The following is a 52,123-nucleotide window of genomic DNA, read 5'->3' as shown; positions in this document are numbered from 1 at the left end:
CACTATTGCCATAGAGTCTGTCATTTTTGACGTGCGATAAAAACTACAGAGTATTCATAATATCCCTACACCGCAACACACCAAATACAAAGGTATAGACAATGAAGAACACTGCATTACTACTTATCGACTTTCAAAATGACTACTTCCCTTCATACGAGGGTGCAAAGTGGGCACTGTCTGAAACGGAAAAGGCAGCCGAAAAAGGTGCTCAGTTATTACAGGCTTTCAGAGACAAGCAACTTCCTGTGGTTCATGTACGCCATGAATTTCCGACCAACGAAGCACCCTTCTTCTTGCCAGATTCAGACGGTGCTCAAATCCACAACAGCGTGACTCCGCTAGAGGGTGAACCTGTTATCGTAAAGCATCAAATCAATAGCTTTAGAGATACGGAACTGAACAAGGTGCTAAAGAATCAAGGCATTGAGAAACTGATCATCGTTGGGGCAATGAGCCACATGTGTATCGATGCTGTGACTCGTGCAGCAACCGATTTAGGCTATGAATGCCACGTAGCGCATGATGCTTGCACTACCTTAGACATGGAATTTAACGGTATTAAGGTTCCCGCTGCGCATGTCCATGCCGCATTCATGGCAGCATTGAGCTTTGGCTACTGCAATGTCGCGACGGCCAGCGAGCTTGAAAGCCAACTTTAGTAAAGCTCAAAACCGCCCACATGGGCGGTTTTGTCTATCTTCAAATCAGAGTCAGCTTCCAAGCAATTCTTTCAGGCGCAAAAAAGGCCCCTATTGAGGAGCCTTCTTATCAGAGTCAGTGATCACTCAGTTTGGACAATTGCTACTAAGCTTGAGCCACTTGACGTGCTGGGTGTTTAATAAACACAGCGACCACAGCCACGATAGCAAGCGCGAAACAGTAGTAAGAGTTAGACACGATCTCTAGCGGCGATAGGTTAAACACGGAGCCCAATAGCAACACCTGAGCACCATAAGGCAATACGCCTTGAATCACACACGAGAAAATATCCAATAAGCTTGCAGAGCGACGTGGAGATACATCGTTCTCTTCAGCTAATTGACGAGCAACACTACCAGACACAATGATTGCTACGGTGTTGTTTGCCGTACATAGGTTCACCATTGATACCAAGCCTGCAATGCCTAGCTCACTTGCGCGGCCATTCGCTTGCTTAGAGTGAGAAGAACCAAACGCACGAATCAAACCGCTCACTAAGTTGGTCAGAAACGCTAATCCACCTTGGCGACGCATCAGCTCACTCAAACCACCAATCAGCATCGACAGTAAGAAGATCTCTTGCATATTGCCAAAGCCTGCGTAGATGTCTTGAGCGTAATCCGTCATACCGTAGTTCTCAACAGAACCTAGACTTACACCACCCGCTAGCAAGATACCAATCGTCAACACAACGAATACATTCATGCCCGATACCGCAAGGATTAGGATAGTGATGTACGGAAGGACTTTCAGCCATTCAATTGGACCTGTTTCAGGTACCTGAGTCGCTGTGCTGTTGAAAGCAAAGATAACAATCGCGATAAGTGCAGCAGGCAGTGCAATACGGATGTTCTCTTTAAATTTGTCTCTCATCTCACAGCCTTGCGAGCGAGTCGCGGCAATCGTGGTATCAGAGATGATTGAAAGGTTGTCACCAAACATAGCGCCACTTAGCACTACGCCAGCGGTTAGAGGAATACTCATGCCAGCTGAGTCAGCAATGCCTAGTGCAACAGGGGCTACCGCAGCGATAGTACCCATAGAGGTGCCCATTGCGGTCGCAATGAACGCCGAAATAAGGAAGATGCCCGGTAGGATCATGCTCGTTGGGATAGCCGATAGACCAAGGTTTACCGTCGCGTCCACGCCACCAGAAGCTTTAGCCACAGCAGCAAAAGCACCCGCCAATAGGTAGATCATACACATTGCAATAATGTCTTTGTGACCCACGCCACCTAAGAACTGCTCGATCGCACGGTTCAATTTATCTTTGCTCAATAGCAGCGCTAACATCACGGCAGGCAGAGCCGCAATCGGAGCTGGAAGCTGATAGAAAGCAAAATCGACGCCTTGTAGCGACAGGTATGTACCCACGCCAATAAACAGCGCAAGGAAAACAATCAGAGGGATAAGCGCAACTGCAGAAGGGGCAATTACCGCGTTAGAATTTTTTGAATTGGACATGGAACGACAACACAATAGAACAGGAAGGTGAGCAGACTAATGTCACACTTGGAACTTGTCAACGTCTAGACGTCTAAACGCCTAATTTAATGCAAAGTAATAAGAACCTTATTGAGTATCACGTAATAAAAAAGGCTATTTACTCATCAGTAAACAGCCTTTCGATAACAGATAGTGCACCGCTAGAAGTTAGCGTTTCTGCTTGAACGTTACTTGGTATTCACCAATGCCTTCGTAGTGGAAGGTCGTTGGTTTATCGAATTCCATTTCCACGATACCGCAGTAAGAGCCCGTGATAATGGCTTCACCCGCTTGGAAATCAACACCACGACGTGTCATGTAGTTAATCAGCCAGTAAATTGGGCTTGGTGGCAGTGTATTCGGGTGCTTACCGTCGAATGCTTGAACTTGCTCGCCTTGAGTCACTTCAATACTGATCTCTGCAGAAGTGAACGCTTTTTCGCGATCAATCTCAGGGCCAATAAATAGACCTTGGTTTACTAGGCCATCGGCCAGTTTTTCATAGAACTCAGCGCCGCTGTCATCCGCAAAACGAGATTGCATTAACTCAAGTGCCATGTGACAAGAACCAATCGCTTCGTTGATTTGCTCTTCGCTGTAGCCTTCTTGGTTTGCAGGCAGACTCTTAGCAAGAGTAAATGCAATTTCAGGCTCAACACGCACTACATCGTTGTCTGCAAACAGTTCACAAACTTCGCCTTGTTGAACGCTGCCCGAGAAGATTGGCGCAACAACAAACTTGTCTTCAGCCAGAGGAAGTAAGCACTTCCAACCGCCGACTTTATCGCTTTTTAAATCGATCATTGAAGATTGGATCTTTAGCGCATCTTCCAAGTTATTTGGACGGTACTGTTCGTCCAATCTTGGTGCTTTGGTGCCAGCAACGCGACGACTCAACAGTTCTTCAGCTGCTTGTTTAAATACATTTGTCATATAATACCACCTTTAGTTTATGACCAGTATAATATCGGATTTTTTAAAGCTTGAATAGACAATTCAACAACGGTGCTACACCGAGAATTCAGCTATAAATTTTCGCATATTCTAGACGCAAACAACTGAAATTATTTTGATTTAAAGACAACAAAAGCCAGTAAGTTCGTTATTGGCTTTTCGATATGTTGCTGATGGTTAGGCTTTACTGCCCTTTCAAGGTCTTCTTAAGGTTTTGCATGAAGTCTCTGAAGTGAGGCATAAAATTAACAAACAGAGGATGCTTTCTATCTTGCATCATCAATGGACCGAGTAAGCGGATACTCACACCCAGTCGTGCTGCTGATTGCTCATCTAAGCCGCTGTCTTGTTTGATCTTCTCAACAATCGCGAACATGTTTTCTCTGTCTTCAATTTCAAACTGCATGGTTTGAAGTTCGCGGTCTTCTTTAACGCTCACTTCTTCAATAGTGATGCGGTAGTTATTGTGTTTGCCTGTAAATGCTTTCATGTGGATCTCCTACAATGCTGTGAAATGTTTTGGCTAGCTCTTCATGAATCGTTCTAGCTTAGGTTTAACCGTCATCGACATTACGACCATGATCGTAAGGCCAATAGGAAGCGCGGCAATAAATCCATTAAACCATCCACTGGTAAACGCCGATGTATCCGAAAATCCAATATTATTTGCCGCTGTTACAAATGCCATCATGGACTCCATTATGAATGCCATGATCAGTCCCACGATCAGGTTGCGAACTTTCTCGCCATAAGTTGTGAACACTCTAGCAACGGCTTTGGTGACTAAAGCCATCATCACCGCGCCCATTGGCATCATGATCACGGCAACAAGGGCTAACGAAGAAAGCCAGTTGCCAATAAATGCCTCGCCGAATCCGACATTCATGTAAGTCATCACGGCCGTTAAGCTGCCGCCAATGGTTAGCATTAAGCTCATCATGACCAAAATTTTGTATAAAACGGGTGTGCCTTTTTGCTCAGGAAGAGTTGGCGTAAGTGTTGCTTGAATCGTCATATCTATTTCCTGTCTTGAATTTACGAACAATTAAGTTGATAATGTCAACTATAAATACAGTGGTTGATAAAGTCAACTATATTTCTAAGGATCGTTTATGTCTGATAACACATCGCTAGAGTCTATCTTTCGTTTAGTGCACTCTTTGAAACGTCAAATGAGCGAACAGATTGAGAGCTTAGACTCAGAGATCGCACCTATGAACATTCGTGTCATGAAGATCATTACTAAGAAGTCTCCATGCACCGCTATCGATATTGCGCACTTCCTAGATCGTGATAAAGCACAGGTCACTCGGCTCATTAATGCCTTGATCAATCAGGAACTTGTGAAGAAGTCTCCGAACCCGGAAGACAAGCGCAGTCAGTTATTGGTTCTGACCGATAAGGGTCAAGAGATCATGAGTAAGGTCTCGGATATCGATCGAGACATGCTGAAGAGAATGACTAAAGGCATGGCCGAAGATGAGCTAGAGCAATTCAGAAAAATTGCGAAGAAAATGGCGCAGAACTTAGAAAGCTGATCTTCAAAATAAAACGAAAAAACGCCACCGAATCATAAGATCGGTGGCGTTTTGTGTATAAGTTGGGTTGTACAGCTTAGTGGTTTAGCTATGTCTATTTGGATGACAGCTCTAATTCGATGCCAGTTTCCACCATGCCTGAACAGGTACCGGCTCTGAGATCACCAAACGTTCACCCATCACAGGGCTTACCATTTGTACAGCTCGCTCTTTGCTTATCGCCAGTGCTTGTTCCATTGGGTCTTGCCAATCATGCATAGAAAGGTCGAAGGTACTGTTGTGGATTGGCATCATCACCTTACCTTGCAGATCAATGTGCGCCTGAACACTCTGTTCTGGGAACATATGAATATCCGCCCAAAGTGAGTTATACGCGCCCGTTTCAACCATGGTTAAATCAAACGGCCCGAAACGGTCGCCAATCTCTTTAAAGCCGCTGAAGTAACCAGAATCACCGCTAAAGAAGACTTTCTTGTCTGAAGCGTTAATAACCCAACTGCCCCACAGTGTTTGGTCACGATCAAGCAAGCCACGCCCAGAGAAATGCTGTGTCGGTGTCAACGTGAACTCAATATCTGAGGCCGTTGCCGATTCCCACCAGTTCAATTCGATGATCTTCTCTTTATCCACGCCCCACTTTTCCAATAGTGCGCCCACTCTTAATGGCACTAGGAACGTACCAACTTTGTCAGCGAGCACCTTAACGGCACCTTTGTCTAAATGGTCGTAGTGATCGTGGCTGATCACCACCACGTCGATATCAGGTAGGTCTTGCAGTGTGATTGGTGTCGGATGAAAACGTTTTGGCCCCATCCATTGCACGGGTGATGCACGATCACTGAACACAGGATCGGTCATCACTAACTTGCCATCCAGCTTCATCATCACACTGGAGTGACCTAAGCGGTAAGCAACGTCGTCTTGTTCTTCGATCAATTGCTCAGCTGTCATTGGAATCAAAGGCAATGCAGCGCGCGGCACTGGCTCGTTTCTTTCCACAGTCACGTATGCTTTTAAGATTGAAAAAATATCAGACATACCCGATTTGTATTCCAACTCACTGTTAGCAAACTTCTTTGGAAGCTTATCTAGATTGTCGTTTGATTGTGAACCTGTGCTTACGATAGCGACCACGGCAAGTACTCCTAAAATCGGTAATAGATATTTTTTCATTGGTATCTCTTCATCGGTTGGGATAGGCCCAACACATAAACTACACCGACTAGTTTACATACCAAAACCAAAAAGTAAACCAATGAGTGTAATTTTAAGTTTATCGACGATAAAGCATACAGAACCTTCATCCCAGATCGTACTGACCGTCTACCGTCTTAAAGCTGTACAAATATCGCACAACGCTCACTTCTAAGATTCGTTTCTTGACCATTGAGTCAGGTTTTATTTAACATTGCATTTACAAATGGATGTTAAATGTTTTTAGAAGGGAATCTAAATTGCACTTTACGATACGAACTAAAGCAATATTGGCGACGATCATCGCTGCTCTGGCCATTATTAGCGTGATGGGGATATATTCATTTCAATCAAGCCGAGCCATCTTGATTGACAGAACCTTTGAAAGAGAGCTACCTGCGTCACTTGGCGAGGTAAGCAATGAAATCAATCTCAAGCTAGAAACTCCTATTCTCGCTTCAAAGATGATGACGCTGTCTCCTTTGATGAAAAAAAACTCACTATCTGAGGAAGATCTTCGCGCCTATCTTGATTCCGTCAAAAACGAATTCAACGCCATCAGTGCCTATTACGTCTCCAACGAAGCAAGCACTTACTACACCCATAACGGTGCCCTAAAAACCATCTCTACAAATGAACAAAGCGATCAATGGTTCTACCGTTTCATTCAGTCAGATCAAGCCTTTGAGCTCTCTTTGGATATTGATGCTGCAACAGGCATTCCTGCGCTATTTGTTAATTATGTAGTCACTCGCAATGGAAAACGAATTGGCGTCACAGGGATCGGTTTAACCTTGGAAAGCATCACCCAATTGATCAGCAACTACAGTATTGGTGAAAGCGGCATTGTTTTCCTTGTCGATCACCAAGGCATCATCAAGGTTCACCCAAACAAAAACTTAATTGGTCAGTCACTCGATTCTGTTGGAATTGACAGTAGCCAGTTGCTTGGAAGCCAGCAAACCATTGTTCATGAGGGTGTTGTTGACAGGCATCCTCAGATTCTAGGGTCCAAAGCCATGCCGGGCATCGGTTGGACTCTAATTACTCAGATCCCTAAACAAGAAGTGTTGAGTGAATTAAACGGCTTCAGTCAAACCATAATCTTTATGGCGCTGCTCATTGCTGCTATCTACACCCCAATTGCAGCGTGGGCGACCAACAAACTGCTGTTACCCTTCGTGGAAGTAGCTGAGCTATTACAACAGATAGGAAAAGGCGGAGGCGATCTGACGCTTCGCTTAGATGATTCCCGTCATGATGAAATTGGTCAGATAGCAAAAGGATACAACCAATTTGTTCAATACCTTAGCGACCTGCTTAAAGATGTGTCGAATAGCGGTTTACAAATATCAGAGTCGATTCAAAGCGTCGACCGAATGGCGCAGTCGATGGAGCAAGACATCAAACAACAAACCAGCCAGATAGAACAAGTCGCAACCGCGATTCACGAGATGGGAGCGAGCTCAGACGAAATCGCCCAAAACGCGAATGGTGCGGCTGACAGTGCAAAACACGCAGCAAGTGCGATTAACATCGGACAAAAATCGGTGACCATCACGTCAGAAAGCATTGAACACATGAACCAGCAACTCGATGACACGACCGCAATCGTTAATCAACTAGCTCAAGATGCGAGCTCTATCGACACCGTGTTGGACGTGATCAGCGGTGTTTCTGAACAAACGAATTTACTGGCGTTGAATGCCGCGATTGAAGCTGCTCGAGCAGGAGAACAAGGCCGAGGTTTTGCGGTGGTTGCTGACGAAGTAAGAACCCTCGCTTCACGCAGCCAAGCATCAACAGAAGAGATACGCGCTATTATCGAGAAGCTACAGCACCGAACACAACAAGCGGTTGCTGCGATTGAAACTAGCACTACTCTAGGGAGCAACTGTCAAGTTGAAGCTTCTAATTCAGAACTGCAGCTCTCAAGCATTTCTCAGAGTGTCAATGAGATGAATGCGATGAACATCCAGATCGCCTCGGCGACGGGCCAGCAATCTAATGTCATCAACGAGATATCGCCACACATCTCAGGCATTTCTGAAATAGCCCGAGAGAGCGACAATATGATAGAGAAAACGGCGCAAGAGTGTCAGCACCTACGGGCCAAAGCCATGCATTTAACGAGTTTGGTTTCTCAATTCAAATGCTAACTTCAAAGACACACTAAATAAGCTTAACCAATAGCACTCATTTTAATCAGCAGACCATACATTCTTGAAATCTGGCCATCCCCAATTGGTGATGGCTACGTTTTTCAGAATCCCTTGGAAACGAACGGTCTGTAAGTGGTGGAACATAGGCACTAACCAATAATCTGAGATCAGAGTAGACGCGATAGGTTCTAGCTCTGCCAAGTAATTAGGCAGTTCAACCGATGCTTTATGACTATCCAAGCGCTGCTTGAGCCAGTCACTGTTCATCTCTCCTAAAGCAGAGTGCAAAACAGGATCGTTCATCATCCACGAGAACAGCGAAGACGGGGCATTGTCATCGAGGTTGAGGTTACACAGCACCAAGTCCTCCTTTAACTCGCCACTCTGAGAGAGCTGCGCCAACTCTCGAAAACTGTAGGTGTTCACCTCAACTTCCACGCCATATCGTTTGAGTATATCGGATACGCAAATCGCACATCGATACAACGCATAATAATCGTAAACCGCAATACTCATCTTTTTCGGCAGTTGTGTCTCTTTCGAAGGCGTTCGATACAATTTCTGCCAACTTGGCAGTATATTTTGAGCTAAAGAGACACTAAATAAACCCTTGTTGTGTTCCAGCTGAGACAAAATCGCTTGTGGGTTGGTCAGTTCTGAAAGGTATTTTCGCTGCTCATTATTTAGTGGGCTAGCCGCTGAGTTCTGATTGAACAGGATAAACAAGCATCCATCCTCGACTCGGCTACGAAGGCCGTCTGTGTCTGCTGAAACAAGGTCCGCATCGCTTTTCCCTAATTGATGGAAGCACGATGAATCTTCATAAGGCGATACGTGCATTTGGCTATCATCGAAACGAGCAGTGCCCGTCATTGATTCCTCAAACTGCCAGATGGTCACCTCATCGGTTAACGAGCGACAACCATAATAATGTTCAAATGCGGCGAGCTTGATTCGTTCATTGTTGGTCTCAACCACTTTAAATGGGCCGGTTCCAATAACAGCATGGGACACAGAACTTAATGGAGACGGTTCACGGGTGACTTGCGCTGCGGGTTGAATCGAATATTTAACGCCAGCAAGTAAACCAGCAAAGCCGGTATCTGCTTTGGAGAGTTGAAAGCTGATCCTCAATGGCTGCTCACTGTAAACTGAAGCGACATGGGCGAGCTCTGTTTGATAGAAAGGTAAAGTTTGCAATGCAGAAAACATCGAAACTAATTGCTTAGCATCCACAGGCTGTCCGTCATGGAAAGTAAGTCCCGGGCGCAGATAGAAAGTCCAAACGAGCTTTTCAGCATCATATTGCCAATGATGCGCCAGTTCAGGCTTCAACTCACCTTTGCCATTACAAGTCACTAAACAACTAAACACTTGCCTGATCAAAAATCGTTCACTACTACGATGAATATGGTGCGGGAACAGATCTTCGAACTTACGTTTGTAGGTTAATTGGACGTGCAGTAACCCTTCGCGCATCGTCGCACCGGATGTTTCTTGGAGAAGAGAGCCAAACACTGCGCGGTCATCATCCAAAATAGAGAGCGCTTTTTCGTACTTACCCTGCTCTATCAGCTTGCTGGCAACATGTTGAGTCAGTTGTTGATTGCTAAAGCGCAATGTCAGGTTAGAACGTTGATTCCTGCCGACTTTTGGCTCCCACACTACCCATTCAGCCTGATGCATCTTGCCGAGTAAGGTACGTGCATGGCGCAAACTGGTAAACAGCTTGTCTGCCACCTCAGTCAAAGTCACCGAATGTGAGATGTTTGGCTCGAACGAATCCAGCCGAGTGTAGTAACGCATCATGTTTAGATCAGACAAATAATGAACCTTTTAGAAACAACCCTTCCTCATAAAGCCGATTATAAAGCACATTTGTCTTTAAGTGACGATAAAAGACAAAAACAGGAACAACTTACCAAAAAACAGTCTGTTTATTACTTCCTGTTAAATGGCCATAATTAATGGGTCAGCAAGGAACTTTGAGTTCCCACCAAAGCCTAATACAAGAGAAGTAATCATCATGAGAAAATACTATCTTAATAAGCTAAAAAGCACCTGTAGCAAGCTCGAAAGAGAAGCACTACGAACACTTATAGAGCTATGTAACTGGCGTTATTAGTACACTTTTAAGCACCGAGTTAACGCGAGTTGAGTACAACCTAATATGCTCCTACCCCCAATATGAGTTAGGTCTCAACTCGCTTTTCCATTCCAAATCCCCTCTCAACCCAGTTGTACCAATCGCTCACGTATTCGATAAATTTCTGTTGTCGACTCGACAAATTTAATTCGTTTTCTTAGTTAAACGAAAAGCCTTAAGGTTCGCCCCGAAGCAAGCAAGGAGCCTCAGAAAAACTGAAAGCTCAGCTAACAACTAATTTATTTGCAGTTACCAATCAGGTATTAACTAAGGAAACGCCATGCGTATCGCAATTCTTTCTCGCAACGAAAATCTATACTCTACTTCTCGCTTAAAAGCGGCTGGAGAAGCACGTGGTCACCAGGTCGATGTTATCGACACGCTGCACTGTGATATAGATATCGCGAGTAACAATCCGAAGATTCGCTACATGGGTGAAGAGCTACCTCAATACGATGCTGTTATTCCACGTATTGGCGCTTCCATTACCTTTTACGGAACTGCGGTTGTTCGCCAATTCGAAATGATGGGCACTTTTTGTATCAATGAGTCAGTTGCAATCAGTCGTTCTCGCGACAAACTGCGCTCACTACAACTGTTGTCTCGCAAAGGTATTGGCTTACCAAAAACAGGTTTCGCTAGCCGCCCAGACAAGATTCAAGACTTGATCAAAAACGTAGGTGGCGCGCCACTGGTTATCAAGCTTCTTGAAGGTACTCAAGGTATCGGTGTGGTTCTAGCTGAAACAAACAAAGCAGCAGAAAGCGTTATCGAAGCATTCATGGGCCTAAAAGCGAACATCTTGGTTCAAGAGTTCATTGAAGAAGCAAATGGCGCAGACATCCGCTGTTTTGTTGTTGGCAACAAAGTAATTGCAGCGATGAAGCGTCAGGCTGGTGAGGGTGAATTCCGCTCTAACCTGCACCGTGGCGGTACAGCTCAACTGGTTAAACTAACCAAAGAAGAGCGCGCTACAGCAATCAATGCTGCGAAAATCATGGGTTTAAACCTATGTGGTGTTGATATTCTACAATCTAAGAATGGCCCTGTTGTAATGGAAGTTAACTCTTCTCCTGGCCTAGAAGGTATTGAGAAAGCGACGGGCAAAGATGTAGCAGACATGATTTTCGAATTCATCGAAAAAAATGCAAAACCAAACGCTAACCGTACTCGTGGCAAAGGCTGATTTAACGCCGTTAACTCATGATTGGAAATGACATGAACAATAAAATGATCATAGGGAATACAGAAGCACTTTGCTTACCAGAGTTAGGGATAACTGGACTACATACACGTGTTGATACAGGGGCTAAAACCTCTTCTCTACACGTAGACAATCTACTATGTGTAAAAACAGACGGTGAGAACTTCGTTGAATTCGATCTTCACCCAGACGTTTACCACCTAGAAGAGACAGTGCGCTGCAAAGCGAAACTGAAAACAAGTAAAAGAATCAAATCATCGAACGGCGAAGTTGAACACCGTTGTGTGATTGAAACCATGCTAAAAATCGGCGGTCAGGAATGGCCTATCGATATCACGCTAAGCAACCGTCAAGATATGACTTATATGATGCTGCTTGGTCGTCAAGGCATGAGTGACAAAGTGATTGTTGACCCAGCGGGTGAATTCCTGCTGACTCACTAATCAGAGTCATCGTAACCGCTCCACAGGTTATAACTAAATAAGGCCAGTCTCATGACTGGCCTTATTGCTATCTATTTTTCTATTTCTACTTTCAGCTCTGAATACACGACTTTGCATTCAGACTTCTGATCTATTTCTTCGATTTACTATGAGATTGAAAACCAAATCGCCAAATCGATAACAGTAATTTCTTGGTTTTGATTTTCGTCACTCGCCAATGTGTAACAGGCCTTCTTGGGGCACTCATCAGCAGATGTTCAAAAGCCTTCTGACTGAAATCGACTTGCCCACCATGTGCCACCAGCAAGGTATCGAGCTGCATATCATAAATGCGCGATACAGACGCTCGATACTTATTAGGGTGAAAGATAGGAAACGGCGGAATTAGTTTCTTCTTAACCTCAACCATCAAGTCGGCCACATAAGCCACGCTGTGTGATGGGCAATAAACGGAAAGATCTCTGTCGGTATGGCCCGGGGTTTCAAGAACCAACCAATCATCAAACCCCGGAATACTATCCCCATCAGACAGCTTATAGTCTGGTTTTAATTTCCTTGAATACCACAAGTTCGCTTTCGGTTTTCCTAAGCGATTCGCCATCCACCTAGCAAGCGCTAAGTCGGTCAGGTGCATCAAAATGCCATCAATGCCGTAATACCAGTCTTTATCTCGGTTTGCTGCCACCAAGTTACAGTTCGTCAGCTTTCTGAGCGTATGCGCAGCGCCTGCATGATCGGGGTGCATGTGTGTCACAACCACAGTGTGTAGGTCGCCGAATTCACGGCCAAGATCATCTTCAATGAAATCCCTAAGATGGGGTATATCCGCTCGGCACGCACCATCAAGTAACAGCAACCTGTCTGGGTACTCTACGAGATACATGTCTTGGATATAGCCTTTGATGGTATGCAGCTGCAAAACCGCTCCTTGTGATAAAACAACTGGTCAGACCTATACAATAGCAAATCCAACTTCAATTGTGATCATTTTGTTAAAGACAACAATCTAAAACCGGATAGAGAACCCGAATCAGGATTTCTATTGGAATCGACTAAATAACTCAAATCCAACGTTACTCAAATCCAATTCAACTCAGTGAAAATGGGAACAGATTCCAAAGATAACCATCAATTTCATCCGATATTTTTCAGCATTATCGAATGCCCGCACTGACGTAAACCTTACTCTATAGGCCTTGCTATTCAAGCTGCCAACACCATTTATCGTGACGACAAAACATGTGATTTGTTGACCTGAGTTATTAGGACTATATATGCGCCTCTAATTTATTGTCTGAGTGCTATACATGAACCAATTAATCGATGCTCTTTCTACCCAAGGTTATTTCGTTTGGGATGACTTCTTAACTCAAGAAGAAGTGGTGGCATTGAGGGATTGCATTCCAGAGAACTGGAAAAAGGCTAGGATTGGCCGTAACGATGAAGTAACGCGAGAGTCGACCATCCGTAGTGACAAGATTCAATGGGTGCGCCGCGATATGGGTCAGCCAGCATCTCTGTTTTTAGACAAGATGGAACAAATTCGTTTAGCGGCAAACCAAGCGTTCTTTTTGGGTCTGTTCGAGTACGAAGCGCACTTTGCTAAATACGAAAAAAGCGACTTCTACCAGAAGCACTTAGACTGTTTCAAGGGCAATGAGAACCGCCGTCTGACTACCGTGTTCTACATGAACGACGAGTGGACAGAAGACGACGCAGGTGAGCTTGTGGTTTACGACCTAAAAGACAACCATATCGCGACCATTCCACCAAAGTCAGGCCGCTTATTTGTGTTCTTTTCTGAACAGTTCCCACACGAGGTACTGCCGACAAACACAGAGCGATTCAGTATTGCTGGTTGGTTCCGAATTAACGGCGTGAAAGACAACCAACTCGATATCGCACACTAGAACAAAGCCGATTGTTACAAGCTCTAGCTTATTCAAAGCCTCTCCTTCGAGAGGCTTTTTTATTGAACAAATATTAAGCAAGCATTCAACAACAAACCTCTCAAAAACCACACGTAGTAAATATCAAAATCATCAATAACTTTTCTCTTAAATGAAATCGAAATGAATCTTTCATATCAGTGAAACGGTTTAGCCACGTAAGTGAAATACGCCCTGTTCAAGATAGCTTCAAACGACACCCCTACCGTCTCGTTAACACTCTAATCCAATACCTCGATATCGATTTCATCCAAAAGGAAACGAAGATGAATAAGCTAATTTTGGCAGGCGTTCTTTCTGCGACAGCGGCAATGCCAGCATTCGCAACGACTCAAGTCACTTGGTGGCACGCAATGGGCGGCCAGCTTGGAGAAACAGTAAACAAAATTGCGACCGACTTTAATGCGTCACAAGATGATTTCCAGATCACGCCAATCTACAAGGGTTCATATACAGAGACCTTAACAGCCGGTATCGCGGCATACCGAGCAGGTGAAGCACCTAATATTCTGCAAGTCTTCGATGCAGGCGCAGCAACCATCATGAACGCGAAAGGCGTCGCGAAACCGGTACAGGATATTCTGGTTGAGTCGGGCTACAACTTTAATTCAAACGATTACCTAGCGGGCGTTCGTAACTTCTATGCCGACAACCAAGGCAAGATGGTTGGTATGCCTTTCAACAGTTCGACACCGGTTCTTTACTACAACAAAGATCTTCTCGCGGAAGTGGGTGCAGACGCGCCTAAAACTTATGAAGAACTAGAAGTCGTTGCTAAGAAGCTGAAGGCAGAAGGACACATCGCGTTTTCTCAATCTCTGACGCCGTGGATCATGTTTGAGAACTTTAAGTCTCGCCACAACCTGCCGGTCGCAGATCAAAACAACGGCTACGATGGCTTGTCTACTAAGATCATGTTCAACACCAAAGACATGATGATGCACGTTAGCAAGATGAAAGAGTGGTCAGATCTCGGTTACTACAAGTATTACGGCAGCGACTGGGATGCAAACCAAACCCCTTTCGAGCGCCAAGAAGTGGCAATGTGGATGGGTTCTTCAGGCTCATTCGGTGGCTTACGTAACCGCGTACCTTTCGAACTCGGCACCACATACCTTCCATATTGGAAATCGGTTAACCCAGACGCAGGCTTAACCTTCATTGGCGGTGCTGCTCTGTTTGCACTCAATGGCCATGACCAACAACAAGACAAAGGTGTCGCAGCGTTCTTTGACTACCTGACTAAGCCTGAAACTCAAGTTTACTGGCACAAAACCACTGGCTATGTACCTGTAACAACGGCTGCCTATGAGCTAGCGAAAGAGTCTGGCTACTACAACGAACAACCAGACGCAGAAGTGGGCGTTAAGCAGCTAAGCCTAAAATCGGGCGAGTGGACTAAGGGCTACCGCTTAGGTTACTACCCTCAAATTCGTGAAGTGATGCATCGTGAGTTTGACAATATCTTCGCCGACCGCTCTAGCGTCGAGAATAGCCTAGATAAAGTCGAAGATGAGAGCAGCAAACTGCTGAAACGCTTCGCTCGTACGATGAACTAATTTAGCTTTTTAACCAAAGCAGATTACTGAGCTAAAGGCTTAACAAGCCCAAGCCGTTCATTGCTCCTCACCACTTTTCACTGCGTCATTAAAAACGCAATGGCAAGGAGTGAGGAGATTCTCCACTAGCGCCATTTCTTGCTCCAAAAACTACAACTCAACTGGATGCATTCCTTTGCTATAGCGCTAGTGCTCACCGTAACTAACAGTGATAACAGTCACTAATTTTTGGGGATTACCCTGTGGAACGACGTCAGCAATTCTTTCACTCTCCGCTGCCTTACCTATTTTTGGCGCCTCAGATACTCATCATTGCGGTTTTCTTTATCTACCCTGCGGCAAAGGCAGTTTACCTGTCCTTCATGCTAGAAGATCCTTGGGGCACCTCATCGATATTCGTGTGGTTCGAAAACTATCAAATGCTGTTCGAATCGAGCGAGTATCTGAACTCGATTGGCTTCACCTTAATGTTCGCAATCGTGGTCTCTTTCTTATCGCTTGCCTTAGCGCTGCTGCTCGCGGTTAAAGCCGACAACATCATTCACGGACAAGGCGCTTACAAGGTCACTCTCACTTGGGTTTACGCGGTTGCTCCTGCGATTGCAGGCGTTATCGGTGCTTTCTTGTTTAACCCACACATTGGCGTGTTTACCGAGATATTTGCGGTTATAGGCTGGGACTTTAGCTTCCAAACCGACCCTTTAGATGCCACGTTTGCTCTGATTCTGGTTTCAGTGTGGAAACAGGTTTCGGTGAATTTCATCTACTTTCTGGCTGGACTTCAATCGATCTCTTACGCCGTAAAAGAAGCGGCGATGCTCGATTGCGTCAGCGACTCAAAACGTTTCTGGACCATTACTTTCCCGCTACTCGCACCTACAGGCTTCTTTCTTCTGGTCATCAACCTCACCTACTCGTTCTTTGAAACCTTTGGCGTGATCGACACCATGACCAATGGCGGCCCGGGTGGCGGCACAACGTCGTTGGTGTACAAGGTCTATCGAGACGGGTTTGTTGGCGCAGATTTAGGCGGCAGCTCTGCACAGTCAGTTGTGTTGTTGCTACTGGTGCTCACTCTTACATTTATCCAGTTTCGCGTTGTAGAAAAGCGTGTTCATTACTAGCCCACTACAGCTAGGTTTTAACGCGATAGGAGTTATTTATGAAAAGTAATAAGGTCTCTGACCACCTAATTTTAATTGCTGGGATGCTGTTTATGTTGGTCCCTATCTGGCTCATCTTCGCTAGCTCGACGCATAACCCAAACACCATTGTCAGCGAAGGCCTACAATGGCTACCAGGCGATAACTTTACGGCCATTTATAGCGAAGCTTGGAACAAAAGCATGGGCTTCAGTGGCGAAGTCACCGCCAGCAAAATGATCGCCAACTCAATGATCATGGGGCTAGGTTTTGCGATCGGTAAGATCATCATTTCGATGATGGCCGCCTATGCTTTGGTCTACTTCAGGTTGCCTTACGCCACAGCTTGGTTCTGGTTGATCTTCGTGACGCTTTTGCTGCCATTAGAAGTGCGCATTATCCCTTCCTATGAGGTTGTCGCTGGGCTTGGACTTCTTAATAGCTACACAGGTTTAATTCTGCCTTTGATCGCCTCAGCCACCGCGACGTTCTTTTTTAGGCAGTTCTTCAAAACCATCCCCGATGAATTGTTAGAAGCCGCTCAGCTAGATAACGCAGGTCCATTTCGATTCTTTGTCGACATCTTATTGCCACTGTCTAAAACCATGATCGCCGCAATCTTTATCATAATGTTTGTGGTGGGTTGGAACCAATATCTGTGGCCAATCATGATGACCACGGACGAAGGCTACAACACCATCGTGATGGGCATCAAACAAGTACTCAACAACATCAATGAAACCAGTTTACCGCGCTACGACTATGTTTTTGCCATGGTGATTTTAGCTATGTTGCCACCCGTTTTAGTGGTGGTTGTATTTCAGCGTTGGTTTGTAAAAGGGCTAGTAGAAAGTGAAAAATAATAACGACACAAATCAAATGAACGATAACCGCATTCAATCACTCGCTGAGTACAAGATGTCTCACCTGCCTTCTCACCAAGCTATCCACAAAAATACAGAGGACACCCCGATGCCAAAGTTAAAACAAACGTTAGGGCACACCCAAGCTACTCACAACCATACGCACAAAGCACCTACCATGTTAGGCATCAAAAACTTGGTAAAGACTTATGAGAACGGTCATCGTGCAGTGAAAGATGTCTCGCTTGAGATCGAAAAGGGTGAATTTCTTGTATTGGTTGGCCCATCGGGCTGCGGCAAGTCTTCTATCCTACGTTCAATTGCGGGTCTGGAAAGCATCTCTGGCGGTGAGATCCACTTGGGTGGGCGCCGTGTTGATAACGAAAGGCCAGCTCAGCGAGATACCGCAATGGTCTTTCAAAATTACGCACTCTACCCTCACATGACGGTGTACAAAAATCTCGCTTATGGTTTAAAGAACCGAGGTGTCAGCCAACACGTGATTGAAGAGAAGATTGAGAAAGTCGCCAAGACACTGAAAATCGAAGAGTACTTAGACCGCAAGCCAGCCAAGCTTTCAGGTGGTCAGCGCCAGCGTGTTGCTATGGGGCGAGCGATCGTTCGCGACCCTCAACTGTTCTTGTTTGATGAGCCTTTGTCTAACCTAGATGCCTCATTGCGCGCTCACATGAGATTAGAAATCAAAAAGCTGCAACGCGAGCTAGGCGTAACCAGTGTTTACGTGACTCATGACCAAGTCGAAGCCATGACACTGGCAGATAGAATCGTGGTTCTCAACAAAGGTCAGATAGAACAAGTCGGCACACCAAGAGAAGTTTACCACCAGCCTGCCAGCACCTTTGTGGCAAGCTTCATTGGTAGCCCCGCGATGAACTTCTTAACTGCCACGCTCGATGATGGCTATCTTGAAATAGGCGATCAACAAATGTATCTGCCAGAGTACGCGCACGTTAAGAACGCGACTATCACGCTTGGCATTCGCCCTGAACACTCTGAGGTTTGTTCCGAATTAAAAATGAACACCTTACCTCTCGAACTGCGTATCAGTGTGGTTGAGCCATTGGGGCCGAATCAATTGGTTCATGGCCTTGTAAACGACCAACCTTTTATCGCCGTCACGCCAGAAACGACACTATGCCAAGTACTGCCGCTCGGATTAAGCATTGATAAATCCAACCTGCATATTTTTGACAGTCGTGGGAAGCGTATTCAGCCGAATAACTTTACTTCACAAGAGTCACGCGAAGAGGCGACAAGCATAACGACGGCTCTCGCTTAATCGAGTACACTGATATTTAATGCGTTTTTACGGTGCGTCTTTAAGAAGGATTAATTATGTCGTCTATCATCGTAGGTCATCGGGGTGTAGCAGGTACTCACCCAGAAAATACCAAGGCAAGCATTGAACAAGCCGCTAAACTCGGCTTGAAATGGATCGAAGTAGATATTCAGCCAACTCAGGATGATCAACTTGTGGTTTGTCACGACCACACCCTTGAGCGCTGCAGCGATGGCAAAGGTCGTGTCGACGAACACACCCTTGCAGAACTGCGTCAGCTTGATTTTGGCAGTTGGAAGTCTGAGCAGTTCGCTGGTGAAAGAATATTAACGTTGGAAGAGTTGCTCGCGCTCGTTGAGCAGCATGATCTCAGCGTGAACTTAGAGATCAAAGTAGACAGTCGACATCAAGCGCCTCATGTCGTTGATTTGCTGCATACCGAGTTGATCCGTTCAAATCTAGACACCGACAGAGTGCTGCTTTCAAGTTTCAGCCATCAAGTCGTTTCTGAAATGGCCCGTCATCTGCCGAGATACCGCGTTGGTGTGATCACAGAACAACTGACTCAAGCCGACTTGATGTTGATTGACGAGGTTAAAGCGTTCAGCTGTCACATGAACTACGAGCATGTGAATCAGAGCGATCTTGATACACTCAGTGAAGCAAACATTCAAACTTGGTGCTACACAGTAAACGATCCGTCTCACTTCAAATTCATCTCAAAAGTAGATGCCGTATTCACTGATTTTCCGAATCAATTCACCTCTATAAATTGACTAGGCGAATACTGCAAAAACAACCCCGAGAGACTTTAAAATTAACTCTCGGGAAACCTTAAAATTAGGTAGCAAACACAAGTGAGTAGGAGTACATTCCGCTACTCACTTGGTTTCATTAGCTCGCTCTATTTAGACGGCTTCATTGGTTACTTAATTTATGGATCTCATTTTTAGTCCAACCTTCCCAATTTTGGGTGCAATCTTCATTTTCGCCGCTATTGTTCGTGGCTTCTCAGGTTTCGGTTTCACCTTAGTGGCATTGCCATTAAGTGCGTTATTCGTGCCTGTTATCGAACTGGTTCCCGTCTTCATGCTGATCGATCTCCTAGGCAATGTTCAATTACTGCCTAAAGTTCGAAAACACGTTAACTGGCGCTGGGTTTTAAAGGTATTTATCCCTTGTTTTGCCTTCACACCAGTCGGCTTACTTCTGCTTAAATCCGTTAGCCAAGACACGATCATCTTGATCATCAGTGCCTTCATTTTTGCGTCTGCACTTATGATCTACAAAGGTTTCCAGTACAAAAGCGAACCTAGATTTGCTCCCTATATTCTAGGCAGCCTTGCGGGTGTAATGAACGGCGCGGCTTCGATGTCAGGGCCTCCAATTGGCACTCATGCATTGGCAAGCCCAGTTGCTCCGCACATTGCCAGAGCCGGCCTGATAGCCTTCTTTGTCTTGGCAGATTCCACTGCATTTGTTTCGGCATCTATCGCTGGGTTAGTCGACCGTGATGTGGTCTGGCTTACTCTCGCGCTTCTACCAAGCAGCATGTTTGGCGGTTATGTGGGTTCTAAACTGTTCGAGAGATTTGGTGGAGCGAAGTTTAAGCCAGTCACCATTGCATTGCTGATTGTGATTGCAATATTCAGTGCAGGTCGAGTCATACTGTAACTGGCTTTAGCGGTTAAGTTTGGACGTTGCTTTTACGAATTGGTTTCGCGAATTGACTGCGGAAAGTGATTAAGAAAATTGGGTACCAATGACTACCATTCGATATGAATAGGGGTGCCCATTTTTACAAGTTGGAGAAACTCATCCATATCTTGATTGGTTAACGCGATACAGCCATCCGTCCAATCAAAGCTTTGAATAAAGCTCGGCGAACGACGCTCACCATTTTTGATGCCATGGATTTTGATGTTCCCTCCGGGGTCTACGTCATTTTGCTCTGCCCATTGCATATCCGAAGGTTGCGGATAGTTAATATGTACTGAGCGATAAAAGTCTGACTCTTCCATCACATAATCGAGCTGGTATTCCCCTTCCGGCGTTCGGTTGTCCCCTTCAAAGCGTTTATGACCTTTCGGTTGTTTGCCTAGCGCAATACGAAACTCCTGAATCACCTCTTCACCTTTTAGCAGATACATCCTACGTTTCGATTTATCGACTTTAACTAACGTAACCACTTGCGACAGCGAATCTACCTCAGAAGCACTATCTGGCACGTTGTAAAACTGTCGTGAGGAACTTTCAGGCGGGCGCTTCGATGACCCTTGAGACAGCTGAGCTACCTTTTCATCAGGGCTACTGTTAAGAACATCATCCACAATAATCACATATTCGGAGTTTGAGCTCGTAGAAGAGGTTGAATTAGATGAAGACGTTGAGACACGTTGAGAATGAGCCGGTGCCGACTCGAATACGATGGTTTCGATAGCGGTCGCGTCAGAGACTATTTTCTCGACCACGACCTGCTCAGCATTCGCGTTCGAAGCTATAAACAGTAAACACAGTGATAAAGGCAGAAGCAGACGCACCTTTAGACCTCCTCAAAACGCATGGACATGGTTCGTGACTGAGTTTCCATTCCTAACGACTCATAGAAACCCTGAGCTCGTTGGTTAAACTCCATTACCTCCAACCTAAGTTCTATCGCTCCTCTCGCCTGCGCCCATTGATTAAACGACTTCATTAACGCTCGACCTGCACCTTGGCTCTGAACCTGATCGTTCACCACAATCGTATTCACCCTTGCCACCTTGTGCGGCTGAATAAAACTGACACCTTTGTTCTGCGTTACCTTACCCGCTAAAAAACCAACGACTTGCTTGTCATCGACTGCAACCAAGAAAGCGCCAAGTGGGTCAAGCATCAAACCTAACCAATACTCTTCACTGTCGGCCAAGCCTTGTGACGCAGGCGCAAATACCATAGGTGCACCAAGATGATGTTGACGGTTTATCTGCTCAGAGAGCGCTAAGATCGCGTTAATATCAGTTACCTTGGCCGTCCGGATTTGCATATCATCACCTTGTTTGAATTCAATAACACCTTAGCAAAAATGGCTTAGTTGTGCACCGTTACACTGGTCAACTCAGACGCTCAGTGAAGGCTGATCATTAATATTAGGCACTATGTTTAGGGAAATTGTTCCGCAAATCTCAGGCACATTGCCAGCCGTTGAGTGCTACTATCTCTGCAGAATCAATATACTAACGACGACTAACGACTGGATACCTATATGATTAAGTTTGCTGTAATTGGAACCAATTGGATTACACAAAAGTTTGTTCAAGCTGCTCACGAATCTCAATCGATGCAACTTGCTGCGGTTTACTCTCGAAATCTAGACAGCGCGGCACAGTTCGCCCAAGAATTTGACGTTGAAACGACGTATGACTCACTCGACGCATTGGCCAATGACAACACTGTTGAAGCCGTGTACATCGCTTCCCCGAACTCACTGCATTGCGAGCAATCTATCTTCATGATGGAACATGGAAAGCATGTTATCTGTGAAAAGCCTGTCGCATCGAATATTGAAGAAGCAACACGCATGTTCGAAGTCGCTCAGAAGAACGGTGTTGTGCTGTTTGAGGCGTATAAATCTCAATTCCTGCCGAACTTTAAGCAAATTCAACTTGGGTTAGAAAAGATCGGCAAGGTACATAAGGCACACATCAACTACTGCCAGTATTCATCGCGCTACCAAAAATACCTAAACGGCGAGAACCCAAATACCTTCAACCCAGCTTTTTCTAACGGCTCATTGGTCGATATTGGCTTTTACTGTGTTGCCGCGACAGTCGCGCTATTTGGCAAACCAGAAAATGCACAGGCTTCTGCAAAGCTACTTGATTCAGGTGTCGATGCGCATGGCTGTGCAATCTTTCAGTATCCTGAGTTTGACGTAACACTTGCTCACTCCAAAGTCAGCGACTCTTATGCGCCAAGCGAGATCCAAGGTGAATTAGGGGCGATCATCATCGATCACATCGCTGAGTGTACCGACGTTAAGATCCGCTACCGCGATGGCACAGTAGAAAACCTTACTCAAGCACAAAGCGAAAACTCCATGAGTTACGAAGCGCAGGCTTTTACTAGTTGCATTGCTGGCGACAACGCAACACAAGCGCAAGCCCAACTGCGCGCTTTAACGGTTGCTAAGTTAATTACAGAGATGCGCCAACAAGTTGGTGTCGTTTATCCAGCGGATAAATAATGTCACAGCGTAATTTAACAAACTGATTTTTAAGACATACTGATTTATACATAACTGAATTTAATCTTTACGACAAATAACCGGATTAGTTGATTGGGGTCCCATCTGTTTAAATCCGCGTTCGATATCTATCGTATTTATTTAATTTATTGAAGGTGTGTAAAGTGTTTTCAGTTGATGATCGCGTTGTAGCAACAAAAGGTGTTGAACTAGGTGAAATGGTAGTAACTGGCCTAAGTGCTGGTGGCGGCTACGTTCACGTTACAACGGTAGAAGGCGCAATGACGCTTACTTACCCAGCGCAAGATCTTAAAAAAGCATAGTTTAACCACTCTGCCCTTATAGTAGTCACTCTACTAAAGGTAACAAAATTGAGGCTTTGGCTGACTTCACTCTTCTGCATTAGAGTGAGCAGCCAGAGCCTTTTTTTATGCCCGTCATTTACCCACCAGCTTTCCCATTCGCTTACTCGTTACATTAAAACCGCATCCAACTAACAATGGAATTAGGCAACGATTTTCTACACTAGGTGCTTATTCTCATCGTTCTCTTGATATCCCCGAGCACTTAATCGCAGTGAATAGTTCTTGTTAACAAAGGCTTATTGTCTGCGAAAGTTTCTGGTACATTAGCATCATCTTATACTAAGAATGACCCGAATGAGGGAAGCTATGAAGCTTTACATTTACGACCACTGCCCTTTCTGTGCAAGAGTCTCCTACATTGCTCAATCGCTAGGCTTGAACATTGAGCTTGTTTCTGTCGATTATGATGATGCCCAAACCCTTATCGATCTGATCGGTAAGAAGATGGTACCCGTCTTACAAAAAGACGATGGCTCTATCATGGCAGAGAGCCTAGATATCATCGCGTACTTTATGGAGTTGAAATCAAGCGATGAGCAGCGCGTGCCATCTGAGCAAGTGACTGCATTCCAAACTCGCGTATTCCCTCTTACTCAACAGATTGGACGCCCACGTTGGTGGAACCTCGACTTGGCTGAATATCGCTCTGCTGGAGCCAAAGAAGCTTGGCGTGCCAGTAAAGAGACCGAAGGTTTTAACTTTGAAGAACTGTTAGAAAAGACGCCTCAGTACGTTCAATTGATTAACCCATTACTGAAAGATGCCGAACTATTACTGGATCTAGAAAATGGTGAGTCATCACTGCCTCTTATCGACCAAGCAGTGTATTTCTCGATGCTTCGTGGCTTTTGCGTAGAGGCAACAATTGAGTGGCCAAATGATTTGAACCGCTGGATGGAAACAAAAAGCCAAGAACTTGGTATCAGTTTACTGCGCTAAACTAATTATTGCGTGAAGCGTTGACTGAGCTAAGTTTGCTTGCTGAACTATGCTGATTTACTGAACTATAGCTACTTATTGGACTATAACTACTTACTGGATTATGGCCATTTAAGGCACAACGAACCACGCACTGTATAAACAAAGCAGCCTCGATACTAATCTGCATCGAGGCTGCTTTAATTTTTTGAGCAATAAAAATAGAGTCCCACTATTTCAATAGAGGCTCGGCATGACAGCTGTAGCCTTTGTTTAAATTGCCAAACGACTCCGTACTTTCTCAGCTAACATTTTTCACTTTAAACTGACCAACAATTTTCTGTAGTTGTTCCGCTAAACTCACCAACTCTTGGCTTGATTCTACTGTTTGTTCAGCCCCTGCAACGCTCTCTTTGGTAATACGATTAACGCTCACCACATTTTGATTGATCTGCTCAACCGTCACACTTTGCTCTTCAGAGGCGCTCGCACTTTGTGTACTCATATCAGAGATATTGTTGATTGAACGAGTAATAACATCAAAAGCTTGCCCTGATTTCTCGGCATTTTCTACGCTCCTCTTGGCAATATCACTGCTTTTCTGCATGCTACTCACCACATCTTTCGTCCCGAGCTGCAAACGTTCAATTAAACCTTGAATCTCCGAGGTCGAATCTTGTGTTCGTTGAGCAAGGCTCCGCACTTCATCAGCCACCACAGCAAAACCTTTTCCTTGTTCTCCCGCTCTTGCAGCTTCAATAGCCGCATTCAATGCTAGCAAGTTAGTTTGAGCCGCAATGTCTAATATCACATCAAGAATACCGCCTATATTGGTAGCTTCACGGGAAAGATCTTCGAGGCGAGCCATTGTACTCTCGATCTCAGATTCTAGGGAGTTAATACTCGTGGTTGTCTCTTGTACTACTGTCAAACCTTGCATCGCTTGATCACTCGCTTCACTTGCAGATTGAGCGGTATCGACTGCATTTCTCGCAACTTCTTGAACAGAGATAGACATCTGGTTCATCGCAACAGCGACTTGATCTGTCATCAACATCTGTTCATTCGCACCGTTGTTCGTACTCACCGTAATATTCGTTAATTGAGTCGATGAACTGCTCAATCGTTCACTTGCCACCATCATGTTACCAATGATGGTTTTCAAGCTTTCTGCCGTTGCTTTCAACGAGTTGGTTAACTCTCCAATTTCGTTCTTAGCACCTTTTTCAATATTGACCGTCAAATCACCTTTAGCTAATTGCTTAGCGATGCCAATAACGTAATTGATCTGTGAAGTGATACTTCGAGAAATGAACGCACCAAAACCAAAACAGAAAACGACCGAAGAGACGCCACCAGCTGCAAGTGCCATCAGTGCCAAATCAGAGGCTGAGTTTGCTGCCTCTTTTCTTTCGACCATAAGCACTTGCTCGACGTTAATAATTTCAGCAACTTTATTACGCAAGCCATCCATGTATTGTTTACCCTGCTTTTGAGCAAGCTTTGTGTAAAGGTCGTCAATGGAGCTAAAGCGGTTGGATTCACGTACTAATGCAATCGCGGTTGATGCGTAATCATCAATCCAAGATTGAATGTCGCGCGATAATTGACTGTCTCCCATCGAAGCTAACTGCTTATCTACCTTCGATTTCCCTTCGTGATAAGGCTCTAAAAAAGCTTCTTCGCGATTTAGCATAAAACCGCGCAAGCCCGTTTCCATATTCACCATGGTGTTGATAAGGGACTCGCCATTAAGATAGCGTCCTGTAGCAATTTCAGCTCGTAGGTTATCCATCTTCTCTTTACCAATACCACTCGCGATCAGTGCTTTGAGTTCATTCACGTATGCTTCCCCGTCATGAATGCTCTTACGTAAAACAATAACCTCTTGAGCATACACCTGCCATTCCTTAGCAGCTCGATTGACTTCATCAAATCGTTGCTGTTGAGCAGGGTTATCACTGGTTAGGTTCTTTACTATGGATAAGCTTTGCTCAAAGGCTTGTTTACCTGCATGGTAAGGTTCTAGATACTCTTCTTGGCCACCGATCGCATAACCTCGTAAACCCGTCTCTTGGTCGACCATCGAATTAACTAGGCGGTTCGATTGATCAATCACCTGGTAGGTATGCGTAACCATAGCATCAGTACTATTCAAAGTTTTAATTGAGTTCCACACCACAACACATAGTACGACTAAGATACTGATCGTAATGAAATTGCCAAAAAGTAACCTACTGCGAATAGTAAGCTCTGATATCTTCATAAACTGTTTTCCCTAACCTGTTGATGAACTGACACATGTATTTTTAATAATTATCGATTATTTAGTTAACCGTTCCTTAAACAATAGGTATACATCCGACAAACAGGCAAAGAATTAAGCGACATTTTTCATAAGCTTTGTAGGTAAAAACTCTAACGAGGAGAGAAGAATATAGGGTGCAGAAGTGTATGAATACGGGAAAGTTAACCTCGTTGCTCCTTATATCAGGAGCAACGAAATCAAAACATAGGTTTGATCAACCACCCACTATAGCAAGCGACGTCTTAAGCCCGTTCGCTCTAAGATTCGTGTCGAAATTTCTTCAACCGATAGCGAAGAGGTATTAATGTACGGCACAGCCTCTCTGCGGAACATCGCCTCTACCGTTTGCAATTCATACAAACATTGTGAGTCACTGGCGTATTCGCTGCCTGCTAAGCGGTTCTCACGAATTTCAGTGAGCCTTTCTGCATCAATGGTTAAACCAAACAGCTTATGTCGGTAGATCTCAAACTCTGGCAACAACTTTAAGCGCGCTAAGTCATCATGAATGAACGGATAGTTTGCTACGCGTAAACCAAACTGCATCGCCATGTACAAACTTGTTGGTGTTTTGCCACTTCGAGAAACACCCAACAAGATGATGTCGGCTTCTTCCAGCCCTTTTAGCGTGATGCCATCATCGTGCGCGAGCGTGTACTCAATCGCAGCAATACGGTCGAAATACTTAACCGAATCCTTGTTTACACTGCGTGAGCGCTGCAACTTAGGAACAGGCGCCATCTGAATGTCATCCTGTACTTTCTGCACGATGCTCTCTAACACGTCATAACAGTGCGCGGGCGCTTCTAGCAATTTGGTTTTGATATCAGGTATCACAATCGAAAAGAACACTAGCGGTTCTAATCCGGTATCACGATACGAAATTTCAATCTCTTTTAATAAATCAGAAAGTTTGTCCTCACTTTCCACAAACGGAAAGGTTTTTTCATTGGCTTTAAAAGGGAATTGACCTAGAACAACATGCCCTAAAGTCTCACATGTTATAGCCGTTCCATCAGAAACATAGAATACATCACGACTTTGGATATCAATTTGCATTTTTTATTTAATGTTTAAAATTATTTTGAGTAGGATGGGAACCATAATATATATAACGAAACCCTGCTGACTATTACGTCCCCCACAGCTTTAAAAAATAATTTACATTTTTTTAAACTGATACGTAATCGTTTGCCTTTAAATCCCTACAATGCTTGCTATGTTTCTGGAGAAATAAATGCAAAATAATACCCTATGGTTCAATGGCCTATCCATGGAAGATGTCGACAAAGTCGGCGGTAAGAACGCCTCACTGGGCGAGATGGTTTCTAACCTGTCCAATGCTGGTGTTTCTGTACCTAATGGTTTTGCTACCACCTCTTATGCGTTTAACGACTTTCTTGATTACAAAGGTCTTGATGAGCGCATTCACCAACTACTTGATGAACTTGATGTCGAAGACGTTGACGCACTGCGTAAGACAGGTGCAACGATTCGACAATGGGTTCTAGACGCACCCTTCCCAGAATCACTAGAGCAAGACATCCGTGATAACTACCGCGAGCTAATCGAAGACAACGAAGAATTGTCTGTAGCTGTGCGTTCATCTGCAACCGCAGAAGACCTTCCGGACGCTTCTTTCGCAGGCCAGCAAGAGACCTTCCTTAACGTGAAAGGCATCGACGCTGTACTAGAAGCAACCAAGCACGTTTACGCTTCTCTGTTTAACGACCGCGCTATCTCTTACCGCGTACACCAAGGCTTTGACCACCGTGGCATTTCATTGTCTGCGGGTATTCAACGCATGGTTCGCTCAGACAAAGCCTCTTCAGGTGTGATGTTCACACTTGATACAGAGTCAGGCTTCGACCAAGTCGTGTTCATCACTTCTTCTTGGGGTCTCGGCGAAATGGTTGTACAGGGCGCAGTGAACCCAGACGAGTTCTACGTTCACAAGCCAATGCTAGAGGCGGGTCACTACCCAATCGTTAAGAAGACGTTTGGTTCTAAGCTGATCAAGATGATCTATTCAACCAACCAAGAGATTGGCAAACAAGTTGATATCATCGACACCGATACGCAAGAGCGTAACGAGTTCTCATTGAACGATGAAGAGATCAAAGAGCTAGCAAAACAAGCGATGATCATCGAGAAGCACTATCAACGTCCGATGGACATTGAGTGGGCGAAAGATGGTATCGACGGCAAGCTATACATTGTTCAAGCTCGCCCAGAGACAGTATGTTCTCAAAGCGACCAAAACGTTATCGAGCGTTACGAGCTAAACAACAAGGCCGATGTCTTGGTTGAAGGCCGTGCTATCGGTCAACGTATCGGCTCTGGCCCAGTTCGTCTGGTTGACTCTCTAGACCAAATGTCACTGGTTCAAGAAGGCGACGTACTGGTAACAGACATGACAGACCCAGATTGGGAACCTGTTATGAAAAAAGCCTCTGCGATTGTTACTAACCGTGGTGGCCGAACTTGTCACGCTGCAATCATCGCTCGTGAGCTTGGTATCCCAGCAATTGTTGGTTGTGGTACAGCAACAAGCAGCCTAAAGGATGGCGATACCGTGACAGTGTCATGTTCAGAAGGCGAAACAGGCTACGTTTACAACGGCGAACTCGACTTTGAAATCAAACGTTCTGAGGTTGATGAGCTACCAATACTGCCAACCAAAGTAATGATGAACGTGGGTAACCCAGATCGTGCCTTCGATTTCGCGCAAATTCCAAACGAAGGTGTTGGCCTTGCTCGTCTAGAATTCATCATCAACAAGATGATCGGTATTCACCCAAAAGCCCTATTGAACTTCAATGCACAAACTGACGAGCTAAAAGCAGAAATCAGCGAACGTATTCGCGGCTACAAAGATCCTATCGATTTCTACGTAAGCAAGCTAACGGAAGGCATCGCGACTATCGCTTCTGCATTCTGGCCTAAGCGTGTGATCGTACGTATGTCTGACTTCAAGTCGAACGAATACAGCAACCTTGTAGGCGGCAAAACGTTTGAACCACATGAAGAGAACCCAATGTTGGGCTTCCGTGGCGCATCTCGTTATATCTCGCCAGTATTCGAAGACTGTTTCGAGCTAGAAACTCAAGCGATCAAGCGTGTTCGTAACGAGATGGGTCTTAAGAACGTTGAAATTATGATTCCATTCGTTCGCACTCCAAGCGAAGCGGCATCGGTTATCGACATTCTGGCTAAGTTTGACCTACGCCGTGGCGACCAAGGTCTGAAAGTTATCATGATGTGTGAACTACCATCGAATGCAATTTTGGCTGAAGAGTTCTTGAAGTACTTCGATGGCTTCTCTATTGGTTCGAACGACATGACACAGCTGACGCTTGGCCTAGACCGAGATTCAGGTGACGTGGCACACCTCTTCGACGAGCGTAACCCTGCAGTGAAAGCGATGCTGAAAATGGCGATCGATGCAGCAACCAAAGCAGGTAAATACGTGGGTATTTGTGGCCAAGGCCCATCTGACCATGACGACCTAGCGGAATGGTTAATGGAACAAGGCATTAGCTCTGTTTCGTTGAACCCTGACACGGTTATCGATACATGGTTGAAGCTAGGTAACGTAGCGAATAAATAGCGCTTAGCCACCCAAATAGAAACACCGAAAAGTAAAATCAACAAAGCCAGTCATTATGACTGGCTTTTTCTTAATTGGCTGGTGTTTCTAGTTTCTACCTTGCTCAGCCACAGACATTACTTGTCAGCAAGTAGTTTTGCTGCTGAACGCATTAGTGCAGGGCCTTTATTCTCACCAAAACCTGAGTGGTATGGGTTGGTTGAGAACATCACACCCACAAAGTCACGCGCCGGATCGATGTAAATAAATTGGCCTAGGTTGCCGCTTTTCGACATCGCACCATCGTTAAAAATGAAATCAAACTGGTATGCGTTGTAGTCTGCTTTTTCGTTGTATGCGTGCAGTGAACTGCTCTCTTTGCTAGTACCTACGAATGCTTTTGGATCACCGCCGTTGCGGATACGATCGATCACAGCTTGTGACACCACTGGCTCATCAGCCACCGCTTTCCAGCTAGGTGTAAATAGTGTTCCCCAGCGAGCCATGTCTTCTACCGTTGATGAAACCAAGCCAACCGCAATCGCCATGCCATCTGGCGTCAAGTTGAATTGCATTGGTTGACGTGCGTGCACTTTTGACCAAACACGATCTTCGAATACCTGAGTCCAAGTTTTGTTTTCAACGTTTTCAACTAACTTAGTCAGCACCATGGTGTTGATAGAAGCGTAACGGAAATGGTCACCGGCTTTTTCACCTTCAAGCTTTTGCGCGCCCTTAGCTACATCCATCCAAGTTTCCATCTCACCCGTTTTTGCTCTTGGTGAGTTAAACGATGCCGCAAAGAAGCGCACTACATCAGAATCTGGGTTCAAGATAGACTCTAATGTCTCTTCATTGTCTAGCGCGGTCGACATGTTCAGAACTTGGTGTACTGTGATGCCATCCCAGTTTGTTCCTTTCAATTCAGAAACATACTCAGCGATCTCTTTTTCAGGGTCGACTTTGCCTTCTTCCACTAACATCGCAATCACAGTACCAACCGTCGTTTTTGCTGTAGATGCCCAAACATGCGTATCTGTCGGCTTCATACCCGGGTAAGCTTCGTAAACGATCTCCCCTTTGTGAATCAACATAAAGCCTTGGGTACGGAACTGTTCATCCGCCAAGTACTCATCCATTGTCAACTGACCTTTGCTTTCAGTATTAACTTTGAGTGCAGCGAGTCGTGGGTCGATATTTTTGACTAAAGGCTTGTACTCTTCGTTTGGAGCCGCCAGTGCCGTTGGTAGAAACTCACTCATGTGCATGTTGTAGTAAACGCTGTGGTCGCCGCCCATCTGCCAATGAAAGTTATTGAATAACTCACGAGCTGAGTCAGTAAAACTTGGGGTAAATGCTGTGCTCGCCTCTTTCACGGTCAAGGTAACTTGAGCACCTTCAACTTTTAGAGCTTCTTCAACTGGGTTTGCTGCAAGAGCAAATGATGATGCGGTCGCTAACGATACTAGAACGGCAATGTGTTTAAGTTTCATAATTGTTCTCCTGTTTGGGTTAGGAGAAGTATAGGGAGATGCGCTACACTTAATTAGGTCACTTGGTGACATTTAATGGTAGGCACAAAACAATGAAAGCATCATCGAACACCACCAGCATACTGCTCACTTCGACCAGTAACATTGCTCCATATATTCAGTATTGTGACAAACATAGACTGGATTGGCGCACCGTCGCCGTTGCGTGCGGTCTACCTATTGAGCTGACACAATCCAATCAATGGCTTCCTACACAAGACGTAATTCGCTTCATTCATGGCCTTGAGCGTAAGTTTGGCTATTCGATAGGGATTGAGGTTGGACGTAAAGCCTCTCTAGAACAATTGTCACCTGAGCTAAACCGAAAAATTGAACAATGCACTTCACTCGAGCAAGCGGTACGCTGCTTGATTACTGAAATATCGACCTTAAGTAATCACGTCACCATATGGACGGAAAAAAGCGATGGATTGTGGTGGCTGTGTCATCGAAGTTGCTATCACCCATCGACCTCAGGTTTTGAACAAGCAGAATGGTTTCGCGCCCTGACCGTGATTAGCCTATGCCGTAAGTTCATTGACAGTCGCTGGCAACCATCACACGCCAAGTTGGTCTCTAAGCACAACAGCGCACGTAAATTACCCAAGCATTTCTTTGATTCTGATATTCAGTTTGAAGAGCAATACGGTGCGTTCTCGATTCCGCTGCCCGATGATTATCGTGCCATTTCAGAACAAAATAGTACCCAAGACTGGCATCACGCTGTCGAGATATTAATAGACACCTATGCAACTCTACCTTGGTTCAATATTGAGTGGTTTGCGACCATGCTCGGCATGACAAAACGAACGCTGCAGAGAAACCTAAAGAGAAAAAACATTCTCTTTAAAGAAGCCAAAGAACAAGTTCGGGAAGCTAAAGCAAAACAGTTACTCGAAGAGAGCGACCTTTCTGTTCAAGACATCAGTTGGCAAGTGGGTTACAGCGACCTGAGTAATTTCAATCGTGCATTCAAAGGTTGGGTTGGACAAACAGCCCCAGACTATCGTCGCCAGAGCCAGAACTCAGAAACAAAAAATCCGACCTAATGGCCGGACTAATTATAAACACATAAAGCAGGTGACACCGACGGCGTTAATCAAGCAATGCTCGCGCATTATCGCCTTGCTCATAGATGCAAAGACTAACACTGGATAGGATTTTGATATCCTCTAAAGTCACGAGCAACGAATTGATGCCATTGGAGAGGTTTTGATTCAAACGGTTAACTATGAGTTGCACCTTAGCAATATCCTCTCTTGCTTTTGGAACACGAGTGTTCATAAAGTTAAACCACTTTTCATTCATATTACGAGACACTTTGGCGAGTACCTCTGTATTGGTAATTGTGAATGGTTTATCCAATGTCCCACCATCACGCAGAATATCGTAAATAATGTGGCCGTTCTTTTTCGCCACCATCATATTTTTGGTATTAAGTTGCAGTTCACCAATGTGGCCGTTTTCCATCTCTAGGAAGAATTTAATATCTTTGTATCCGGCATCCGTTGCACCACAGTTATATTTGGCTTTTACACCTTTACTGGTGCCATAACGATCTTTCATCGCCGATTGGTGGTGCTTGAGCTTGTCGAACTCTGTTGACAGAGCGATGATGGACTTAGCAGCAACCATATCTTGCATAGTTTCAAAAACGATCGTCATTCGGGCCGCATCTTTTAGATCGCCGATATCATAATGACGTTTACGATTGGTAATTTTATCTAACGCACCATGAAAATCTTTAACCCCTAAGTAAGCACCCGGTGGTTGTTTCAACGTGCCATTACAGACAGAAGCAACTTTAACGGCGTATTCTTTTAGAGCTGCCTGTGCTTCAACCGTCTCCATAAACATCATGAAAAGCTGCTTTTTCTTAAGCGTGGCATTTGCAACCTGATTTCGAGAACCAGCATCTAAATTCCCACTGGCAAGCTTTTGGCTCGTTGCGTCATCCAAGTAATCATTAATTTTCTCTTTCTGAGTCATGATGTCTAATATCACTTGGTCTTGTTGCTTGTTCGCAGCATTTAAGTAGTCAAAGTTTTCTATCTTCTGTCTCAACGCCTGCAGCCTTTGGTTGTAGTCTTCAACATTAACTAAACGGAAACCTTGAGACATGATTCCTTGCTGGTTTATCTTCGCCAATACCTTTGCTTTGTTTTTTCTTACTTGATCTGCGGTGATCTGGATGACTTCTGTCCCTGACATATTTAGTTCCCTCTCAAATATGAGTTAGTTAAACGCAACTCCTGTGCTTATTAAACGATACTAGTTTATAGATACTGGAATTACATTAAGCAACAATGATAAGCCTATAAAATAAATGAGGTTTGAGATACGGTTCTATAAATTAGCTCACTAAAACCTTGCCGTACAAGTTAGTTATTTAACCGATCAACTCGAACACGAAATCTTCGCGCCCCATAGATCTCCTGTCATTTATTGGTATCCTACGGGCCTTACGTTATCCTTAACGCAAATCTTCATTGAGAGGTTCATCAATAAAGTGAATCGACCTTCAAGAATAATAAGAGTGCTATGAATTCTACGACCGCAACTCCCTCGCCTTCTCTTGGCCGACAACTCTATACAATGACATGGCCAATGCTGTTTGGGGTGCTCTCCCTGATGAGCTTCCAACTTGTAGACAGTGCTTTTATTGGCCAGTTAGGCGTACTGCCGCTCGCGGTTCAAGGTTTCACGCTACCAATTCAGATGATCATTATCGGGATTCAGGTCGGGCTAGGCATCGCGACAACGGCTGTGATTGCGAGAGCGATTGGCGCCAACGAGATACGCTACGCCAAACAGCTCGGCGGATTGGTGGTTGCGATGGGCAGCGTGAGTGTCGCGCTGTTCTCCGTCATCATCTACCTACTTCGTGGTCCTATTTTGCAACTCCTCGATGCACCACCAACGGTACTGCCGATCATTGATTCTTACTGGATCTATTGGCTGGTAAGCTCTTGGACAGGTGCACTGCTCTACTTTTTCTACAGCGTGTGTCGTGCCAATGGTAATACCATGCTGCCCGGTTCGATGATGATCGCGACCAGTATCATCAACTTGATATTGGACCCGATTTTCATCTTCACGCTCGACATGGGCATCAACGGAGCCGCGATTGCGACCATCTTGGCGTTCGGTGCGGGTATCTTTATCGTTGCTCCGAAGGTGACTAAGAAGCATTGGATGACATTCGACTGGCACGATCTCGACATCGGCAAGAGTGTTCGCTCCATCGGTAACATCATGGGGCCAGCCATGATCAGCCAATTGCTGCCACCAGTCTCTTCGATGCTCGCCACCAAACTGCTTGCAGGCTATGGCACAGCAGCCGTTGCAGCTTGGGCGCTAGGTTCACGTTTTGAATTCTTTTCGATTGTTGCAGTGCTTGCTCTGACTATGTCGATGCCACCTATGATTGGTCGCATGTTGGGAGAAAAGAACCTAGGGAACATACGTAGTCTTGTGAAGATTGCTGTGATGTTTGTATTAGGGTTCCAATTAGTGATCGCACTGGTCACCTGGGTGTTCTCTGGCGGGTTGGCAAATCTCATGACCAGCGAAGACGAAGTCTCGACCATTTTGAACTACCACTTACTTATCGTTCCTATCAGTTTAGGGCCTTTGGGCATCTGTATGCTGATGGTTTCTATCTCTAATGCGCTTGGCAAGTCTTATACTGCCTTGACGATATCAGCACTGCGCCTGTTTGCTTTCTTCTTACCTTGTTTATGGGTTGGTTCGCAGCTTGCTGGCATTGAAGGCCTATTCTGGGGTGCCATGGTAGGTAATGTACTTGCCGGCACTTGTGCATGGTTTATGTACCAACGAGCACTTGGGCAAGTCGAAGCGAGACTAGCCAAATAGGTAATTGAACAGCTAGAGCGTTATGAACGAAAAAGCAGCCACTTAGGCTGCTTTTTCGTTTTAAGATTTAAAGGGTATCTAGTTTAAACTTGCTCAAAGTGACTCAAAAATTCGCCGCAATCTTTTTGGAAAAGGGGCAAAGCCTCCCCGAGTTTTTCATCATCCCAATGCCACCATTCAAGGCTTTCTAACCGCTCGGCATAACTAGGGTCATCAAACCGAGGACGCAACACTTTGGCAGGGTTACCAACCACAATTGAGTATGGCGGTACGTCTTTGGTCACCACGCTACCCGCGCCAACGATCGAACCATTACCAATCGTAATACCCGGAAGAACAATCACGCCGTGACCAATCCACACATCGTGTCCAACCTGTACTTTGTCTTCTTCACGCCACGAGAACACCTCATCGTCCAATGAAGTAGGGTCTTCACCTAGTTGATACTTGCCCGGGCGATAAGTGAAATGATGCAACGTTGGACGCCACCACGGATGGTTGCTCGGGTTCAGGCGAACCGCCGCCGCAATGGATGTGAACTTACCAATCTCGGTAAACATCAGGTTACAGTCATTTTGGATGTAGCTGTAGTCTCCGACTTGCACGTTATTTAGCACGCAACGGTCGGCGATTTCAGTCCAACGCCCTAGTTCAACATTGTGCAGTTTACTGCTGTCAGCAACGCTAGGTTCGCTGTTCAGGGTTGGGGAAAGTGGTTGGCTCATAGGGTTATCTCCTCGCCATCGTTGAGAATGCGCAGTCGCTCTGAAAAGGCTTGTGGATGTTGCTCAGCCCAGCCAAGCATGTGGTGGCTCACATGAATCAAGCCTAGATTTTTGGGGCGACAGGTTTCATCGATGTCTAAAATATGGTGGAAGTCGTTGTGGTTTAGGCTAGCTCGAGGGTCTTCAATTGGCGAGTAATTACAATCGGTAATTAACCAATCAACGGGAAACTCTTTCAACCAACGCTCAGTTTGTTTTGGCAGCCCTACCGTATCGGTTAAATAAGCCAAGCGCTTGCCATCAAATTCAAAGTAATAACCAAGACAAAGTTTAGAGTGATTGAGGGGCAGAGGCGTGATGGTAATTCCCTGCCAATAAAATGATTTAAATGCTTGTGCTCGCAGGGAAAAGTCCAAGATACCAGGGTGTTTATAAAGATCGTCGCAGCCAAGCGGGTCATCCGGTGAAATCACCGAGATCTTATCGCCAGCGCCCCAGCGAAGATCAAACAAACTATGAACATGATCCATGTGGTAATGAGTCAATAAGATCTTGTCTATCGAGCCCGCAGGAAAACGGCACATAAGATCAGGAGCATTGGCATCCAGTAGTAAAAACTTGCCATTATGTTCAAGGTAAGCCGATGACTTTTCACGCCTCAAATTTGAGTCTTCGCGGGCAGCACCACACACCGAACAATCACACCCATAAACCGGTACCATCGCACTGTTGGCTGTGCCTAACATGGTTAACTTCATGCGACACCACCTATGGGTTCTGCGAGCCTTTCAGCTTGTTCTTTTAAACGGGCAAACTGCGCAATGCTCTGCTCAAGCGTACCGCTATTATCAATACACAGCGTATTATTGAGAGCCGATGAGCCTGATGCTGAATCGATACAATAGTCTGCCGCGCGTTGTAAGCGAAGGGCAATCTGCGCTTCACTCTCTCGTCCGCGAGCTCGCAAGCGTGCTTCTAACACCTCGGGGTTAACGCTCACCACAACAGGGACTAATCGTTCGCCAAACAACTCTCTTGCCGCATCCAAATACGCACGTGAGCCATTAACCACGACACTCAAACCGGCATCCATCCACTGATACACTTCTTGGCCAATGCCATAACTCATGCCGTGCGCTTGCCAACTCATCGCGAACATATTGCGTGAGTAGCGAATGAAGAACTCATCATCACTAAGCTCTACGTGGTTTTCGCCACCAGCATCCGCCGCACGTGTGATGTAGCGATGGGCGACCACCAAGTCTTCAACAAACTGCTCTCGTAGCGCTGAGATAATTGAATCTTTACCAGCTCCAGAAGGACCAATTACGTAATAAAGCTGACCCGGTTTGTCAGCTTTAGGGGCAGCGTTCACCACCCCATTCACATCAAATGAGTGACCTTTAGACATGGATTAGAATACCTTCTTGCCTTCACGCCACACACGAGATACTAGCTGGTGATCATCCAAACGATGCGCTAATACCAGATCTGCACGCTTACCTTCCGCGATGACACCACGGTCAGTTAAGCCAAGAGCTTGTGCAGGATTCAATGTCGCCAATTGCACCGCCTGTGCTACATCGAGGTTATTGCGCTCATCATTCACTAGCGTAAATACCGCGTCTAGCAAACTCACTGGGTAATAATCGGAAGACAAAATATCCAACACGCCCAAAGACGCCAGTTCATGCGCTGCGACGTTACCCGAGTGCGAACCGCCACGAATCACGTTTGGCGCACCCATCATTACCTTCAATCCCAATTCGTGAGAACGCTTTGCCGCTTCAACTGTGGTTGGAAACTCTGCGATAACCATGCCCAACTCTTTAGATTCCGTGACATGCGCGCTGGTTGCATCATCATGGCTTGCGGTTGGAATGTTCAAATCACGACACTGACGGGTGATCTCATCACGGTTCTGTTTCGACCAACGCTGTGACTGAGCAACCTGGTCTTTTTCGTAGACTGCCATTTCAGCATCCGTCATGTTGTACTTGCCCTGATAGTAAGTACGGTACTTATCAATGTTCACAAATTGACGCTGACCCGGTGCGTGATCCATCAAGGATACTAACTGTACTTCTGGCATATTCACGTAACGCTCAAACAAACTAACGGTAGTCGAGTGCGGCACTTCACAACGCAAGTGAATACGGTGCTCGGCACGGGTTAAACCACGTTTCTGACTCTCGGCTACGGTATTAATAAACTGATCGAGATTCTCTTGGCGATTGCCATCTCGGTAGTCACCTAAAGCAACCGCATCAAGCACCGTGGTGATGCCCGATCCAATCAGCTGAGTATCATGCGCGCTCATTGCCGAAAGCGGTGGCCAGTTTACCTTTGGTCTTGGCGTGAAGTACTTCTCTAGATTGTCGGTATGCAGCTCAATTAAACCCGGCATCAAGAAGCCATTCTCACCATCAAAGGCACCCGGAAGCTGGCTAGTAGAGTCAGACATGTTGGCAATCACGCCGTCTCGCAGCTCAACAGAGCCACGCACTACTTCATTTTCAAGCACCAGATTTACGTTGGTAATAATCATTTGCGTCAGCTCCCTTTACGCACACGCTGTGGTGAGTTGTTTTGGTGAAATGTCTTTTTGTAGCTTCACGTCATACAGTCGGTCAGCGACCAAATCTCGTGTTGCTTCGTCATGAAAGATACCGATGATTGCAGCGCCGCCTGCTTTGGCTTCTTCAATCAAACTCACGACTACCGCACTGTTGGTGGCATCAAGCGAAGCCGTTGGCTCATCAAGCAGTAGGATTGGGTAATCAACAATAAAACCACGTGCGATGTTCACACGCTGCTGTTCACCACCAGAAAAGGTTGCAGGCGCTAAGTGCCACAAATGCTCAGGTACGTTTAAGCGAGTCAGCAGTAACTTAGCTCTCTCTTGTGCTTCTTGCGCGCAGCCACCCATTTCCAACATAGGTTGCATCACTACTTCCAGTGCACTGATACGTGGAATGACACGTAAGAACTGGCTCACCCAACCTATGGTGTGCTTGCGCACGTTGATGATTTCTCTTGGTGTCGCTTTCGCAAGGTCGAGCGTACTGCCTTGGTGTACAACGTTAATTGAGCCAGAGTCCACTAGGTAGTTGGCATATAGCGCGCGCAATAGCGTTGATTTACCTGAACCTGAATGACCGTGTAAAACCACACATTCACCACTGTCTACTGAGAAGTTCGCACCAGTGAGAACTGGCAGTTCAACGCCATTTTGATTGTGCAGCACAAAGGTTTTGCTGACGTTGTTTACGGTTAATTTGGTATTCATGTCATCGTCCTTAATTCTGCAATACAGAAGAAACTAGCAATTGTGTGTATGGGTGTTGAGGATCATCAAGCACTTGATCGGTAAGGCCACTTTCTACTACTTCACTGCGGCGCATCACCATTAATCGATGGGCAAGCAAGCGAGCTACAGCAAGATCGTGGGTTACGATCACCACGGCCAGTTCAAGCTCTGTCACCAAGCGGCGAAGAAGATCGAGCAACTTAGCTTGTACAGATACATCCAAACCACCTGTCGGCTCATCCATAAAGATCAACTTAGGGTGAGTCACAAGGTTGCGAGCGATCTGTAATCTCTGCTGCATACCACCAGAAAAAGTCGTCGGCATGTCATCCATTCGATCCGTTGGGATCTCAACATCACCGAGCCATTTCGCGGATTTCTCACGAATTTCGCCATAGTTACGTTCGCCTACGGCCATTAGGCGCTCACCAATGTTGCCGCCCGCCGATACTCGACCTCGCAAGCCATCCATTGGATGTTGATGCACCACGCCCCACTCTGTGCGAAGCAAGTGACGACGTTGGCTTTCTGCCATTTGGTATAAATCTTCCAGTTGTGAGATTTGTTTATCCGCGTCACCACGCAAGTAAATCACTTCACCGCTGTCTGGGGTTTGACGGCCAGAAAGCGACTTCAATAAGGTACTTTTACCCGAGCCCGACTCACCCACAATGCCTAACACTTCTCCAGGGAAAAGGTCAAAAGATACGTTCTGAAAGCCCTTACCCGGCGCATAAAGCTTAGTGAGATTAGAGACAGACAACAGAGGCTGCTCTGACTGGTTCCATTCGTGTTTCATGTTCGTCACAGCGTTCATGCGTTGTTCTCCTGTTGTTCGCGACAGTAATCCGTGTCTGAACACACGAACATATGTGAGCCTTGGTCATCCATAACGACTTCATCAAGGAAAGTATCCGTCGAACCACAAATCGCACATGGCTCGTCCCATTGTTGAATCTCAAATGGGTGATCTTCAAAATCTAGACTTTGAACCTTGGTGTAAGGAGGAACGGCGTAAATACGCTTTTCACGACCCGCGCCAAACAATTGCAATGCGGCCATGTTGTCCATTTTTGGATTATCGAATTTAGGAATTGGCGATGGATCCATGATGTAACGATCGTTTACTCGCACTGGGTAAGCGTAAGCCGTAGAGATGTGGCCAAAACGAGCGATGTCTTCATACAGTTTGACGTGCATGATTCCGTACTCTTGCAGCGCATGCATTTTACGAGTCTCAGTTTCACGTGGTTCAATAAAGCGCAGCGGCTCTGGGATCGGCACCTGATACACCAAGATCTGATCTTCTTGAAGATCAACTTCAGGAATACGGTGACGAGTCTGAATAATGCTCGCTTCCGTCGTTTTTTCAGTCGTGTTTGCACTGGCAATGGACTTGAAGAACTCGCGAATCGACACGGCGTTTGTTGTGTCATCTGCACCTTGGTCAATCACTTTTAGCGTGTCTGGCTGGCCAATTATTGCAGCGGTGATCTGCACACCACCCGTTCCCCAACCGTAAGGCATTGGCATTTCGCGACCGCCAAATGGCACTTGATAACCCGGAATGGAAACTGCTTTAAGCAAAGCACGGCGAATCATTCGCTTGGTTTGCTCATCAAGGTAACCGTAGTTGTAACCCGTCGCACCTACTGGGCTCTGAGATGCTGTTTCTTCAGCATTGAATGTCGCTGAAGCGTTACCCACCGGTGCATTAAGCGTTGCAGTGTTCATGACTGACCTCCTTGTTCGTCATTACCTGGCTGAGCCATCAATTCATCGTGCTCTTTGTGCATTTTTCTCAGCAGTTCCAGTTCTGCTTGGAAATCGACGTAGTGAGGAAGTTTAAGGTGAGAGACAAAGCCTGCGGCTTCTACGTTGTCTGAGTGAGAAAGCACAAACTCTTCATCTTGAGCTGGGCCATCGACAGGCTCATCGTATTCTGCGGCTTGCAAAGAACGGTCAACCAACGCCATCGACATTGCTTTACGTTCAGTAGCACCGAACGTTAAACCGTAGCCACGAGTCAGTTTTGCTTTCTGTTGTTTGTTACCAACAAAGCCATTGATCATCTGGCACTCTGTCAGTTCAATTTCACCAATATCGATGCTGAAACCTAACTCTTCAGGCTCAATCGATAGCGTTGAAAAACCCGTACGAATCTCGCCCGCGAAAGGGTGATTACGACCATAGCCACGTTGGGTTGAGTAGCTCAGTGCCAATAAGAAACCTTCATCGCCGCGCACCAAATTTTGTAGGCGTGCGCTGCGGTTACATGGGTAGTTCACCGGATTCATGGTGATGTCTTCTGGTACTTGTTGGTCATCTTCTTCGGTCAACATCATGTCGAGGTTTTCGAGAATGCCGAGCACCTGAGGGCAAGGTTCAGAATCAGTCACATCTTGCGTGGGGATCTGCGGTGTTTCCCCTTCGGCAAGTAGGCTGAAATCCAATAAGCGGTGCGTGTAATCGTAGGTTGAGCCTAAGATCTGACCGCCCGGTAAATCTTTATAGGTTGCTGAAATACGACGTTCAATTCGCATTGTATTGGTATCAACGGGTAGCGCAGTGATCAGGCGAGGTAACGTGGTGCGATAGGCACGCAACAAGAAGATAGCTTCAACCAAATCACCTGCGGCTTGTTTGATGGCCAATGCCGCGAGTTGTTTGTCATAAATTCCGCCTTCCGTCATCACTCGGTCTACCGAACCTGACAGCTGTTCTTGAATCTGTTCAACGCTTAACTCTGGTAATTCAGGATTGCCGCGACGCTTCTTCGCTTGCAGTTGGTGCGCCAGACTAATGGCCTTTTCACCACCTTTTACAGCAACGTACATGTTGTCGCCTCCACTTTAGTTGTACGAGGCAAACACAGCGCTTGCTGGTTCGCCACAAAGATAAAGTCGACACCTAATGGGAACTTCACCAATGATTGACGTTCTTTAAGGTGAGCAATAAAGCCCGCCGGTAATCCGCTAAAAAACGCAGCTTGTTCACTTTGAATACCCGGGCCACTCAGAGACAGCTCAGTTCCAGACGTCAAGCTATCAACTTCAATCACAACTGTTGTTGAGGTATCTGGGTACTCTTCGTTGCCGAGATTGAATGTCAGTTCTGACCAATCAACATCCTGTAGATCTTGTGCTGAAATCGCAGCAAAGCTCGCTTGTTGAGTCTGCTCTACAATCGGTGCGCCAATGTGAAACTTGATGTTTTCAGTCACCGCGTGATCAGCTTTTAATGTCGAAGATAGCCAGATCGGCGTTGCATTGTCGGCCATGGAAAGTAGCGTTTGAGCGGCTGCACTCATCATTGAACCAAAGCCTTCGCAACGATTTAGTGTTACGACGGTACCGGGTTCAGACATCGCCTTGAGCAGCAATCGAAAGCACTGCTGACTGTCATGAACTGCATCTTGAAATGCAGGAGAAATCATACTCATTGAATTCGTTCTAACCTGTTTAATTCGTTAATCTTATTCTTGAATGACATGTAGTTATTCTGCTTACCTGCGAAGCTAATCTTCTCCGCGGACCTAATCTTCACCGCGAACCATGGTAAAAAAGTCCACTTTGCTTGAAGCCACTTCTTGGCGACGTTGACTGTCTCGTTCATGTTTCATCGCAGCCAAAGGCTCTATCAGTTGCGTGTTGATCACTTCGGCTTGCTGTCCGTTTTGCATCAGGGCATCGACGACGGCTGCTAGCTCTGCATGAGGCTTGCTTCGCCCCTGTAGGTAGCTGTAACCAAGCTCTCCACTCGTTAGCTTGATAACGGCGCGAGTAATCGTGACATCCCCCATGTTGAACTGACGACCTGTTGAGCCCATACGTGCACGCACTTGTGCTAAACCAATCTCTGGTTGGCGAACCATTGCGTATTCTGCGTCTAGCTCTAATGCTTCCCAGCGCGTTTTCAATTCTGAGAACTGGCTCTGCGCGAGTACTGACATCCACTTTTGTCGCTCTTTCAAAGCTGTCATTTAGTGCTCCATTACAATTTCGGTTGCGTCGGCACGGGTGTTCGAACTTGAAAATTCTGCTATCACTTGCGTGCCTTTGATTACGTTGGTGGTTTTAATTTTGAGTAGCGGTGTACTGGTGCTAATTTGCAACAAACGACACTCTTCATTGGTTGGGATTTTCGCGCCCACTCGAGTCTCTTTTCGCTCTAAATCAGTATCCAAACCACGCTGAATAAATTGGTGCAAAGAACCGTTGGTGAAGTTCTTGAGAATCGGCCACCACGCCACATTGGGTAGATAGTGGTCGATAATGGTTCTCGGTGTATCTCCGGTTTTTCGCAGGGTACGGATGTGAATAACCTTGCTCCCCTCTTCAATCTTCAAGTAGCCCGCAATCTTTGGGGGTACATTGATAAGACGAGATTGAAGCACCTCACATCTTGGCATCGCACCTTGCTCAATCAGGTTCTTGGTGAAATGAGCTCCTGAGTGAAGTCGATATTCACTTGGCTGACGAATCACCATGTTGCCTTTGCCTTGGTGGCGTTGAATCAAGCCCGTTGACACGAGTTCATCGACTGCGCGGCGAAGCGTGTGACGGTTTACTGCAAAGCGCTCAGCCAATTTGGATTCAGGTGGTAAGTAGTCACCTGGCACAAAGTGGTCTTTCACTTCCTTTTCAAGCTCTGAGGCAATATCTAAGTAAACGGGCATAAGGGTTTCCTTTCTTAAAATTCAATCACTTATCTAGACAAGTTTGGTTAAATAGGCATCTGAGATGCCTAGATAAACTTCTTACGGATGATTTGAGAAACGAAGTCGATAATGCTTACCGTCACAATAACAATCGCCATGATTGCTGCGGTTTGTTGCAGCTGGAAACCTGAAATAGATTGCCAAAGCAGCACACCGATACCGCCTGCGCCAACCATGCCGACAACCGTTGCCGAGCGAATGTTCGACTCCAAGCGGTACAGTGAGTACGAAATCCAAAGTGGCAACACCTGTGGAATCACGCCGTAAAGAATCACTTCGATAGGATTCGCGCCTGTCGCTTTCACACCTTCCATCGGTCCGGGTTCAATCGCTTCAATCGCTTCGGCAAAGAGCTTGGCAAGTACGCCAGTTGTGTGAATGAACAGCGCCATCACGCCTGCAAATGGCCCTAATCCGACAACCACGACAAACAGCATCGCAAACACCATTTCATTGATAGCGCGTAAACAGTCCATCAATCGACGAATTGGAAATGTCACCCAGCTCGGCATCAGGTTTTCAGCACTCAGAATGCCGAATGGGATTGCTAACAGAATCGATAACACGGTTCCCCAAATACCCACTTGAATCGTCACCAGCATTTCGGTTAAGTAGACATTGCTTTCACTAAAGTCAGCAGGGAAAAAGTCTTTACCTAGCTGAACCATGTTCTCTGGGTGTTCAAAGAACATCATTGGTGCCATTTCTGCGCCTTGCCACGCCCAACTAAGGACCAGTAGTGCTATCACAGCAATCACGCCGTTTTTAATCGACAGCTTTGATGAAGGCTCGTAACGTTGAGTCATTGCAGTCATTGTTCTCATACTCTTTTATAGCGCCGCCCACAGCAGCGCAGGGGAATTGGATTAACCTTCCAGCGCATCAATTTCTGTTTGCAGCTGGTCGATTTCGGCTTGGTATTGCGCCATACGATCGGCTCTCACTTTCTCGCTAAGGTTGCTGTTGTTTTCCGCTTCAACCAGCTTCTTAAACGCTTCCATTTGACGGATAGGCAGTAGTTGGTTGTTATCGGTAGCAGCAAAGCCAGACCAAGCCAGTTGATTTAGGTTTTTAAGCTGCTCAGGCTGTTCGCCGTAGCTCACGAAGAAATCACGCGCCTTTTGTTTCAAGCCTTCATCTAAGTCTTTACGGTAGGTAATCACATCTGATGGAATGAGCTCTGACTGCCAAACCACCTTGAGCTTGCTAAACAGCTCAGGGTTCTGGTCTTCAATGCGAATAAGGCTCATGGTGTGATTAGTTGCGACATCGACTTGGTTATTCGCTACGGCCATCACGTTAGCGCCATGGCTTGCGGTCACATTGCGGTGAAAGTCATTCGCAGAGATGCCATTGTTGGCAAATGCTTCGAAGTTCGGAACGAGGAAGCCCGAAGTAGAATTAGGATCGCCATTACCAAGCTTGAGTGTTTTGTGTTGCTCTAGAACATCTTCAAGCGTGTTGATGTTGTCGTTTTCAGCGTTAACAATCAGTAAGCTGTAATAACCCTGTAAGCCATCTTCATCGATGTAACGAACGAAGGCTTCAGCGTTTGCACGGTCAACAGCTTCCATTGCCGCCTTGTTTCCGTAGTAAGCAAAATCCACTTTGCCAAAACGTTGTGCCTGAATGATGCCTGCGTAATCGGGTGCGAAATAGGCGTTCACTGGCATGCCTAACGCTTTACCTAGGTCATCCAAAAGAGGCTCCCAGCGGCTACGCAAGTTTTGTTGTGCATCGGTTGCGATGATGCCAAAGTTAATCGAATCTTTAGCAAAAGCGTGGCCAGCAGTGAGAGTCGTCATCAACACAGTTGCTAGCGTCACGGCCTTCTTAATCCCTGATTTCATTGAATGAAACATCTTAAATTCCCTGATACTTAAAAAGACGCAGCGAGCACGTCGTTAGGTTGAATATGTGGCGTGTTTGTCGATTTTTTAGAACGATATAGATCTTCAAGCTGAGGCTTAGTCAGTTCCGCACTCTTTCCTTCGTAGAACACTTGGCCGTCTTTAAGCGCGATGATGTTTTCGCAATACTTAAGAGCGTGGTCGACTTGGTGGAGTGTTACGATCACAGGAATGCCTTCCTTTTGATTGATATCCGTAAGCAGCTCCATCACGATGCGTGCTGATTCTGGATCAAGCGAAGCAATTGGCTCATCGGCAAAAATGATTTTGGCTTTCTGCATCAGCGCACGTGCGATTGCGACACGCTGTTGTTGGCCACCTGATAGGTTACCAACGCGTTGGCCTGCAAAATCTTCCATACCAACGCGACGCAGTGCTTCAAGCGCTTCTTGCTGTTGTTCAACCGTAAAAATACCCGTCAGAGTGCGCCACTTAGGTGTAGAGCTCAGTGCGCCAATCAGTACATTGGTCATCACAGATAAGCGGTTAACGAGATTGAATTGTTGGAAGATGTAACCCGCTTGCGCACGGATGTCGCGAACATTGCTGTCTGCCTTACCGTTCGCCTGTACCGTTTGGCCAAGCACGTTAATTTGAGAGTCGGTGCTTTTATCTCCGATGATCAGACCGCTTAAGTGACGAAGCAGTGTAGATTTACCTGAACCAGACGGACCAAGTAGCGCCGTCATCTTACGACTGGTAATCGTCAAATTGATGCCATTCAGTGCCTTGTTCGAACCGAATGTTTTGTTGACCTTCTTAACTTCAATGATGTTATTCATCGTCAATGTCCCTGTTTGATTTAAGGCCACTTTGACGTTTGAATATTAAAGTTACGTGTCGGTTTATTTGCAGAAATGAAATATTTCAAGGGGTTAGTTAACTTGTCTAGACAAGCTTAACTCGCTGTTTTAAATACCAAAAAATCAAGAGATTTGCGGGAGAATATCAACTTATATACGGAGGTAATTCACAGTAATTTGACAATAAAAAGCTCAATAAAAATCGCAGCGTCTTGGAGTTCTCCAAGTAATAGATACACACCTCCAATAACTAACAAGCTCACATATAAAAAAGCATCCCATTATGGAATGCTCGTTTCACCTCAATCGAAAATTTGTTCTAGATCATTAAAGCCTTCAAAAATGCAATCTTTGGTTTTAAATATGTAAACCTTGATGAAGTTTAAGAAATTAAACCTAATTTACCTATTTCGAGTGATCACGTTCAAATTTCGTTCTTGATTTAGCTCTAAAACTTACGACTTGTTGATGTTTTAGACGTTTACGTCAGGTTTACAGAAGTTTACTGCGTATTGTGGAAATACCACCAAAGGAGTAGATTTCAGTCATTGAGTTCAAAAATGTAAACCGAAATCATGAATGTAAAACAAGTTCGATTCACCGATGAAGACAGAGAATGTTTAAACAATTACTTCCGCTTGGCGGACACAATTGCTGACTTGATTGGCCCTTACTGCGAAGTGGTCATTCACTCCTTTGAAAGCCTAGAAAACTCTGTCGTGAAGATCGTCAATGGTCATCACACAGGTCGTGAAATCGGCTCGCCTATCACCGATTTAGGTTTACGCATGTGGAGTACATTCGAGAAAACTGGCGAAGTTTCTCCAAAGAGCTATTTCACCAACGCAGCAGACGGTTCCCTACTGAAATCGACTACCTGCGTACTGGCTGGTCCACAACAAAAGCCGATCGGCATGCTGTGTATCAACATGAACTTATCTTTCCCATTTCCAGAAATCGTCAAAACGCTGATGCCGCAGTGCAATGTGCCGCAAGCCATTGTCAGCGAGACATTCAGCAACAATGCAAATGATGTGATTCAGCAAGCATTGAGTTCAGCCATTAACGAGGTTGACCAAGACGAGTCGGTTTCTTCCAAAGGTCGCAATAAAGCCATCATTCGTTGTTTATTTGATAACGGCGTATTTGAGCTAAAAGAGACGACTACACAAGTATCAGAGCAACTTGGGATCAGCCGACAGGCGGTTTACAAGTTTATCCGTGAATTTAAATCAGAATAAAACCAATAATTTAGGAGTTACATCGTGAAACAGATCATTGCCACTGAACAAGCACCTGCAGCTATCGGCCCCTACTCACAAGGTACGTCTTACGGCGACATGGTTTATACATCAGGTCAATTACCTCTCGTTCCGGAAACCATGCAGTTTGTTGAGGGCGGCATCAAAGAGCAGGCTCGTCAGTCGCTAGAAAACTTAAAAGCTGTACTAGAAGCGAGTAATGCAGGACTGGACACAGTGCTTAAGACAACCTGCTTCCTATCTGACATGGAAAACTTCGTTGCCTTTAACGAAGTGTACACAGAGGTGTTTGGTACAGAGAACGCACCTGCTCGCTCTTGTGTTGAAGCAGCACGACTACCAAAAGACGCACTGGTTGAAGTTGAAGCCATCGCATACAAAAAATAACCGACTTAGGTATTAATGGGTATCATAGGAGATTCTCATGAGCGTTTCATTTATCGCATTAAGCGTACTGTTCTTTGGGTTCTACGCACTGCTGTCGAACTTCAAAAAGCAAAAGAAAAGTTTTAACTTCCGCGTACTGAGTGCGCTTGCTGCTGGCTTGTTGTTCGGTGGCGCAATTCAACTTGTTTTCGGTGTCGGCAACGTTGCGACCTCTGGCTTTGCTGAACTGATTTCAGTGTTCGGTAAAGGCTACATCAAACTTCTACAAATGATCGTTATCCCACTGGTATTCGTGGCGATGATCTCTTCGATCATGAACGTTGAAGGCGGCGGTGCGCTATCTCGCATCGCACCAAAAATCATCGGTATTCTACTTTTCACTTGTGCAATCTCAGCAGCCGTTGGTATCGCAAGTATTTACCTATTTGGTATCGATGCGAACGCACTAGTAAGCACTATCGGCACAAACAGTGCGATTGAAGCTCGCGGTGATTCACTGGTAGCAACACAAGATGCAATGGCGAGCAGTGGTCTGTCTGGTATGGCTCTGTCTATCATTCCAACCAACATCTTCGACATGCTAACGGGCTCTCAACGTACTTCTACGTTATCAACTGTACTGTTCGGTATGTTCCTTGGTTACTGTATCCTTCAAGTGAAAAACCGTAAGCCAGAGAAAGTGCAAAACTTCGTTGATTTCATCAACTCTGCAAAAGAAGTGGTGCTTTCAATGGTGCGTGAAATTCTGAAGCTAACGCCTTACGGTGTATTCGCTCTGATGACCACATTCATGATGACCAACGACCTGTTCGCACTTGCAGAGATGGGACGCTTCCTTCTAGCAAGCTACGTAGCAATTGGCGTTATGTTCGGCATCCACTTCGTCATGGTGTCAATGTTCGGTCTTTCTCCTGCTAAGTTCATGAAGAAAATCTGGCCAGTATTGGTGTTCGGTTTCGGTTCTCGCTCAAGCATGGCAGCTATCCCGCTAAACGTTGAAACACAAACTCAACGCCTAGGTGTAGATGAAGAAACAGCAAACATGTCAGCAACATTTGGTACCAGTATCGGTCAAAACGGTTGTGCAGGTATCTACCCAGCTATGCTAGCAATCATGGCGGCACAAGTAATGGGCATGCCTGTAGACTTGAGCTTCATCCTACAACTGATCGCTGTTATCGCAATTGCTTCATTCGGTATCGCAGGTGTCGGTGGTGGTGCAACGTTCGCAGCAGTAGCTGTACTGACCATCATGGGTCTAGACATCACAGTAGTCGCGATTCTAGTGTCTATCGAAGCGCTAATTGACATGGCTCGTACAGCGCTGAACATCTCAGGCTCTATGTTGTCAGGCGTTCTTACAGCGAAGAAGAATGGCTCATTGGATACTGAACAATACGACGCTGACGTTACAGCGACAGTATCAAAAGAAGCAGCAGTATAATTCTCAAACTTAATTAAGAGCACTCCACTTGAGTGCTCTTCTGTTTTTCCTGAGTTCAGGTTATTTAGGTAGTAAATATGAAAGTTGTTGTTATAGGCGGTAGCGCTGCGGGTATGAGTTTCGCAGCAAAATACAAACGTAATCAACCATCAGACGAAGTCATCGTTTTAGATAAGCGTAGCTACATCTCTTTCGGAGCCTGTGGCTTACCTTACTTTGCAGGCGGCATGTTTGATGACACCGAGCGAATGATCTCTCGTACGCCAGAACAAGCCATAAAATCTGGTTTAGATGTTCGTGTAGAAACGGAAATGGTGTCGTTCGACCGCACTGAAAAACACATTACAGTGCGTCACCAAAACGTAGACAGCACTATCGATTACGATATGTTGGTGATTGCGACAGGCGCACGTCCGATCGTTCCCTCATTCGGTGAATTCAATCCAGAACACGTATACACACTAACAAGCATGGAAGATGGCTTAGCAGTCAAAGAAGCGCTTAAAGACGATGCCAATCAACGCGTGTGTGTCATCGGTGCAGGCTTTATAGGCCTTGAAGTCTTTGATGCGGCACATGGCTTAGATAAGCATGTGACGATTATCGAACGTGAACAACACATCATGAGCCGTCAGTTCAGCCCAGAGAGCATTGAAGTAGTTGAAGGTGCGATTCGAGAATCCGGTGCTGACCTTAAAACAGGTTGCAGCGTGTCTACGATTCGCGATGCCGAGCAAGGTGGTTACATCGTAGAAACCGATAACGGCAATGTAGAAGCTGATATCGTAATCCTATCACTCGGTTTCAAACCAAATACTGAAGCATTCGCACTGCCAAAAGCAGCAAACGGCGCTCTGTTAGTGAATGAATATGGTGCCACTGAAGATGCTTACATCCATGCTGTAGGTGACTGTGCCGTTGTCCATCATATGGCACTAGGCAAACCCGTTTATGTTCCTCTTGCAACTACAGCCAACAAACAAGCACGCATGATGGCAGACAAGCTAGCAGGAAAAGACACTTACATGACGGGCTTCTTGGGGTCGTCTTGTTTGAAAGTACTCGATTACGAATTGGCATGTACCGGCGTATCTGAACTTCTGGCGAAAGAACATAGCTTAGATGTGAAAGTATCAACGATTTCAGATAAGAACCAAACTGATTACTACCCTGGCCAAGAAGACATCAAGGTGAAGTTGGTTTATCACCCAGAGACTAAGGTTCTTCTAGGTGGTGAGATAGTAGGTAAGAAAGGAGCGGTTGGCCGTATTAACGCACTAGCAGTTGCTATCACCGCTAAGATGACCACACAACAATTAGGCTACATGGATTTCTGTTACGCTCCCCCATTTTCACGTACATGGGATGCTCTAAACGTGGCAGGTAACGTCGCTAAGTAAGCGAACTGATTGTACTAGTCCCAAAGAATATTCATTTCAACATCAAAGCAGAGCGATTAAGCTCTGCTTTTTAGTGCTTAACACCAAAACACCGATGTTTAACTAACGGGTAATCTTCCACTTTGAAGTATTCAAAGGTTCTTTTGCCAAACTCAAGACGAAAAAAAGCCCGCTGATTTCTCAGCGGGCTTTCTAATGGTGGTGGAGGGATAGGGATTTGAACCCTAGAACCGCTATTAACGGTTGCCGGTTTTCAAGACCGGTGCTTTCGACCACTCAGCCATCCCTCCAACAAATTGTCATCAACAGATTAGTACACTGTTGAGGTTGTTATTTGCTATGCAAATAACGAAATCAAAGCCTGGCGATGTCCTACTCTCACATGGGGAAGCCCCACACTACCATCGGCGCTATTGTGTTTCACTTCTGAGTTCGGCATGGAATCAGGTGGGTCCACAATGCTATGGTCGCCAAGCAAATTTTGCTTTTACTTTCAGTTTTTTAAAAACTGAAGGCAAAATAATCTGGAAAACTGTATTTAAAAGTCTCTTTCAAACTCATTCAAGCGTTTGTACTTTGTTTCTGCTTTTAAAAAGCGGAGACAAATAGTTTTGAGTCCACAAAACCCCTTGGGTGTTGTATGGTTAAGCCTCACGGGCAATTAGTACAGGTTAGCTCAATGCCTCGCAGCACTTACACACCCTGCCT

Annotated in this window: 49 protein-coding genes, 1 tRNA gene and 1 rRNA gene; 22 read left to right on the top strand and 29 right to left on the bottom strand. The window is 45.6% G+C overall.

Translation table 11 applies throughout. The annotated features are described in order from the left end of the window. Nucleotides 1-101: 101 nt before the first annotated feature. The gene (locus IQQ51_RS24355) at nucleotides 102-662 is read left to right on the top strand and encodes a cysteine hydrolase family protein (RefSeq protein WP_050649138.1); all 561 of its coding nucleotides are present in this window, start codon (nucleotides 102-104) and stop codon (nucleotides 660-662) included. A gap of 145 nt (nucleotides 663-807) precedes the next feature. Here the strand turns inward: IQQ51_RS24355 and IQQ51_RS24350 are convergent, their stop codons facing one another. The 4 genes from IQQ51_RS24350 to IQQ51_RS24335 form a co-directional block, all read right to left on the bottom strand. Next, entirely contained in the window at nucleotides 808-2,166 is a 1,359-nt protein-coding gene (locus IQQ51_RS24350) for a Na+/H+ antiporter NhaC family protein (protein ID WP_048617068.1), read from the bottom strand. A 189-nt stretch (nucleotides 2,167-2,355) separates the two neighbouring features. Beyond that, a complete protein-coding gene (locus IQQ51_RS24345; protein WP_017069213.1) occupies nucleotides 2,356-3,120 on the bottom strand; it encodes a hydratase in 765 nt (254 codons plus the stop codon). 205 nt (nucleotides 3,121-3,325) lie between these two features. After that, nucleotides 3,326-3,631 carry a DUF3861 domain-containing protein gene (locus tag IQQ51_RS24340; RefSeq protein WP_017069212.1) on the bottom strand — a complete coding sequence of 102 codons (306 nt, stop codon included), beginning with the start codon at nucleotides 3,629-3,631 and terminating at the stop codon, nucleotides 3,326-3,328. 33 nt (nucleotides 3,632-3,664) lie between these two features. After that, nucleotides 3,665-4,156 carry a DUF2798 domain-containing protein gene (locus IQQ51_RS24335; protein WP_193842340.1) on the bottom strand — a complete coding sequence of 164 codons (492 nt, stop codon included), beginning with the start codon at nucleotides 4,154-4,156 and terminating at the stop codon, nucleotides 3,665-3,667. Between the two features lie 97 nt (nucleotides 4,157-4,253). On the opposite strand from IQQ51_RS24335, the gene IQQ51_RS24330 reads away from it, so the two are divergent. Continuing rightward, entirely contained in the window at nucleotides 4,254-4,679 is a 426-nt protein-coding gene (locus IQQ51_RS24330; protein ID WP_017060573.1) for a MarR family winged helix-turn-helix transcriptional regulator, read from the top strand. Between the two features lie 111 nt (nucleotides 4,680-4,790). Here the strand turns inward: IQQ51_RS24330 and IQQ51_RS24325 are convergent, their stop codons facing one another. After that, nucleotides 4,791-5,852 carry an MBL fold metallo-hydrolase gene (locus tag IQQ51_RS24325; RefSeq protein ID WP_193842339.1) on the bottom strand — a complete coding sequence of 354 codons (1,062 nt, stop codon included), beginning with the start codon at nucleotides 5,850-5,852 and terminating at the stop codon, nucleotides 4,791-4,793. A gap of 281 nt (nucleotides 5,853-6,133) precedes the next feature. On the opposite strand from IQQ51_RS24325, the gene IQQ51_RS24320 reads away from it, so the two are divergent. Further along, nucleotides 6,134-8,032, top strand: coding sequence for a methyl-accepting chemotaxis protein (locus IQQ51_RS24320; RefSeq protein ID WP_228013216.1), 1,899 nt, complete (start codon nucleotides 6,134-6,136; stop codon nucleotides 8,030-8,032). A 42-nt stretch (nucleotides 8,033-8,074) separates the two neighbouring features. Here IQQ51_RS24320 and IQQ51_RS24315 read toward each other — a convergent pair whose 3' ends face one another. Beyond that, nucleotides 8,075-9,859, bottom strand: coding sequence for an SgrR family transcriptional regulator (locus IQQ51_RS24315; protein WP_193842338.1), 1,785 nt, complete (start codon nucleotides 9,857-9,859; stop codon nucleotides 8,075-8,077). A gap of 602 nt (nucleotides 9,860-10,461) precedes the next feature. On the opposite strand from IQQ51_RS24315, the gene rimK reads away from it, so the two are divergent. Together rimK and IQQ51_RS24305 are read left to right on the top strand one after the other, a co-directional pair. Next, nucleotides 10,462-11,367 carry a 30S ribosomal protein S6--L-glutamate ligase gene (gene rimK / locus IQQ51_RS24310; protein WP_019824669.1) on the top strand — a complete coding sequence of 302 codons (906 nt, stop codon included), beginning with the start codon at nucleotides 10,462-10,464 and terminating at the stop codon, nucleotides 11,365-11,367. 32 nt (nucleotides 11,368-11,399) lie between these two features. Then, on the top strand, nucleotides 11,400-11,828 hold the full coding sequence (locus IQQ51_RS24305) for an ATP-dependent zinc protease (RefSeq protein ID WP_019824668.1): 429 nt from the start codon (nucleotides 11,400-11,402) through the stop codon (nucleotides 11,826-11,828). Between the two features lie 130 nt (nucleotides 11,829-11,958). On the opposite strand, the gene IQQ51_RS24300 is transcribed toward IQQ51_RS24305, so the two are convergent. Next, on the bottom strand, nucleotides 11,959-12,747 hold the full coding sequence (locus IQQ51_RS24300) for an MBL fold metallo-hydrolase (protein ID WP_193842337.1): 789 nt from the start codon (nucleotides 12,745-12,747) through the stop codon (nucleotides 11,959-11,961). 388 nt (nucleotides 12,748-13,135) lie between these two features. Here IQQ51_RS24300 and IQQ51_RS24295 point away from each other — a divergent pair, with 388 nt between their 5' ends. From IQQ51_RS24295 to IQQ51_RS24265, 7 genes are all read left to right on the top strand, one after another. Beyond that, nucleotides 13,136-13,738 carry a 2OG-Fe(II) oxygenase gene (locus IQQ51_RS24295; RefSeq protein WP_193842336.1) on the top strand — a complete coding sequence of 201 codons (603 nt, stop codon included), beginning with the start codon at nucleotides 13,136-13,138 and terminating at the stop codon, nucleotides 13,736-13,738. 305 nt (nucleotides 13,739-14,043) lie between these two features. Then, entirely contained in the window at nucleotides 14,044-15,336 is a 1,293-nt protein-coding gene (locus IQQ51_RS24290; protein ID WP_193842335.1) for an extracellular solute-binding protein, read from the top strand. A 242-nt stretch (nucleotides 15,337-15,578) separates the two neighbouring features. Further along, nucleotides 15,579-16,460, top strand: a complete 882-nt coding sequence (locus IQQ51_RS24285) for an ABC transporter permease subunit (protein WP_017071586.1) — start codon at nucleotides 15,579-15,581, stop codon at nucleotides 16,458-16,460. 38 nt (nucleotides 16,461-16,498) lie between these two features. Beyond that, the gene (gene ugpE / locus IQQ51_RS24280; protein WP_017060566.1) at nucleotides 16,499-17,341 is read left to right on the top strand and encodes a sn-glycerol-3-phosphate ABC transporter permease UgpE; all 843 of its coding nucleotides are present in this window, start codon (nucleotides 16,499-16,501) and stop codon (nucleotides 17,339-17,341) included. Continuing rightward, nucleotides 17,331-18,641, top strand: a complete 1,311-nt coding sequence (ugpC, locus tag IQQ51_RS24275; RefSeq protein ID WP_193842334.1) for a sn-glycerol-3-phosphate ABC transporter ATP-binding protein UgpC — start codon at nucleotides 17,331-17,333, stop codon at nucleotides 18,639-18,641. Before ugpE ends, ugpC begins: the two co-directional genes overlap by 11 nt. Nucleotides 18,642-18,697: 56 nt before the next feature. Beyond that, the gene (locus tag IQQ51_RS24270) at nucleotides 18,698-19,417 is read left to right on the top strand and encodes a glycerophosphodiester phosphodiesterase family protein (RefSeq protein WP_048609028.1); all 720 of its coding nucleotides are present in this window, start codon (nucleotides 18,698-18,700) and stop codon (nucleotides 19,415-19,417) included. A 160-nt stretch (nucleotides 19,418-19,577) separates the two neighbouring features. Next, nucleotides 19,578-20,315 carry a sulfite exporter TauE/SafE family protein gene (locus IQQ51_RS24265; RefSeq protein ID WP_059019086.1) on the top strand — a complete coding sequence of 246 codons (738 nt, stop codon included), beginning with the start codon at nucleotides 19,578-19,580 and terminating at the stop codon, nucleotides 20,313-20,315. A 92-nt stretch (nucleotides 20,316-20,407) separates the two neighbouring features. Here IQQ51_RS24265 and IQQ51_RS24260 read toward each other — a convergent pair whose 3' ends face one another. Next, nucleotides 20,408-21,181: a L,D-transpeptidase family protein gene (locus tag IQQ51_RS24260; protein ID WP_193842333.1), complete on the bottom strand. Its 774-nt coding sequence runs from the start codon at nucleotides 21,179-21,181 to the stop codon at nucleotides 20,408-20,410. 2 nt (nucleotides 21,182-21,183) lie between these two features. Beyond that, nucleotides 21,184-21,666 carry a GNAT family N-acetyltransferase gene (locus tag IQQ51_RS24255; RefSeq protein WP_193842332.1) on the bottom strand — a complete coding sequence of 161 codons (483 nt, stop codon included), beginning with the start codon at nucleotides 21,664-21,666 and terminating at the stop codon, nucleotides 21,184-21,186. 219 nt (nucleotides 21,667-21,885) lie between these two features. Here IQQ51_RS24255 and IQQ51_RS24250 point away from each other — a divergent pair, with 219 nt between their 5' ends. The 3 genes from IQQ51_RS24250 to grxB all read left to right on the top strand — a co-directional run bounded on the left by IQQ51_RS24250 (nucleotide 21,886) and on the right by grxB (nucleotide 24,170). After that, nucleotides 21,886-22,866 (top strand): Gfo/Idh/MocA family protein, encoded by a 981-nt coding sequence (locus IQQ51_RS24250; protein ID WP_193842331.1) that lies wholly within the window; start codon nucleotides 21,886-21,888, stop codon nucleotides 22,864-22,866. Nucleotides 22,867-23,030: 164 nt separating this feature from the next. Continuing rightward, nucleotides 23,031-23,189, top strand: coding sequence for a hypothetical protein (locus IQQ51_RS24245; RefSeq protein ID WP_004733064.1), 159 nt, complete (start codon nucleotides 23,031-23,033; stop codon nucleotides 23,187-23,189). Nucleotides 23,190-23,537: 348 nt separating this feature from the next. Further along, nucleotides 23,538-24,170: a glutaredoxin 2 gene (grxB, locus tag IQQ51_RS24240; RefSeq protein WP_193842330.1), complete on the top strand. Its 633-nt coding sequence runs from the start codon at nucleotides 23,538-23,540 to the stop codon at nucleotides 24,168-24,170. 280 nt (nucleotides 24,171-24,450) lie between these two features. On the opposite strand, the gene IQQ51_RS24235 is transcribed toward grxB, so the two are convergent. Further along, nucleotides 24,451-26,415 carry a CHASE3 domain-containing protein gene (locus IQQ51_RS24235; protein ID WP_193842329.1) on the bottom strand — a complete coding sequence of 655 codons (1,965 nt, stop codon included), beginning with the start codon at nucleotides 26,413-26,415 and terminating at the stop codon, nucleotides 24,451-24,453. A 267-nt stretch (nucleotides 26,416-26,682) separates the two neighbouring features. Next, entirely contained in the window at nucleotides 26,683-27,516 is an 834-nt protein-coding gene (locus IQQ51_RS24230; protein ID WP_048612835.1) for a pyruvate, water dikinase regulatory protein, read from the bottom strand. 178 nt (nucleotides 27,517-27,694) lie between these two features. On the opposite strand from IQQ51_RS24230, the gene ppsA reads away from it, so the two are divergent. Continuing rightward, nucleotides 27,695-30,067: a phosphoenolpyruvate synthase gene (ppsA, locus tag IQQ51_RS24225; RefSeq protein WP_193842328.1), complete on the top strand. Its 2,373-nt coding sequence runs from the start codon at nucleotides 27,695-27,697 to the stop codon at nucleotides 30,065-30,067. Between the two features lie 116 nt (nucleotides 30,068-30,183). Here ppsA and IQQ51_RS24220 read toward each other — a convergent pair whose 3' ends face one another. Continuing rightward, complete coding sequence (locus IQQ51_RS24220; RefSeq protein WP_193842327.1) at nucleotides 30,184-31,539, bottom strand: serine hydrolase domain-containing protein; 1,356 nt, start codon at nucleotides 31,537-31,539, stop codon at nucleotides 30,184-30,186. Between the two features lie 92 nt (nucleotides 31,540-31,631). Here IQQ51_RS24220 and IQQ51_RS24215 point away from each other — a divergent pair, with 92 nt between their 5' ends. Next, on the top strand, nucleotides 31,632-32,627 hold the full coding sequence (locus tag IQQ51_RS24215; protein ID WP_059019098.1) for a helix-turn-helix domain-containing protein: 996 nt from the start codon (nucleotides 31,632-31,634) through the stop codon (nucleotides 32,625-32,627). 46 nt (nucleotides 32,628-32,673) lie between these two features. Here the strand turns inward: IQQ51_RS24215 and IQQ51_RS24210 are convergent, their stop codons facing one another. Beyond that, on the bottom strand, nucleotides 32,674-33,789 hold the full coding sequence (locus IQQ51_RS24210) for a hypothetical protein (protein WP_193842326.1): 1,116 nt from the start codon (nucleotides 33,787-33,789) through the stop codon (nucleotides 32,674-32,676). A 330-nt stretch (nucleotides 33,790-34,119) separates the two neighbouring features. On the opposite strand from IQQ51_RS24210, the gene IQQ51_RS24205 reads away from it, so the two are divergent. Beyond that, complete coding sequence (locus IQQ51_RS24205) at nucleotides 34,120-35,454, top strand: MATE family efflux transporter (RefSeq protein WP_193842325.1); 1,335 nt, start codon at nucleotides 34,120-34,122, stop codon at nucleotides 35,452-35,454. 83 nt (nucleotides 35,455-35,537) lie between these two features. On the opposite strand, the gene IQQ51_RS24200 is transcribed toward IQQ51_RS24205, so the two are convergent. The 14 genes from IQQ51_RS24200 to phnC all read right to left on the bottom strand — a co-directional run bounded on the left by IQQ51_RS24200 (nucleotide 35,538) and on the right by phnC (nucleotide 46,901). Then, nucleotides 35,538-36,179, bottom strand: a complete 642-nt coding sequence (locus IQQ51_RS24200; RefSeq protein ID WP_193842324.1) for a DapH/DapD/GlmU-related protein — start codon at nucleotides 36,177-36,179, stop codon at nucleotides 35,538-35,540. Beyond that, on the bottom strand, nucleotides 36,176-36,937 hold the full coding sequence (gene phnP / locus IQQ51_RS24195; RefSeq protein ID WP_193842323.1) for a phosphonate metabolism protein PhnP: 762 nt from the start codon (nucleotides 36,935-36,937) through the stop codon (nucleotides 36,176-36,178). Before phnP ends, IQQ51_RS24200 begins: the two co-directional genes overlap by 4 nt. After that, a complete protein-coding gene (phnN, locus tag IQQ51_RS24190) occupies nucleotides 36,934-37,590 on the bottom strand; it encodes a ribose 1,5-bisphosphokinase (RefSeq protein WP_193842322.1) in 657 nt (218 codons plus the stop codon). Before phnN ends, phnP begins: the two co-directional genes overlap by 4 nt. 3 nt (nucleotides 37,591-37,593) lie before the next feature. Then, the gene (gene phnM, locus IQQ51_RS24185) at nucleotides 37,594-38,727 is read right to left on the bottom strand and encodes an alpha-D-ribose 1-methylphosphonate 5-triphosphate diphosphatase (RefSeq protein ID WP_052879138.1); all 1,134 of its coding nucleotides are present in this window, start codon (nucleotides 38,725-38,727) and stop codon (nucleotides 37,594-37,596) included. A 15-nt stretch (nucleotides 38,728-38,742) separates the two neighbouring features. Next, nucleotides 38,743-39,468 (bottom strand): phosphonate C-P lyase system protein PhnL, encoded by a 726-nt coding sequence (phnL, locus tag IQQ51_RS24180; protein ID WP_048609050.1) that lies wholly within the window; start codon nucleotides 39,466-39,468, stop codon nucleotides 38,743-38,745. Nucleotides 39,469-39,478: 10 nt separating this feature from the next. Beyond that, nucleotides 39,479-40,306, bottom strand: coding sequence for a phosphonate C-P lyase system protein PhnK (phnK, locus tag IQQ51_RS24175; protein ID WP_017066704.1), 828 nt, complete (start codon nucleotides 40,304-40,306; stop codon nucleotides 39,479-39,481). Next, on the bottom strand, nucleotides 40,303-41,223 hold the full coding sequence (locus IQQ51_RS24170) for an alpha-D-ribose 1-methylphosphonate 5-phosphate C-P-lyase PhnJ (protein WP_048612809.1): 921 nt from the start codon (nucleotides 41,221-41,223) through the stop codon (nucleotides 40,303-40,305). Before IQQ51_RS24170 ends, phnK begins: the two co-directional genes overlap by 4 nt. Next, nucleotides 41,220-42,326, bottom strand: a complete 1,107-nt coding sequence (locus IQQ51_RS24165) for a carbon-phosphorus lyase complex subunit PhnI (protein WP_193842321.1) — start codon at nucleotides 42,324-42,326, stop codon at nucleotides 41,220-41,222. The genes IQQ51_RS24170 and IQQ51_RS24165 overlap by 4 nt, the downstream gene beginning before the upstream one ends. Further along, on the bottom strand, nucleotides 42,311-42,931 hold the full coding sequence (gene phnH / locus IQQ51_RS24160; protein ID WP_059019136.1) for a phosphonate C-P lyase system protein PhnH: 621 nt from the start codon (nucleotides 42,929-42,931) through the stop codon (nucleotides 42,311-42,313). The genes IQQ51_RS24165 and phnH overlap by 16 nt, the downstream gene beginning before the upstream one ends. A gap of 93 nt (nucleotides 42,932-43,024) precedes the next feature. After that, nucleotides 43,025-43,471: a phosphonate C-P lyase system protein PhnG gene (gene phnG / locus IQQ51_RS24155; RefSeq protein WP_193842320.1), complete on the bottom strand. Its 447-nt coding sequence runs from the start codon at nucleotides 43,469-43,471 to the stop codon at nucleotides 43,025-43,027. Continuing rightward, nucleotides 43,472-44,167 (bottom strand): phosphonate metabolism transcriptional regulator PhnF, encoded by a 696-nt coding sequence (gene phnF / locus IQQ51_RS24150; protein ID WP_017066709.1) that lies wholly within the window; start codon nucleotides 44,165-44,167, stop codon nucleotides 43,472-43,474. Nucleotides 44,168-44,235: 68 nt separating this feature from the next. Further along, nucleotides 44,236-45,024, bottom strand: coding sequence for a phosphonate ABC transporter, permease protein PhnE (phnE, locus tag IQQ51_RS24145; RefSeq protein ID WP_086774585.1), 789 nt, complete (start codon nucleotides 45,022-45,024; stop codon nucleotides 44,236-44,238). A gap of 51 nt (nucleotides 45,025-45,075) precedes the next feature. Next, nucleotides 45,076-46,071, bottom strand: coding sequence for a phosphonate ABC transporter substrate-binding protein (gene phnD / locus IQQ51_RS24140; RefSeq protein ID WP_193842319.1), 996 nt, complete (start codon nucleotides 46,069-46,071; stop codon nucleotides 45,076-45,078). Nucleotides 46,072-46,088: 17 nt separating this feature from the next. Then, nucleotides 46,089-46,901 carry a phosphonate ABC transporter ATP-binding protein gene (phnC, locus tag IQQ51_RS24135; RefSeq protein WP_017067518.1) on the bottom strand — a complete coding sequence of 271 codons (813 nt, stop codon included), beginning with the start codon at nucleotides 46,899-46,901 and terminating at the stop codon, nucleotides 46,089-46,091. 596 nt (nucleotides 46,902-47,497) lie between these two features. Here phnC and IQQ51_RS24130 point away from each other — a divergent pair. The 4 genes from IQQ51_RS24130 to IQQ51_RS24115 all read left to right on the top strand — a co-directional run bounded on the left by IQQ51_RS24130 (nucleotide 47,498) and on the right by IQQ51_RS24115 (nucleotide 51,415). Further along, entirely contained in the window at nucleotides 47,498-48,163 is a 666-nt protein-coding gene (locus tag IQQ51_RS24130) for a helix-turn-helix transcriptional regulator (RefSeq protein WP_193842318.1), read from the top strand. 24 nt (nucleotides 48,164-48,187) lie between these two features. Beyond that, nucleotides 48,188-48,571, top strand: coding sequence for a RidA family protein (locus IQQ51_RS24125; protein ID WP_017111552.1), 384 nt, complete (start codon nucleotides 48,188-48,190; stop codon nucleotides 48,569-48,571). A gap of 37 nt (nucleotides 48,572-48,608) precedes the next feature. Then, entirely contained in the window at nucleotides 48,609-50,015 is a 1,407-nt protein-coding gene (locus tag IQQ51_RS24120) for a cation:dicarboxylate symporter family transporter (RefSeq protein WP_017102501.1), read from the top strand. A 77-nt stretch (nucleotides 50,016-50,092) separates the two neighbouring features. Further along, entirely contained in the window at nucleotides 50,093-51,415 is a 1,323-nt protein-coding gene (locus IQQ51_RS24115) for a CoA-disulfide reductase (RefSeq protein ID WP_193842317.1), read from the top strand. 199 nt (nucleotides 51,416-51,614) lie between these two features. Here IQQ51_RS24115 and IQQ51_RS24110 read toward each other — a convergent pair. Next, nucleotides 51,615-51,705: transfer RNA gene (locus IQQ51_RS24110), tRNA-Ser, on the bottom strand. Between the two features lie 69 nt (nucleotides 51,706-51,774). Beyond that, nucleotides 51,775-51,890, bottom strand: a 5S ribosomal RNA gene (gene rrf / locus IQQ51_RS24105). Between the last annotated feature and the right edge of the window lie 233 nt (nucleotides 51,891-52,123).

Origin of the sequence: Vibrio sp. OPT18 (genome assembly GCF_015163615.1) — a bacterium.
In the GTDB taxonomy this organism is placed as follows: domain Bacteria; phylum Pseudomonadota; class Gammaproteobacteria; order Enterobacterales; family Vibrionaceae; genus Vibrio; species Vibrio coralliirubri.
This window is presented reverse-complemented; position numbering and strand designations above follow the sequence as displayed.

What these genes read in the sequence shown, in the direction of transcription:
- IQQ51_RS24355 (WP_050649138.1), top strand. Translation starts at nt 102, where the DNA reads ATGAAGAACACTGCATTACTACTTATCGACTTTCAAAATGACTACTTC.
- IQQ51_RS24350 (WP_048617068.1), bottom strand. Translation starts at nt 2,166, where the DNA reads ATGTCCAATTCAAAAAATTCTAACGCGGTAATTGCCCCTTCTGCAGTT.
- IQQ51_RS24345 (WP_017069213.1), bottom strand. Translation starts at nt 3,120, where the DNA reads ATGACAAATGTATTTAAACAAGCAGCTGAAGAACTGTTGAGTCGTCGC.
- IQQ51_RS24340 (WP_017069212.1), bottom strand. Translation starts at nt 3,631, where the DNA reads ATGAAAGCATTTACAGGCAAACACAATAACTACCGCATCACTATTGAA.
- IQQ51_RS24335 (WP_193842340.1), bottom strand. Translation starts at nt 4,156, where the DNA reads ATGACGATTCAAGCAACACTTACGCCAACTCTTCCTGAGCAAAAAGGC.
- IQQ51_RS24330 (WP_017060573.1), top strand. Translation starts at nt 4,254, where the DNA reads ATGTCTGATAACACATCGCTAGAGTCTATCTTTCGTTTAGTGCACTCT.
- IQQ51_RS24325 (WP_193842339.1), bottom strand. Translation starts at nt 5,852, where the DNA reads ATGAAAAAATATCTATTACCGATTTTAGGAGTACTTGCCGTGGTCGCT.
- rimK (WP_019824669.1), top strand. Translation starts at nt 10,462, where the DNA reads ATGCGTATCGCAATTCTTTCTCGCAACGAAAATCTATACTCTACTTCT.
- IQQ51_RS24305 (WP_019824668.1), top strand. Translation starts at nt 11,400, where the DNA reads ATGAACAATAAAATGATCATAGGGAATACAGAAGCACTTTGCTTACCA.
- IQQ51_RS24295 (WP_193842336.1), top strand. Translation starts at nt 13,136, where the DNA reads ATGAACCAATTAATCGATGCTCTTTCTACCCAAGGTTATTTCGTTTGG.
- IQQ51_RS24290 (WP_193842335.1), top strand. Translation starts at nt 14,044, where the DNA reads ATGAATAAGCTAATTTTGGCAGGCGTTCTTTCTGCGACAGCGGCAATG.
- ugpE (WP_017060566.1), top strand. Translation starts at nt 16,499, where the DNA reads ATGAAAAGTAATAAGGTCTCTGACCACCTAATTTTAATTGCTGGGATG.
- IQQ51_RS24270 (WP_048609028.1), top strand. Translation starts at nt 18,698, where the DNA reads ATGTCGTCTATCATCGTAGGTCATCGGGGTGTAGCAGGTACTCACCCA.
- IQQ51_RS24265 (WP_059019086.1), top strand. Translation starts at nt 19,578, where the DNA reads ATGGATCTCATTTTTAGTCCAACCTTCCCAATTTTGGGTGCAATCTTC.
- IQQ51_RS24255 (WP_193842332.1), bottom strand. Translation starts at nt 21,666, where the DNA reads ATGCAAATCCGGACGGCCAAGGTAACTGATATTAACGCGATCTTAGCG.
- IQQ51_RS24250 (WP_193842331.1), top strand. Translation starts at nt 21,886, where the DNA reads ATGATTAAGTTTGCTGTAATTGGAACCAATTGGATTACACAAAAGTTT.
- grxB (WP_193842330.1), top strand. Translation starts at nt 23,538, where the DNA reads ATGAAGCTTTACATTTACGACCACTGCCCTTTCTGTGCAAGAGTCTCC.
- IQQ51_RS24235 (WP_193842329.1), bottom strand. Translation starts at nt 26,415, where the DNA reads ATGAAGATATCAGAGCTTACTATTCGCAGTAGGTTACTTTTTGGCAAT.
- IQQ51_RS24230 (WP_048612835.1), bottom strand. Translation starts at nt 27,516, where the DNA reads ATGCAAATTGATATCCAAAGTCGTGATGTATTCTATGTTTCTGATGGA.
- ppsA (WP_193842328.1), top strand. Translation starts at nt 27,695, where the DNA reads ATGCAAAATAATACCCTATGGTTCAATGGCCTATCCATGGAAGATGTC.
- IQQ51_RS24220 (WP_193842327.1), bottom strand. Translation starts at nt 31,539, where the DNA reads ATGAAACTTAAACACATTGCCGTTCTAGTATCGTTAGCGACCGCATCA.
- IQQ51_RS24215 (WP_059019098.1), top strand. Translation starts at nt 31,632, where the DNA reads ATGAAAGCATCATCGAACACCACCAGCATACTGCTCACTTCGACCAGT.
- IQQ51_RS24210 (WP_193842326.1), bottom strand. Translation starts at nt 33,789, where the DNA reads ATGTCAGGGACAGAAGTCATCCAGATCACCGCAGATCAAGTAAGAAAA.
- IQQ51_RS24205 (WP_193842325.1), top strand. Translation starts at nt 34,120, where the DNA reads ATGAATTCTACGACCGCAACTCCCTCGCCTTCTCTTGGCCGACAACTC.
- IQQ51_RS24200 (WP_193842324.1), bottom strand. Translation starts at nt 36,179, where the DNA reads ATGAGCCAACCACTTTCCCCAACCCTGAACAGCGAACCTAGCGTTGCT.
- phnP (WP_193842323.1), bottom strand. Translation starts at nt 36,937, where the DNA reads ATGAAGTTAACCATGTTAGGCACAGCCAACAGTGCGATGGTACCGGTT.
- phnN (WP_193842322.1), bottom strand. Translation starts at nt 37,590, where the DNA reads ATGTCTAAAGGTCACTCATTTGATGTGAATGGGGTGGTGAACGCTGCC.
- phnM (WP_052879138.1), bottom strand. Translation starts at nt 38,727, where the DNA reads ATGATTATTACCAACGTAAATCTGGTGCTTGAAAATGAAGTAGTGCGT.
- phnL (WP_048609050.1), bottom strand. Translation starts at nt 39,468, where the DNA reads ATGAATACCAAATTAACCGTAAACAACGTCAGCAAAACCTTTGTGCTG.
- phnK (WP_017066704.1), bottom strand. Translation starts at nt 40,306, where the DNA reads ATGAACGCTGTGACGAACATGAAACACGAATGGAACCAGTCAGAGCAG.
- IQQ51_RS24170 (WP_048612809.1), bottom strand. Translation starts at nt 41,223, where the DNA reads ATGAACACTGCAACGCTTAATGCACCGGTGGGTAACGCTTCAGCGACA.
- IQQ51_RS24165 (WP_193842321.1), bottom strand. Translation starts at nt 42,326, where the DNA reads ATGTACGTTGCTGTAAAAGGTGGTGAAAAGGCCATTAGTCTGGCGCAC.
- phnH (WP_059019136.1), bottom strand. Translation starts at nt 42,931, where the DNA reads ATGAGTATGATTTCTCCTGCATTTCAAGATGCAGTTCATGACAGTCAG.
- phnG (WP_193842320.1), bottom strand. Translation starts at nt 43,471, where the DNA reads ATGACAGCTTTGAAAGAGCGACAAAAGTGGATGTCAGTACTCGCGCAG.
- phnF (WP_017066709.1), bottom strand. Translation starts at nt 44,167, where the DNA reads ATGCCCGTTTACTTAGATATTGCCTCAGAGCTTGAAAAGGAAGTGAAA.
- phnE (WP_086774585.1), bottom strand. Translation starts at nt 45,024, where the DNA reads ATGACTGCAATGACTCAACGTTACGAGCCTTCATCAAAGCTGTCGATT.
- phnD (WP_193842319.1), bottom strand. Translation starts at nt 46,071, where the DNA reads ATGTTTCATTCAATGAAATCAGGGATTAAGAAGGCCGTGACGCTAGCA.
- phnC (WP_017067518.1), bottom strand. Translation starts at nt 46,901, where the DNA reads ATGAATAACATCATTGAAGTTAAGAAGGTCAACAAAACATTCGGTTCG.
- IQQ51_RS24130 (WP_193842318.1), top strand. Translation starts at nt 47,498, where the DNA reads ATGAATGTAAAACAAGTTCGATTCACCGATGAAGACAGAGAATGTTTA.
- IQQ51_RS24120 (WP_017102501.1), top strand. Translation starts at nt 48,609, where the DNA reads ATGAGCGTTTCATTTATCGCATTAAGCGTACTGTTCTTTGGGTTCTAC.
- IQQ51_RS24115 (WP_193842317.1), top strand. Translation starts at nt 50,093, where the DNA reads ATGAAAGTTGTTGTTATAGGCGGTAGCGCTGCGGGTATGAGTTTCGCA.